This is a genomic window from Nonomuraea spiralis (genome assembly GCF_014648435.1).
Taxonomy (GTDB): Bacteria; Actinomycetota; Actinomycetes; order Streptosporangiales; family Streptosporangiaceae; genus Nonomuraea; species Nonomuraea spiralis.
Window position 1 is genome coordinate 1 of sequence record NZ_BMRC01000046.1, and the last position, 56,031, is coordinate 56,031.

The following is a 56,031-nucleotide window of genomic DNA, read 5'->3' on the forward strand; positions in this document are numbered from 1 at the left end:
TCGCGGTTGGCGGCGGGGAAGGAGAGCAGGATCCAGTCGTCGGCCTTCATGTCGACGCCGTTCCAGTGCATGTCGTGTTTGACGAGGCGGGCCATGGTGACGGGCGCGTAGGCGCGCAGGAATTCCTCCACGGCCGTCGGGAGGAGTGCGGGTTCGGCGACCAGGCGCCGTCGGTCCGCGGGGGTCTTGGCCAGGTGCCAGAGTGAGGCGCCGATGGCGCTCCAGGTGGTGTCGATGCCCGCGATCAGCAGCAACGTCATCGTCCCGACCACATGGACCGGGTCCAGCTTCGCGCCGTTGAGCTCGGCGTCGAGCAGGTACGTCGTGAGGTCGTCGCGCGGGTCGGCCAGGTGGTCGTGGATCTGCGCGACCAGGTAGTCCGACAACTCGGAGATGCGTTCGAGCCGTTTCTCGTTCGGCTCGTTGACGCTTTCCAGGGCGTTCTCCACGAACCCCTGGAACCGGTCGGCGTCCTCGAGTGGGAAGCCCAGCATGTCGGCGATCACCCGCATCGGGATGTACTGGGCGTACTCGCGGGCCGCGTCCACGACCTCCCGCCCCTCCAGGCCGTCGATCAGCTCGTGGCACAACGCCCGCGTCGACGCCTCACGCCGCGCGACCGCCGTCTTGGTGAAGGCCGGGAGCAGCAGCTTGCGGGCGTCGTGATGGAAGGGCGGGTCGGACGAGATCGGCGGGACGCCGCCCACCGGCGCGAGCTCCCGGGGCGGCTTGACGTTGCCGACGACGACCGCCCGCGAGGAGAACCGGTCGGTGTCGTAGGCGATGGCCGCGACGTCCTCGTAGCGGGTGGGGATCCACACGCCGCCGAACCGCTCGGTGTGCGCGATCGGGCAGCGTTGCCGCAGGTCGTCCTGGATCGGGTACGGGTCGGCGGCCCATTGGGGGTCGACGTGGGAGAAGTCGGTGGCCCAGTCGGAGACCGGATCGGTGACGATCTCGCTGACGGTACCGCGCAGGCGGTTCCTGCGCGTCTCTTCCAGCTCCGGGCCGAAACGGTCGTCCACGGTCATCTCGCAGCTCCATCCCTGACGTCGATGCACCGGCCGGAGTCGATCTGAGTCTTCACAACCTGGCTCCCCTTCTTACGTCCTCGTCTGCCTTCCGTTCGGGGTGGTTCACGTCACTGAACCGAATTAAAAAAGCATTCATTTGATACGTCAAGACTTCCCCGCGAAACCGTTGTCTGATGTCTGGCGGCCTTGAAGACGACAGTCCGTCACGGCAACTGGAAGCGGACATGGAAGCGCGCAATCGAGGTTGGCAGTAGCGGCGTGTACGGCTGTCCGTTCTCACTAGAGGTGGCAGGGTCTCAGCAGTCCTGACGTGCGGAGCCAGCTTCTCGGCCGATGTGGCGAGAGAGACAGGTGTTGCCCGCTTTGAGGTCACTTCCGTCTCATCCAAGATGACGTGTCTCAATGGATCACGCACAGTGGCGGCGTGAGTGAGATTGGTGAGCTCTTGGAGGATGCTGCTCTCGACGCGGCTGTCATGGCCTGGGTGCAAGATGGCGCGGAGGTCCGGGGGCTGCTGAGTGAGGTGGGCAATGTCGCCTTCGAGGCCGTACGCCCGGTGCGTCAGTTCCCTGCCTACCGGGGACTGCGGAACTTCCCGGGTCTGTACTACGCAGCCAGTCTCGATGCGCACGTGGGGTTCGAGTCCTGGCTGGAGCGCGATCACGCGATGCTCCTGGACTTCGACCCAGCGGTCACCGCCTTCTCCTCCCAGCCGTTCTGGTTGGCGTGGGAGGTCGGAGGCCGCCGCCGACAGCATGCGCCGGACTTCTTCGCCCGGCGCATGGACGGTGGCGCTTGGGTGATCGACTGCCGTCCCGAGAAGCGGGTCGACGAGCGCTCGGCTGAGGCCTTCGAGTTCACCCGCCGAGCGTGTCAACGTTTGGGCTGGGGCTATCGACTGGTCGGCGAGATCGACGCGGCGCGCGTGGGGAATCTGCGATGGCTTGCTGGCTACCGGCACAAGCGTCACGGTCAGGCGAGATCGCTGGCCGCGGCTGTCATGGCCGCGTTCACCCTGCCGGCGCCCTTAACGCGGCAGGCAGCCGAAGTCGGGGATCCGCTCGAGGTGCTGCCCGTGGTCTTCCACCTGCTTTGGCGGGGTGAGTTGTCGGCCGACCTGTCGCGCCCGTTCAGCGAGCACACCATCGTCTGCCGGGCAGGACGGTGACGGCGCCGTGACGGCACATGGGGAGGTCCGGGTCGGCGACCGGGTGCGCTTCGACGGACGGGTTCACACGGTGGTTGGCCTGGAGGGGACCATCGTGCGCCTGGTGGGCGAGAACGGAAGCGCGTCCTTGGTGATGTTCTCGCAGTTGCTGTCGGCCGAGGATTTCGAGGTCGTGGGCCGGGAGATCGAGACGGTCGGGGTTCCTCCGTTCGGGCTGCTGGCGACAGTTCCGGAGAAACTGCTCCGCAGGGCACATTGGTGGGAGCAGCATCTGATCGAGGTGGAGACGGGTCGCCCGCCGAAGGCCGAGGAGGGCGCGAGGCCCAAGCCAGAGTATGACCCGACCTGGCACACCGTGGTGGAACGCATAGCGGCCAAGGCAGCGGAACTGACCGCCAGCGGGACACCGACCTCGGCGACGACCATTCACCGGATGCGGCGCCGCTGGCGTGAGCAGGGTCTGTGGGGACTAGTTGATCACCGGGCGACTCGGCTGTCTTCCCCAACCGGACGTTGCGACGAGCGGGTCGTGGAGATCGTCGAGGAACTACTGGCGGCGCAAGAGACAGTCTCGACGGGCACGCGCGGACGCATTTTCCGTCAGGCACAGCAACTGGTGGCCGAACGCTATGGCGAAGGCGAGGTGACAATGCCGTCGCGGGCGACCTTCTATCGACTGCTCACCGCCATGGATGGAGGACGGCACAGCTTCGGTTCCGCCGGCAGTCGGCGATCGCGCGCCCTGCGCCCTCAGGCTCCGTTCACCGCTTCGGATGCCATCCGCCCAGGTGAAGTCGTGCAAATCGACACGACGCCTTTGGACGTGCTGGCGGTCTTGGACGATGGCGTGACGGGACGGGTGGAGCTGAGCATCGCGGTCGATGTCGCCACGCGCACCATCTGCGCTGCGATCTTGCGGCCGGCCGGCACCAAGGCGGTGGACGCGGCGCTGCTGCTGGCCCGCACGTTGGTGCCGGAGCCGATGCGGCCGGGATGGGCCGAGGCGCTGCGCATGTCGGCCTCGTTGATCCCTCACCAGCGGCTGATGAGCATCGACGCCAGGCTGGAGCACGCGGCGGCCAAGCCGGTGATCGTCCCCGACACCATCGTGGTCGACCGGGGCAAGGTGTTCGTCTCCCAGACCTTCATCGCGGCCTGCCGCACCCTGGGGATCTCGGTGCAGCCTGCCCGGCCCGCGACACCGACCGACAAAGGCGTGGTCGAACGGACCTTCGCCTCCATCAACACGCTGTTTTGCCAGCACGTGGCCGGTTACGTTGGCTCCAACGTCACCCAGCGAGGCCAGGACATCCAGGCCGTTTGGACCCTTGGGGAACTGGCCGACCTGTTCCAGGAATGGGTTCTGGCCTGCTGGCAGACCCGGCCCCACGACGGACTGCGCAGCCCCTTCCTCCCGGGGCGAGCCATGTCCCCGAACGAGGCCTATGCGTTGCTGGTCGCACGGACCGGATATCTGCCGATCACGCTGAACGGCGAGGACTATCTGGAGCTGCTCCCCATGGAGTGGCGAAAGATCAACGACTACGGGGTCCGCCTGGACTACCGCACCTACGACTGCCGGGAACTGGCTCCCTATCGGCGCCAGCATTCGGGCCTGGATACCAAGGGCGGCCTTTGGGAGGTCCACTACGACCCCTACGATCTGTCGCACGTCTGGGTCCGCGACAACCGCGCCGGTGGCTGGATCACCGTCCCTTGGACCCGCTTGCACACCGTCTCGGCGCCGTTCGCCGACTTCACCTGGCGACACGCTCGAGCCTTGCTGGCCGCCCGCGGTGGGGATGACTGCGACGAAAACGAGATCGCCAAAGTCGTGGAGGACTTGCTGCAACGTGCGGGAACCGGCCCTGATCGCCGAGTTGTCGCGCGGACCCGCTCGGCTTCGGCCACGCCCTTGCGTCCCGCCCCCAGCGAGACAGCCACCGCGAACGCCGCCGAGGAAGACGGCGAGGGTGAGCTGGCACAAGTGATCCCGTTCGGCGTGTTCGACGCCTTCACCGATGGGAGCCGATGACATGCTTCTCAGCCCTGGCGAGCCGCACCACCCGTTAACCAGCAAGGAGGGCTGGGCTGAGTTCGTCGCCGAGCAGATCGCCGCCCCCGTGCTGGTGCCTCCAGCGCAACTGCAGCGGATGAGTGAGCATGAATGCGCCGCCTACGAGCAGTCTCGGCTGGACTATCACGCTCAGCTGGTCATCGTCTCCACGCCGACGATCCGGCATGTCGCCACCAGCGGCCGCAAGCGCATCCTGCTCAACCGCAGCCAGCGCTCGGCCCGACGGGGTCTGATCATCTCCGGTCCTGCCGGCACCGGCAAGACCACCGCGATCACCCAGTTGGGCAAGAACTACGAGCAGTTGGCCCGTCGCCGGGGCGAACTCGGTCCCGGGGCCTTGCCAGTGGTCTATGTCACCGTTCCGCCTGCAGCCACCCCGAAGATGCTGGCGATCGAGCTGGCCCGGTTCATCGGACTGCCCATGCCCGCTCGCTTCAGCCAGGTGGAGGTCACCAACCGCGTCTGCGACCTGCTCGGCACCCTCAGCACCCGGCTCGTCCTGATCGACGAACTGCACAACCTTGATATCCGCACCCGCATCGGCGCCGAGGCCTCCGACCAGATCAAGTACCTGTCCGAACGCATCCCCGCGACCTTCGTGCTGGCCGGAGTGGACTTGGAAGGCACCGGCCTGTTCACCGGCAGGCGCGGCGCGCAGATCGCCAGCCGCTACAGCCTCATCCCGACCGCGGCCTTCCCTCACCGCACCGCCGACGACCGGCGCGACTGGCAAGCCTTGGTGGCCACGTTGGAGCAGGCTCTGCGCCTGGACGCCCACCAATCGGGCACGCTGCTCAAACTCAGCCCCTACCTCCACGAACGCACCAGCGGAATGATCGGCAGTCTGTCGCATCTGATCCGCGAGGCCGCGCTGGACGCCATCTTGAACGGCACTGAGAAGATCACCCGCGCCAGCCTTGCCAGCGTCGATATCGATCAGGCCGCTGAAGGCTGCCGACCAGTCGCCCGACGACCTCCCCGCGGCAAGAAGACGGCATGAAGATCCCGCCACGACGTCTGCCAATATCCTTCGGCCCCGTCCAGGGCGAGCTTTTGGGCTCTTACCTGCACCGGCTGGCTGACGCCAACCGCATCTCGGTCGGGGTCATCACCGCCGTGATCAGCGAAGAGTTGCCCACCTCCTGCAACCGGGAGCAGGACACGCTCTCGGGCTGGTCACCCAGCTGTCTGGCCGACCTCGCGCGACTCACCGGGCGCACCGTCGCCAATCTGGATAGGGCGCTGTTCCAGTTCAAAGATCTCCAGCCCAGCCTGCCGATTCTTCACCGCGCTCCGCTGCCCGAACTCACACGCCGCTGGCGCACCGCAGCCTGCCGCTGCTGCACCGCCAAGCACGGCATTCGCGGCCTGGCCATCCGCCGAACCCTCCCACACGAAAGCGTCTGCCTGGTCCACCGCCGCTGGCTCCCGTCCGAGGAACAGTTTCGGCTTGATGCTCTGCCGGCGATGCTGCGTGCCAATCGTCGACACCGCCGGATGGCGTCTCGACACGACCCGCTGGCGTTCGGCCTGGCCTACATCAACATCTCGCACCAACTCCGGCGTTGGTGCGAGACGAAGGCTCAGCCCGAGCTCCAAGAGCGCTGGACGCAGCGGCTGGCGTTGCTCGGCGAGGACCCCTACGGCAACCCGAACCTGCCCTCCAGACAACGCGCCGCCCTGGTCGTCTATCCCGAAGCCGTCTCACTCACCGGGCTACTCACCAACAGACTTCTGCCACCGTCCCGCTTGTCACAGGCAGTCGAGCGTCGGCTGGGCATCCGCCTCGACCTCCTGCCACGCCGTGAAGTTGCCACCTTCATTGAGACATCCTTGGCATCCATCTCAGCGAAAATGACAAGTGCCAGCTCAGGGCCACCCTTCCACGCATGAATATCGAGACACCGCCGTTGATCATCGGTCCGCCCCTCCGGCCAGCAGATCATCTGACCCCGAGCTGTCTCAATGAACTTGCTCAGCCGCAGGCCGACATCAAGATCAGCCCACGTTAAATGAGACAGGACAGGCGTGTACGGCAGGAGGTTCGGCCCGGGAATGGTGGCGGTCTGGCCCCGGCGGCTGGCGTTGGTGGTGGCGCCGGCGTACGGTGAGTCGTTCGCGTCGTGGATTGATCGGATGGCACTGCGGAACGGATGTCCGCCGTGGACGATGGTCAAGGCGTTTGGACTGGATGTACGCGCGTCGAGTGACGTCCGGTCACTGGCGTACGGCGTCGTCACGACGCCGGAGGCGTGCAGGGCGATCGAGGCTGCTACAGGCCTGAGCTCCGAGATTGTCCGTGGGATGCACCTGGAGATGTTCGACGGCTCGGCCGTGGACCTGGCAAGCGTCCGCGTGGGCGACAAGGAGTCAGTCCGCCGGGCAGAGACCCGTGAGTGGGCGCAACTCTTCGGCAGCCGGGCATGCCCAAAGTGCCTGACGGCTTCGAACGGAGCGTGGCTGGGCTGGTGGAAGCTGAGCTGGGCCGCAGTCTGTCCCGAGCATCGGACGCTGCTGGTGGATCTCTGCCCGAGATGCCGCGTTTTCGTGCGACGAGGTCCCGCCGGCCAGCCTGCGCGTCTGTCTCGCTCACGGATGCCGGCCCCGTTGCAGTGCGGCGCTCTTCTCAGCGGGGCCGTATGCGATCAGCCGATCCCCCAGATCAGCACGAGCTCTGCGGCGACCTGCTCTCCTACCAGCCTGGGCCGCTGCTCAGCGCCGCTGCAATGCTCATCGTCGACGAAGTCCGCCTTGGCGGCAGCCTGCTGGACGCGCTGCGCTACTTCATGGACCAACGCCGCTACGACCCCTGGGCCGGCATCCTCTGGCACGAGTTCTGCGACGACTACCACCCCACCGCGGTCACCAGACGAGTCCTCAACCATCTCAAGATCAGAACTGTCGACCCTGCTCTGCTCAAACCGCTCGCCCTCTGGGAACCGGGCGCGCCCCACCACCTGCACCCACCCGAGACCGTCGAAGATCTCGACTTGCCCGAGGCAGCACTGCTCCTGGCCGGCGAAGGTATTCGTCCCTGGCAGACCACCGCAGGCGTCCGGCCATCCCTGCAGTGAGAGGCTCTCTTCAACTCCGGACCCTCCGAACGAGTCAGCCGTTGTGACCGGAAGCGGGTGAGAACCTGTCGCAGCGATCCGGCGAGGGGGCATCGCCTCGTCGTCTCTGCGTGAGCGGCCTAACGCTCGCCGCTGACAGTGGATCTCTATGCTCGTGGCATGGACACGGCGGAGACCGTCCCCGACACCTGGCGGCCTGGGCGGGCGGTGGCGATCGTGCCAGCGGTCGTCGCGGCCCTGGCGACCGTATGGGCGACGAGCGTTCCAGGTTGGTACCTGATGTGGCTGGCGTTGATCACCAATGCCTGGGTCTTCATCGGTCTCATATGGCTGCTCACGTTGGGCCGCATGCTGTTCAGGCGTGAACCTTTAGCGCGGTTGCGCCGCGAATGGCCGGTGTGGTCATTGCCGCCCCTGATCGTTCTGCTGGTTTGCGGCCTGCTATACGTGGGTGCGCCCCTGGAGGCGCGCTTCGCCCTGTCACGCCCCGCCCTCGACGGCCGCGCCCGGGCCATCTCACACGGCGCGCCGCTGCCCGCAGACGACGAATGGATAGGGCTGTTCCCGGTCGGACGGGCTGAGAGGATCCCTGGCGGAGTGCGTTTCGCCATCGACGGCACCGGGTTTCTCGGTACCACCGGATTCGCCTGGAGCCCTGAGGTCGAGCCGCCTGAGCCCGAGGGCGAGGAGCTCTACGAACACTGGCACGGCCCCTGGTACCTCTGGAGTGAGTCCGAGTAGGGAGCCTCTCATCCGGGTAGCGATCGCCCTGATCATCTGGCTCCGCACCTGATCCCAGAAACAGTCCTTAGTCCCCAATTGCGCTCGGCGGCCCCCGATAACCGCCTGAACCTCGAATCTTCCCTCCGCACGCGCCTGACCGCTCTGGGCCCACATCCCGGCCCGGAGCAGTTTCCTTCACGGCAGGGATATCTCGTCTCTTGAGCCCTGGGCACATTCGTGACAGTTGATCTTCGGCTGGAAACTGTCATCTTCGATGACACAAACACCGGTATTTAGACGAGCATCAAAGTGACAGTGCCCAGGTTGGGAGCAGCTCTCACTGTCATCTTCGCTGCGCCCAGACATCAGTGCGGCACAAGGGATCTCAGTCCGTTCGCATGCTTGATCCGGATCTGCCGTCGCACACCCCTCCCCATTCAACGACTACGACAGGATCGCCGAGGAGTACACGGCCGCGAACGAGACCAGCCTCGCGAACGCGTACTACGAGCGGCCCGCGATGCGCCCACGGCGCTGCCACACCGGGGCCTGCTGATCCCCTTGACCACCCTTCGCGGTCTCGGCACCATGCCGACATGAGTGCCGGCCTGATCATCGCGATGCCACTCCGCCAGTGGGGGCTCATCGACGCGTCCATGGACAATGACTCCAGCATCGAGACGGTGAACGGCAATCGCCGACGGGCCGACCTCGCGCGCAGCATCCGAAGGGCCGGTTGGGATCAGATCGTCCTCTGGACACCCGGCGTTCCCGGCTCCGGCTCGTGGCCGCCACCGGGCGAGATCGTGAAACCCAAGCTCACGATCGCCCAATGGCTTCTCGCGATCGACGTCCTCGAACGCTGGGCCGCGGCCGCCGATCGCACCGGACGTCACGAAGCCGCCGCCCAAGAACGCGAACTCCGGGAACTGATTCTCTCCCGGCTTCAAGCGCACGGGATTCCGGTTCCCTGAATACTCCGCGGGCCTCTCCTGGCCAGTAGGCGCGTCAGCGGTCGCCGTGCGCGTCGGTGAGGACGGCGCCGATCTCCGCCATCCGCTCGGCCGCGTAGCCGGGGTCGATCAGCGCCTCGGGGGTGTGGAGGCCGGGCGGTACGGGGGCGCCGCGCAGGCCGAGCAGTCGTTCGACGCCGAGGGCGACGCCGAGCGCCGTCAGGGGGCGCTGCCCCTCCGGGTGGTAGAGGTAGTGGCTCGTCCTGAGTGGCGCGCCCGCGCGGTCCACGCCTTCGAGGTCGATCCTGACCTCCGTGGACGCGGGCCCGCCGCGCCGCCTGCCCGCCGATTCACCGATCGCGAACGCGAAGCGGACGTTGGGCGCGCCCGTCGCGAGGGCCAGGCTCGGCACGTCGAGGATGGGGACGATCTGGCCGGGCAACACGGTGCCGTCGACGCTGGTGACCTCCACCTCCGCGTCGGGGCCGCCGACCCAGTGGAAGACGCCGTCGCGGCGGACGTGCCCCGCCGAGGCGGCGGCCAGCAGGCGTTCCATGTCCGCCGTGGCCGCGGGACCGCCGCTGTCCTGTTCGTCCAGCACGCCGCCGACCTCGATGGTGTCGAGCCGGTCGAACTCCCTGGCCAGGCCGAGCACCACGAGCACGACGAGCCCCGCGTACCAGTGGCTGGCCAGCAGGATCGGCGCCGCGCCGGCTCGCAGGCCGGCGGCGACGACCTCGGGTCCGATGTCGACCAGGCCGCTGGAGATGCTGACGTACGGCAGGCCGCGGTCCTGCGTGTAACGCAGTCCGTTCAGGTGGCTGTCCCAGACCGTCGCCACGACCGCCGAGTAGCCGCCGGTCTCCTGGAGGCCGAGGTCGGCGCGCCGCAGATCGATGGTGGCGGCGGTCGCGCCGCCGAGCTCGTCGGCGACCCGCCGGGCGCGGCCGAGATCGCGGCCCGCGATCGTCAGCGGCAGCTCCGGATACCACCGGCGCAGGAGGGTCGCGGTCGCCGCGCCCGCCTGGCCGGATCCACCCAAGATCAGTACGGAGTGCTCCACGGTGATGTCCTCTCACTAACCTACATTCTGTAACTTACATTTTGTAGCTTAAGCTGAGAGGCGACGCAAGGGAGGACGATGGCCACCGGATCGACTCGCCTGTCCAAACCGGCCAGGCGGGAGCAGTTGCTCGACACCGCCATGGCGATCGTGCGCGCCCATGGCACCGACAACCTCACGCTGCTCAGCCTCGCGGAGGCCGCCGGAGTGAGCAGGCCGGTCGTCTACGACCATTTCGGCACCCGCCCCGGCCTGCTGATCGCGCTCTACCGGCGGCTCGACGAGCGACACCGGGCCGCCTCGGAGGAGGCCCTGCGTGACGCCCCGGCCGTCCCCCGCGAGATCGCCCGTGTCCTGAGCGCCGCCTACTTCGCCTGCGCCACCGACATGCCGGAGTGGACCGCCGTCTCGGCCGCGCTCAAGGGCAGCCAGGAGATGGAGGCGATCGAGCGCGAGCTGCTCGACGGCTACACGGACCTGATGGCCACCGCCCTGCGGCCGTACTCGGGGCTCACGCGGGAAGCACTCCGGCTCCGCTGCGTCGGCGTGCTGGGCGCGGCCGAGGCGATCGCCGCGGAGCTGAACCGGGGGCGTGCCACCGCCGCCGAGGCCATCGCGGCACTGACGGACCTGACCGTCGGCAACATCGACGCCGCAGCCGCGGACTGACGCTGCCGCGATCCGCCGTACGGCGGCGAAGGCCAGGCCCCCGGGAGGGCGTCACCCCCAGGCCGGCCGCAGCCCCTCCCCTGTCATCTCGCGCACGCCGCGTCGAAGGGCATGGCTCGCGACCAGGCAGTGGTGCGAGGGACGATCTGAGAGATGCGCTGATGGGACAAGCCCAGCGCGCCGCCGGCGTGGTAGGTGGTGCCGTAGGCGGCGCAGCCGGACGCCTGGCGTCACCTCGCGGCCTCTCGGGACAGGGTGAGGAGGCGGCGAGGGGTGTCGATCTCGGTGACGGTCACGGTGATCTCGTCGCCGGGCCGGGGGGCGCCGGCCGGGTCGCCGGTGGGACGGGGGAGGTGGATCAGGCCCTCGACGCCGTCCGCCACGCGGACGAAGACGCCGAAGGGCAGCACCTGGGTGACCCGGCCGCGCAGGACCTGACCGACGTGGGTGTGGCGGGCGAACCCCTGGAACGGGTCGGGCCGCGTCGCGCGCAGCGACAGCCGGGCCTCGCCGTTGTGGGTGTCGAAGACGAGGAACTCGCAGGTGACCCGCTGCCCCACGGCGACGATCTCGTACGGGTCCTCGAAGCGGTGCCAGGACAGGTCGGGAATGGTGATGAAGCCGACGCCGGGGAAGACGGGATGGGCGGGGGTCTCGTCCAGGTCGACGAAGACGCCGAAGCGTTCGACGGCCGCGACCGCGCCCGATCGCGTGATCTCCGCGACGGTCCCGGAGAGCACGTCACCGGCGTTCACGGTCCGCAGGAACGCGGTGACGGGCGATTCCTCCTCCACGCCCCCATGATGACAGCCCAAGGTGGGTCCACCACGTCGTACGTGCTCGGTCAGGCGGGCAGGCGGGTTCTGAGCTGGGCGGCGGAGGGGTGTTCGAGCTCTTCGAGGAGGACCAGCGCCTGCCGCCACGCGCGGGCGGCGGCGTCCGGGAGGGCCGCCTCGTCCAGGGTGTCGCCGAGGCGGGTGAGCGTGTCGGCCTGGTGGTAGCGGTCGCCGGCGTCGCGGAACAGCTCGACGGCGCGCTCGTACCAGGAGACGGCCTCCTCGTGGCGGCCGAGGCGGTGGCAGGCGTAGCCGAGGCTGTCGCACGAGTTGGCCTGCCCGAGCCGGTCGTCGAGCCGCTGGTGCAGGTCGAGCGCCTGGCGGCAGTGGTCGAGCGCCTGTTCCTGGTCGCCGAGCTGGGCGTGGAACCAGCCGACGGCGTTGAGCGCGCGGGCCTGCCCGGTCAGGTGGCCCGCCGCCCGGTACAGGGTGAGCGCCTGGACGGCGTGACCGAGGGCGTCCTGGTGGTGGCCCTTCCAGCCGAACATGGTGGACAGGTTGCCGTGGACGCGGGCCAGGCCGGTGGACTCGCCGAGGTCGGCGTACAGGTCGAGGGCGAGCAGGAAGTGGCCGCGGGCCTCCTCGAAGCGGTCGGCGGCGGTGTTGGCCCAGCCGAGGTTGACGTGGGTGTACGCCTGCCCGAGCCGGTCGCCGCCGCGCCGGGCGGCGGCCAGCGCGGTGGTCTGGACGGCCAGGTGCTCGTGCCGCATCCCGCGGCGGTTGAGGAAGTCGGCGAGGGCCCAGCCGAGCTGCCAGGCGTGCGTGTCGAACCCCTGGTCGGCGGCATGGGAGACGGCGGCGACGAGCACGGCGCACTCGGCGGTGAACCAGGCCAGCGCGGCCCGGTCGTCCACCGCCTCCTCGCGGACCGTGCCGTCGCCGGGCGGCGCGGGGGAGATCGGGTCGCGGACCGGGTTCAGCAGCAGCGCCGCGGCGTGGGCGGCGTACAGGTAGTGGTCGAGGAGCCGGCGCGTCGCGGCGCGGCGTTCCGGCTCGGGGGCGAGCGCCTGGACGAGCTCGACGGCGTGGGCGCGCAGCAGGTCGTGGAAGGTGTAGCGGCCGGGGGCGTGCTGGGTCAGGAGGTGGGCGCGGCACAACTCGGCCAGCAGCGGGCGCGCCAGCGCGACCGGCAGGCCCGCGAGGCTGCCGGCGGCGGGCAGGCTGAGGTCGGGGCCGGGGTGCAGGCCGAGCAGCCGGAACAGCCGCCCGGCCTCGGCGCTGAGCCCCTGGTGGGACCAGGAGAAGACGCACCGGAGCTGCGTGCCGGGGCCGTCGGCGTCGAACGCGTCCAGGTTGTCGTGGGCGGCGGGCAGTTCCCCGGCGATGGCGGCCAGCGGGAACCCGGGGTGGACGGCCGCCCGCGCCGCGATGACGGCCAGCGCCAGCGGCAGCCGCGCGCACCGGGCGATGATCTCGGCCGTGGCGTCGGGCTCGGCGGCCACCCGTTCGCCGCCGAGCCGGCGGGCCAGCAGTTCCCGGGCCTCGGGGACGGACAGCAGGTCGAGGCGGACCGGGTGGGCGCCCTCGGCGGCGATCAGGCCGGAGAGCTGGTCGCGGCTGGTCACCAGCACCAGGCAGCCGGGCGCGCCGGGCAGCAGCGGGCGTACCTGCTCGGCGTCACGCGCGTTGTCCAGCACGATCAGCATCCGGCGTCCGGCCAGCAGGCTGCGGTACAGCCCGGTCCACGCCTCGGGGGTGGCCGGGACGCGGTTCGCCGGCACCCCCAGGGCGTCGACGAGCACGCGCATGGCCTCGACCGGCGACGTCGGCCGTCCGCGCTGGTCGAAGCCGCGCAGGTTCACGTAGAGCTGGCCGTCGGGGAAGCGGTCGCGTACGCGGTGGGCCCAGTGGACGGCGAGCGCGGTCTTGCCCACGCCCGCGGTGCCCGTCACGGCGGCGATGACGACGCCGGCCGGCTGCTCCCCCGCCGCGGCGAGCAGGGAGTCCAGGCGGGCGAGCTCGGCGGCGCGGCCGGCGAAGCCGTACACGCCGGGGGGCAGCATCGCCGCGACGTGCCCGGCCGGGTGCGCGACGGGGACGGCCTCGGTCTGGGAACGCAGCAGTGTGTCGTGCAGACGCCGCAGGTCGGCGCCGGGGTCGAGCCCGAGTTCGTCGGCCAGCCGCTTCTGCAGGGCGCGGTAGGCGTCCAGGGCGTCGGCCAGCCTGCCCGTGCCGTGCAGCGCCCGCATCAGGAGCTCGACCAGGGACTCCCGGTAGGGGTGCTGTTCGACCAGTTCCAGGGCCTCGGCGGTGACCTCGTGGTGGCGGCCCGTCGACAGCTCCAGGGCCAGGCATTCCTCCACGGCGGCCAGCCGGCGTTCCTGCCAGATCCTGGCCGCACCCTCGAAGGCCCGGCCGCGGATGCCGGCCAGGAAGGGGCCGCGCCACAGCGACAGCGCCTCGCGGTAGCCGGCGACGGCCGCGGCCGTGTCGGCGCGGGCGGTCTGCCGTGCCGCCGCGGTCAGGCTCTCGAAGGTCCGGGCGTCCAGGCCGCGTTCGCCGGGGTGCAACAGGTAGCCCGCCCGCTGCGTGGTGATCAGGCCGGGGGCGGCCCCGGCGTCGACCAGCGTCCGGCGTAACCGGGTGACCAGGTCCTGGATCTGCCGTCGCGCGGAGGCGGGCGGCTCCTCCCAGACGACGTCCACGAGCTGGTCGACGGTGACGACCCGGTCGGCGTCCAGGAGCAGCGCGGCGAGGGTCCTCTCCTGGCGCGGCCCGTGCAGCGCCACCCGGCGCCCGCCCACCCTGACGTCCATCGGTCCGAGCATGCCGAACCAGGCTGTGGCCATACACGTTCTCCCTTGTTCCAGGCCCTCGACGGCCTGGACATCACCGCTGTCCAATGGCGAGGACGCGGCGAGGATCCGACGAGGGTGGATCAAGGATCGGCCGTCCTAGCGTGATCCACGTGACCACGCCGTGAACCGGCGACCAATTACCGACGGCCGCGCCGGACCGAAACAGTCCGGCGCGGCCGATCCCTGTGCCCGGCGATTCACGACTCCCTGACGACGGTCCTGTCGCGCCCTCGGGGCGCCACGTCCTCCCGCTGAAAGGAACCCCACTAGTGATCGACAAGCTGAGGGCCGTCGCACGGACCGGCGGGCCCCCGCCGTCCGCGCGCCGGGCCGGGACGCTCGTCCTGGCCGCGGCACTCCTGTTGACCGCGACCCCCGCGCTCCCCGCGGCGCTGGCCGAAACCCCGCCCGCGCCCGCCGCGACCCCCGAGGGGACGGCGCTGGCCAAGGCCAGGACGTCGGGCAAGCCGGTGGAGGTGACCACCGCCCGCACCGAGACCGCCGACGTGCTGGCGAACCCGGACGGCACCCTGACCCTGCGCGAGCACCTGCGTCCGGTGCGCGCCCGGGTCGACGGCGCCTGGCGGCCGGTGGACGACACCCTGCGCCGCAACCCCGACGGCACGATCTCCCCCCGGGCCACGACGTTCCCGATGACGTTCTCAGGCGGCGGCGCCGGGCCGCTGGCGAGCCTGGTCAAGGACGGCAAGACGCTGTCGCTGACCTGGCCCTCGCGGCTGCCCGCCCCCGTGCTGGACGGCGACACCGCCACGTACGCCGACGTGCTGCCCGGCGTCGACCTGAAGATCATCGCAGAGTCCGACAGTTTTGTGCACCACCTGATCGTCAAGGACCGGGCGGCCGCGGCCGACCCCCGGCTGCGTACCCTGCGCCTGGGCATCCGCGGGACCGGCCTGAACGTCACCGCGACCGCCGAGGGCGGGATCACCGCCGCCGACGGCGGCGGCACGCCGGTCTTCTCGGCGCCGGTGCCGCGCATGTGGGACTCCTCCCACAGCGCCGCCGCCGCCAAGGGCCTGGACGCCTCCAGCGCGGCCGAGGCGGCCGGGGCGCACGAGGACGGCCCGGTGCGCAACGCGCCGATGAAGGCCGTCGTGGAGCCCGGCGCGGGCGGCGGCACCCTGCGCATCACCCCCGACCAGGCCCTGCTGGACGACCCGGCCACCGTCTACCCGGTGGTCATCGACCCGATCTTCAGCGGCGGCTACAAGAACCACTGGGCCAACGCGGTCAAGAAGGCGAGCAGCTCCGGCGTCGCCAACACCGTCTACTACGACGGCGGCAACCGGGTGGGCAGCGAGAACCCGCCGGTGGCCCGGGTCGGCCACGAGACCGACACCGGCCTGACCGCCCGCGCCTACTTCGAGATGAACATCAACGGCCTCCAGGGCGCGCGCATCATCTCGGCCACCTTCAACGTCTTCAACGTCTCCTCCTGGAGCTGCTCGGCACGCGCGGTGGATCTGGGCTGGACCGGCGGGATCGGCAACTGGGTCACCTGGAACAACCAGCCCGGCTGGATCCGCACCCTGCAGACCAAGTCCTTCGCCCACGGCTGGGGCTCGTGCGGGTCGGCGGGCGAGGACTTCGCCGACGGCGCGGTCGCCGGGGCGGTGCAGGAGGCGGCCAACAACGGCCAGAGCAACATCACCTTCGGGTTGCGGGCCCAGAACGAGAGCGACGCCTACGGCTGGAAGAAGTTCAGGGTGGACGGCACCAACCCGGTGCTCCAGGTCACCTACAACCGGGCCCCCCGCCTGGTCTCCAAGACCGCCTTCCAGGGGCCGTGGAACAACAACTCCTCCGACCGGGCGATCCCGTGCAGCGCCACCAACCCCTCCTGGGAGGTGGTCGGCAACACCGACGTCACGCTGACGGCGACGGGCAGCGACCCCGACGGCGAGAACCTCAACGTGGCCTTCGGCCTCTGGTTCCACAACGGCCCGGCGGTGCGGTCGGACAACCGCACGGTGGCCAGCGGATCGACCGCGACCGTGACCGTGCCCGCCGACCAGTTGCAGGACGGCGGGTACTACTGGTGGTACGCCAGCGTCTCCGACGGCGTCGACGGCGACTGGTCCACCAACTCCTGCCCGTTCACGGTGGACAAGACGGCCCCGACCAAGCCGGTCGTCACCTCCGCCGACGGCCGCCGCATCGACGTGGGCGAGGTGCCGGCCCGCTACACCCGCAAGGTCACGCTGACCTCCAGCGACGCCCACCTGGACGGCTTCTGCTACCGGCTCAACCTCCCGCTGTCGGTCGGCGGGGGCAAGTGCGGGGGCGGCACCTACGTCAAGGCCGGGCCCGACGGCTCGGCGACCGTCGAGATCTATCCGCACCGCTGGCCCAACAACCGGCTGCACGCCGCCGCCATCGACGTCGCCGGCAACGTCTCGCCGTACGATGGGTCGCCCTCGCAGTCGGCGAGCAACACCACGCTGATCGTCACCGCGCCGCCGGTCTTCGTGGCCGACCCCGACGGCACGGTGTCCGGCGACCGCGACGGCGACCTGACCGGCGACGGGCGGCCCGACATCCTGGCCACCAACAACAGCGGCACGCTGCGGCTGTACGCCGGCCGGGGCGACGGCACCACCGACGGCGGCACCGACGTGGCCTACTCCGGCTTCGGCGGCGCGCTGCTGGCCCACCGCGGCGACTTCGTCGGCCCCGAGGACGGCATGGGCAAGGACGGCTACGAGGACATCTTCGTCCGCTCGACGTCGGGCAGGCTGTCGTTGTACCCCAACGAGGGCACCGGCTGGCCGTCCCACGAGGGCAGGCGTGAGCTGCGGCATCCCGGCGGCGGCGACTGGTCGGCGGCCACCCGGATCATCGCTCCCGGCAACATCGACGGCCGGCCGGGCGCCGACCTGATCGTGGTCGAGGGCGGCCGGCTCAACCTCTACACCGGCACCGTGGCCGGTCCCCTGGCCACGGCGGCCAACGGCGAGCTGGCCGCGCCGCGCGTCCTCGACGTCCCGTCCGGCGGCGCCGGCTCCGCGCCGATCAGCCTGGACGGCTACGACGCCTTCACGCCCGGCGACGTGATCGCCGACGCGGACGGCGACGGCTCCCCCGACCCGCAGAACGCCGCGGACGTCGTGCTGCGCCGCCGGGACAGCGGCGCGGTGACGCTCTACCCGGGCTCGTTCACCGACTCCGGCGAGTACGTGCTCGGCGAGGGACGCGCCTACGGCACCGAGACCTGGCCGGCCGCCGGCTACCCGTGGATCGCCGCGCCCGGCGACCTCCAGGGCACGGTCGCCGACGTCGACGGGGTCAAGACCTTCCGGCCGGCCCCCGGCAAGGAGGGTCCCGACTTCTGGGTCGCCGCCCAGACCGCGGCGCTCTCCGACGGCTTGTACCTCTACCCGGGTTCGCCCGCCGGCAGGGAGCCGGCGGTCAACGTCGGCGGTCCGGGCTGGACCGGCTGGATCACCGGAATCTCCTGAACGGGGCCTGACGATGATGCGAAGAACAGTCATGGCCGTCGTGGCGGCGCTGGCGGCGGGGATGCTCCACCCGTCGCCGGCGCAGGCCGCGCGGCCGGAATTCAAGATCCGTCCGGTGCAGAAGGAGCACTCGGTCCCCGGCGGGAAGGTCACCAGGGACGCTCCGGCTCCGCTGGCCGACTCCCAGACGCGGACGTGGAAGACCCCGCCCGCCGTCTCCTGGCCCGGGGCGGGCCGGGTGCAGGTGGACCTGCGCGCCGCCGGGCGGCAGGACGCGCGGGCGGGCAAGGCCGCGCCGGGGTGGAAGGGCGTACGGGCCGGGGAGCTGCCGGTCACCGTGGGCGTGCCCACCGCCGACGGGCCCGGCAGCGCCGAGGTCGAGCTGTCCTCCCGCGAGGACGCCGCCCGGGCGGGCGTGGACGGCCTGCTGCTGGCCGTCCGGCCCGACACGCCGGGCACGCTGTCGGTCAAGGTCGGGTACGGGGCCCTCAAGGGCGCCTTCGGCGGCGACTGGGCCTCCCGCCTGTCCCTGGTCACGTTGCCCGGGTGCGCGCTGAGCACCCCTGACCTGCCGCAGTGCCGTACCAGGACGCCGCTCGCGGCGGTCAACGACACCGGGGCGGGCACGCTCGCCGCCGACGTGCCCGCTCCGGGCGTGGCGGTGCTCGCGGCGGTCGCCGCGCCGAAGGGCGCGACCGGCACGTACGCCGCCACCTCCCTCGCGCCGTCGGGCACGTGGTCGGACGGCGGCAACTCCGGCGGCTTCGCCTACACCTACGGCATCGAGGTGCCGCAGGTGCCCGGCGGGCTCGCGCCGTCCGTCGAGCTGCTCTACTCCTCCTCCGCCGTGGACGGCCGGGTCGCCGCGACCAACAACCAGCCGTCCTGGCTGGGCGAGGGCTGGGAGTACGAGCCCGGCTTCATCGAGCGCTCCTACCAGGGCTGCGCCGACGACCAGGGCAACGGCGCCAACAACAGCACCAAGACCGGCGACCTGTGCTGGAAGTCCGACAACGCCACCCTGTCGCTGAACGGCTCGGCCACGTCCCTGGTCCGCGACGACGCCTCGGGCACCTGGCGGCTGTCGCACGACGACGGCTCCCGGGTCGAGCACCTGCGCGGCACCGCGGCCGACACCGCCAACGGCGACGACGACAACGAGTACTGGCGGATCACCCGGCCCGACGGCACGCAGTACTGGTTCGGCAGGAACCGGCTGCCCGGCTGGAGCTCCGGCAAGCCGGAGACCGGCTCGGCCTACACCGTCCCGGTGTTCGGCAACCACGCGGGCGAGCCGTGCCACGCGGCGGCCTACGCTGACTCCTCCTGCGCGCAGGGCTGGCGCTGGCAGCTCGACTACGTGGTGGACCCGCACGGCAACGCCATCGCCTACTACTACGACCGGCAGACCAACTCCTACGCCAAGGCCGGCTCCCCCACCGCGAACACCGACTACGTCCGCGCCGGCCACCTCAACCGCATCGAGTACGGCCTGCGCGCCTCGGACGTCTTCGCGACGCCCGCGGCGAAGGTGAGCTTCGGCGTGTCCGAGCGCTGCCTGTCCGCCTGCGACGCCTTCGACGTCGCGCACGCGGCCAACTGGCCGGACACGCCGGTCGACCAGAACTGCGCGCGCGGCGCCAAGTGCACGACGGTCGGCCCGACGTTCTGGACGCGCAAGCGGCTGACGTCCATCAGCACGCAGGTGGGCGGCCGGGTGGCCGACTCCTGGGCGCTGACGCAGGACTTCCCCGGCACGGGTGACAACACCGCGGCCGGCCTGTGGCTGTCGAAGATCGTACGCACCGGGTCGGGCGCCGGGGACCCGATCACCCTGCCCGCGACCACGTTCGCCGGCACGCTCATGGAGAACCGGGTGGACTCCGACGAGGGACGCCCGCCGCTGTACAAGTACCGCATCACCCGGATCGGCACCGACACCGGGGCCGACACCCTGGTCGCGTACTCGGCCAAGGACTGCGCCGCCGGCGCCACCCCGGACCCGGCCGGCAACACCCGCCGGTGCTACCCGTCGTGGTGGACGCCCGAGGGGTACGCCGAGCCGGTCAAGGACTGGTTCCACAAGTACGTGGTGACCCAGGTGGTCGAGGACGACAAGGTCGCCGGGTCCGGCTCGGAGTCCGTCGTCACGTCCTACGACTACCTGGACGGCGCGGCCTGGGCGAAGGACGAGGGCGAGTTCACCCTCGACAAGCACCGCACGTACAACCAGTTCCGCGGCTACCGGACCGTACGGACCAGGGTCGGGGAGGCGGCCCGCAGCCAGACCGACACCGTCTACCTGCGCGGACTGGGCGGGACGGTGACCGACTCCGAGGGCAACCAGGTCAGCGACGACCCCGCGCTGGCCGGGAACACGCTGGAGACCCTCACCTACACCGGGGAGGGCGGCGCGCTCTCCTCGGCGTCGGTGTCCGAGCCGTGGTTGTCGCCGGTCACCGCGACCCGGGCGGTGAAGGACCGGGCGGCGCTCACCGCCCGGCGGACCGGGACGTCCGTCAAGCGCAGCCGTACGCTCGTCACGACGGCGACCGGCACGGCCTGGCGGCGCACCCGGGCCGACTACACCTTCGACGACCTCGGCCAGGTGTTGTCGTCGGCGGACCAGGGCGACACCGCGGTCAACGGTGACGAGGAGTGCGTCACCACCACCTACGCCGCCAGGGACACCGGCAACTGGCTGGTCTCGTACCCGTCGGTCGTCAGGACCACCGGCGGGACCTGCGCCGCGCCCGGCGCGGTGTCCGCCGAGACCCGCACCTTCTACGACGGCCAGCCCCTCGGCACGGCTCCCAGGCCGGGCCAGGCGCACGTCACCCGGACCGAGACGCTGGACCACATGGACGGCTCCACCCCCGTCCACACGGCCACCACCGCCACCCACGACGCCTACGGCCGGGTCACCGGCGTGACCGACGAACTGGGCCGCGCCACCACCACCGCCTACACCCCGGCCACCGGCGTCCCGACGGGGACGACCGTCACCGACCCCAAGGGTTTCACCACCACCACGACCCTGGACGGGGTGCGCGGGCTGACGCTGTCGACGTCCGACGCCAACGGCCGCACCACCCTGACCGACCACGACGCGCTGGGCCGGCTGGTCAAGGTGTGGCTGCCCGGCCACGACCGCGCCGCCGCCGCCGACCTGCTGTTCGGCTACGCCGTCTCCGCCACGTCGCCGACGGCGGTGACGAAGAAGGACCTGCTCGACGACGGCTCCTACCGGACGACGACCACCCTGTACGACGGCCTGCTGCGCGAGCGGCAGACCCAGCAGGAGGCCCACGGCGGCGGCCGGCTGGTCACCGACACCTTCCTGGACTCCCACGGCCGGTCGTGGAAGACCAACGCCTCCTACTGGAACTCCGCGCCGCCGGACACGTCGCTGTTCGGCGCCGCGGACAACCTGGTCCCCTCCCAGACCGTCACCGAGTACGACGGCCAGGACCGGCCGACCGCCGAGATCTTCAAGTCGCTGAACGTGGAGAAGTGGCGCGCCACCACCTCCTACGGCGGCAACTACACCGCGACCGTCCCCCCGGAGGGCGCCGCGGCCACGCTGACCGTGACCGACGTCAGGGGCAGGACGACCGAGCTGCGGCAGTACGCCGGCCGCGTCGCGGACTTCGCCGACTCCCGCGCCGACGTCACCCGGTACGAATACGACCAGGCGGGACACCTGACCAAGGTCGCCGACCCGGCGGGCAACACCTGGACCTACTCCTACGACCTGCGCGGGCGCAGGACCGCGCTGTCCGACCCGGACGTCGGCCTCACCCGCTGGACCTACGACGCGGCCGGCCGCCGCACCGGGACCACCGACTCCCGCGGCGTCACGCTCACCTACGCCTACGACGAGCTGGGCCGCAAGACCTCGGCCTCCCAGGGGGCGACCAAGTTCGCCGAGTGGACCTACGACACCCTGCCGGGCGGCAAGGGCCTGCTCACCTCCTCCACCCGCTACGACGAGGGCGGCGCCTACGTCAACGCGGTCAAGGGCTACGACGCCGCGGGCCGGGCGACCGGCTCGACGGTGACGATCCCGCCGAGCGAGGGGCTGCTGGCGGGCGCGTACACGGTCGGGACCACGTACCGGTCCGCGACCGGGCTGGTGGCCTCCACCTCCTACCCGGCGGCCGGCGGGCTGCCCGCCGAGACCGTCCGGCCGGGCTACACCCGGCTCGGCCAGCTCGCCTCGCTCGACAACGGCTCCAGGACGTACGTCAGCGGCACGCAGTACTCGCCCTACGGCGAGGTCCTGCAGACCGTGCTCGGCGACGTTGGCGCCCGGGTCGTGCGCACCCTGGACTACCAGGACGCCACCCGGCGCCCGGCCCGGGTGGTCGACGACCGGGAGAAGGTCGGGCCGCAGACCATCGACGACACCGTGTTCACCTACAACCCGGCCGGTGACGTCGTCAGCGCCCGCGACTCGCGCGACGACAGGTCCTCGACCGACACCCAGTGCTACGCCTACGACCACCGGCGGCGGCTGACCGAGGCGTGGACCGCCACCGACGACTGCGCGGCGGCGCCGTCCGCCTCGGCCGTCGGCGGTCCGGCTCCGTACTGGCAGTCGTTCAGCTTCGACGTGGTGGGCAACCGTACCAAGGAGGTCCAGCACGGCGGCGCGGGCGACGTCACGCGCACCTACACCTACCCCGCCGCCGGCCGGCCGCAGCCGCACACCCTGCAGAAGGTGGAGACCACCGGCCCCGGCGCCCGCACCGACACCTACGAGTACGACGCCACCGGCAACACGAAACGCCGCGTCACCGCGCTCGGTGACCAGAGCCTGACCTGGAACGCGGAGGGGGACCTGAGCGCCTCCACCGTCGCGGGCCGGACGAGCACCTTCGTCTACGACGCCGACGGCAACCGGATCATCCGCCGCGACCCGGGTTCGGTCACCCTCTACCTCGACGGCCAGGAGCTGACCCTGGCCGGGGGCAAGGTGAGCGGCACCCGCTACTACGAGGGCCCCAAGGCCACGGTGGTGCGGACCGGCGACGGGAAGGTCAACTACCTGCTCGGCGACCGGCACGACACCGACGAGCTGGTGGTCAACGCCACCACGCTGGCCTACACCCGCAGGTCCACCACCCCGTACGGCGGGTCCCGGGGCGCCGCGCCCGCCTCCTGGCCGGGCCAGAAGGGGTTCGTCGGCGGCACCGTGGACGACTCGACGGGCCTGACCCACTTGGGCGCGCGCGAGTACGACGTGGCCACCGGCCGGTTCGTCTCCGCCGACCCGATCATGGACCTGTCGGACCCGCAGCAGATCAACGGCTACGCCTATGCCAGTAACAACCCCATCACCTGGACCGACCCGACCGGCCTGCGGGTCTGCGACGGCCAGGAGTGCAAGGACATGGGCATCCGTCCCGACGGCCGGCCCTACCAGACGCCGCCCGCGTCTCCGCCGCCGTCCGCTCCCCCGGCCCGGACGAACCTCAGCTCCGTCTCCTCGGGCGGCAGCGGCGGCGGGACGGGACGCAGCTACGGCGGCTCCACCACGACGACCAACCCCGGGGCGTGCACGAGCCAGTCGTGCATGCTGAGGTTCAACGACCCGGCCGCCGCCCGGCGCATCGCCGAGCTGATGGCCGAGAACAAGCGGATCAGCGACGCCCTCGCCGAGGAGCAGGCCAAGCGCCGGAAGGCGGAGGAGGCGCTGGCCAGGGAGAAGCAGAAGAAGAAGCGCAGCTGGTGGGACCGCTGGGGCCGGACGGTGGCGGCCGTCGCCGTCGGCGTCGCCGGGGCGGTCGCGGTGACCGCGTGCGGGATCACGGTGGTGTGCGGCGTGGCGTTGGGCGCCAGCTTCGCCATGGCGACGTACTCGGTGAACAACGCGGGCACCAGCGGGTTCACCTGGACCGGCCTCGCCATGGCCGGGATCACCGGGGCGGCGCTGGGCGGCGCCGGCCGCATGCTGAAGGCGGGCACGGAGCTGGCCAAGGCCGAGGCCGGGGTGAAACTGCCGATGGCCACCGAGGCACTGAGAGGAGCCAGGAACATGACCACCAAACCCAAGGCGACCTGGTCGTTCACCAACTGGTTCAAGTTCCACAAGCCATGAGCCGGCTGGCGGAGATCGTGCGCAGACCGCGTACCTGGGCGGTCGTCGGAATGTTGATCCTGGTGGACCTGCTGGCGGTCCTCCTGCTGCCCGAGGAGATGTCGGCCTACGCGATCATCGTGATCTCGCTGACCGGCGCGGTCCTCATCGGCTAGCGCGCACCCAGTGACCACCGGGAGCCCGTACAGGGGCGACCGGTGGTCACGCGGCGGGCCGGGGGGTGGCCCGACATGTCCTTAGTTATGCGAATATAATCGTTATATGCCTATAACCAGCCGAGCGCCGGCCGTCCCCGCCCCCGCGCTCAGCCCCCGGCGGCGGCTGCTCGTGCTGGCCATCTGCTGCATGAGCCTGTTCATCGTCGGCCTGGACAACACGATCGTGAACGTCGCGCTGCCCGCCATCCGCCGCGACCTGAACGCCTCCGTCTCCGGCCTGCAGTGGATCATCGACGCCTACACGGTGGTGCTGGCCAGCCTGCTCATGCTGGCCGGCTCGACCGGCGACCGGGTCGGCCGGCGGCGCACGTTCCAGACCGGGCTGGCGGTGTTCACGCTCGGCTCGCTCATGTGCTCGCTCGCGCCCGGACTCGGCTGGCTGATCGCGGCCAGGGCGTTGCAGGCCGTCGGCGGCTCGATGCTCAACCCGGTCGCGATGTCGATCATCACCAACACCTTCACCGAGCCGCGCGAGCGGGCCCGCGCCATCGGCGTGTGGGGCGGCGTGGTCGGCATCAGCATGGCGCTGGGCCCGCTGGTGGGCGGCTCGCTGGTGGACTCGGTCGGCTGGCAGGCGATCTTCTGGATCAACATCCCGGTGGGGCTGGCCGCGTTCGCGCTGTGCGCGCTGTTCGTGCCGGAGTCGCGCGCGCCGCGCCCGCGCCGGGTGGACCCGGTCGGGCAGGTGCTGGTCATCGTGCTGCTGGCCACCCTGACGTACGCCCTCATCGAGGCGCCGGCGGCCGGCTGGGCGTCGCCGCGCACGCTGGCCTGCTTCGCGGTCGCCGCGCTGGCGCTGGCCGTCCTGGCGCCGTACGAGCTGCGCCGTGACGAGCCCCTGATCGACCTGCGCTTCTTCCGCAGCGCGCCGTTCACGGGGGCGACCGTCATCGCCGTGTGCGGCTTCGCCGCGCTGGGCGGGTTCCTGTTCGTCAACACCCTCTACCTGCAAGAGGTGCTGGGCCTGTCCGCCCTGCACGCCGGGCTCTACACGCTGCCCATGGCGGGGCTGACCGTGGTCTGCGCGCCGCTGTCGGGGCGGATCGTCGGGAACGCCGGGCCCCGGGTCCCGCTGCTGGTGGCCGGGACCACCATGGCGGCCAGCGGCCTGATCATGACCGGGCTGACGGCGGACACGCCGCTCTGGCGGCTCATGGCCGCGTACGTGCTGTTCGGGCTGGGGTTCGGCATGGTGAACGCGCCGATCACCAACACCGCCGTGTCCGGCATGCCGCGCGCGCAGGCCGGGGTGGCCGCGGCGGTGGCCTCCACCAGCCGCCAGATCGGCCAGACGCTCGGCGTGGCGGTCATCGGCTCGCTGGTCACCTCGGCGGTGGCCGGGCCGTTCGCCACCGGGTTCGCCGCGGCCAGCCACGTCGGCTGGTGGATCGTCACCGGGTGCGGGCTGGCCGTCCTGCTGCTCGGCGTCCTGACCACGACCGGGTGGGCCCGGCTCAGCGCCGCCCGTACCGCCGAACGGCTCGCCCCCGCCGGAACGGCGGCCGCGTCATGAACGACACCCCCGGCCAGGAGCCGGTGGCCCGCGTCTGGGCCGCCATGTACGACCTCGTCCTGCGGCAGGGGGACCGCCGCAAGGAGGTGGCCGAGACGCTCGGCATGAGCTTCTTCCGGGTCAAGGCGCTGCGCCGCCTCCTGGCCGGGCCGATGACCATGAGGGACCTGACCGCCGAGCTGTCCACGGACAAGCCGTACACCACGCTGATGGTGGACGACCTGGAACGGCGCGGCTACGTGACCCGCAGCGTCTCCCCCGGCGACCGGCGCAGCAAGATCGTCGCCCTCACCCCGGCGGGTACGGCCGCCGCCGCGGAGGCCGAACGCATCCTGGCCCGCCCGCCGCGTTCCCTGCTGGCCCTGGACCCCGGCGACCTGGCCGCCCTCGACCGCATCATGGCCACCCTGCGCACCCCGGAGGAGCCCGCGGTCAGCCCGTGAACGAGCCCAGCCGGGCGACGCCGAGGGTCTGCTCGGCGCCGAACTCCTCGAAGGCGGCGACGGGCTCGAACCCCAGGCGGGCGGCCAGTCGCAGGGAACGTTCGTTCGCGGTCCGGGTCACGACCAGGACCGGCTGGTCGGGCAGTTCGCCCGCCGCTACGCGCAGTGCTGCCGTCGCGGCCTCGTACGCGAGCCCGCCGCCCCACGCGGCGCGGCGCAGCACGTAGGACAACTCCAGTTCGCCGCCGTCGGCGGTGACGTGCCCGGGACGGTCGGCCGCGCGGCGGTCCAGCGCCAGCGTGCCGAGGAGCCGGTTCGTCGTGCGGCCGGCGATGACGTAGCTGCCCGGGGCGGACGTCGCGGCGGCGGTCCCGGCCGCGTCGAGGAAACGTTCCACGTCGGCCCGGGGGCGCGGGCCGCCGAGGTGTTCGCGCACCTCGGGGTCGGTCATCAGCTCGACGAGGCCGTCGCGGTCGGCGTCCTGGGCCTTGCGCAGCAGGAGGCGGGCCGAGGTGATCTCGGTGGCGGACAGCGTGGACAGGCTCATGGGGCCCTGATCATAGAGCCCCGGCCGGCAGGAGGCCCGGCCGCGCGCGCGACCGGGCCGGGGGTGCCGCGGAGGTCAGCCGTGGGAGTCGGTGGCCGGCGCGCGCTTGATGGTCAGGTCGTCGCCGCCGATGGAGCAGGAGGGGCCGTTCGGGCCGCCGAAGCGGACGGAGTCGAAGAAGTCGCGGAAGGTGATGTAGAAGTTGCCCTTGCCGCGCGCGCCGGTGACGGCCGTGCAGCCGCCGTAGTCGGCCTCGGAGTAGAGATGGATGAGCGTGTCGGTACGGTTCCAGTCGGACTTGGCCCGGTCGCCCATGCCCAGGGCCGCCAGGTTGGCCGTGTTGCCCTGGAGTTGGACGATGTCCCCGGTGCCGTCGAGACCGGAGAACAGGCAGTAGTTGCCCTCCTGGCAGCGGTCGTACCCCGTCGCCGCCTGGGCGGGGGACGCCACTACGGCCAGGGCGGCCACGGCGATCGGTAACGCCAGAACGTGAAACTTCTTGCCCACCATGCCTCCATGGACGAAACTTTCCTTCCGTTCGAACATACATAGTGAGATCAACTTGCGCCAGACCGTCAGAGCGGGCGATTTGCCGGGTTCGCCGGCCGACAGATAATCCGCTACGGGATGAGTTGGGTAGCCTCGATGACATGACTTCCATGGCCCCCTCGCGTACCGAGCACGACCTGTCGTTCCTGCTCGACCACACCAGCCACGTGCTGCGGACCCGGATGGCGGCCGCCCTGGCCGAGCTCGGGCTGACCGCGCGCATGCACTGCGTGCTCGTGCACGCCCTGGAGGAGGAGCGCACGCAGATCCAGCTCGCCGAGATCGGCGACATGGACAAGACCACGATGGTGGTGACCGTGGACGCCCTGGAGAAGGCCGGACTGGCCGAGCGCCGGCCGTCCAGCACCGACCGGCGGGCCCGGATCATCGCGGTGACCGAGAAGGGCACGGAGGTGGCCCGGCGCAGCCAGGAGATCGTGGACGGCGTGCACACCGCGGCCCTCGGCTCGCTGCCCGACAAGGAGCGCGAGGCGCTGGTACGCGCCCTGAACCGGCTGGTCACCGGCCACCTGGAGACCCCGGCCGAGGCCCCCCAGCCGGTACGGCGGGCCAGGGAACGGAGCTGAATAGTTCCGTCACATATCGTCTGTAACGGAACTATCTGCTACGGTCTCTCTTGTTCACCCCCTGAACAGGAGACGACCTATGTCCTTCCATTCCCGGCGCACAGCCCTGGCCGTGTTGTCGACCTCCGCCCTGATGACCATCCTGGACGGCAGCATCGTCACCGTGGCGATGCCCGCCATCCAGCGCGACCTGGGCTTCTCCGCCGCCGGGCTCAGCTGGGTGGTCAACGCGTACCTGCTCGCCTTCGGCGGTCTGCTGCTGCTCGCCGGCCGGCTCGGCGACCTCCTGGGCCGCAGGACCCTGTTCCTGGCCGGGAACGCGGTCTTCACCGGCGCGTCCCTGCTGGCCGGGGCGGCGACCGGCGAGGGCATGCTGATCACTGCCCGGTTCCTCCAGGGCGTCGGCAGCGCGATGGCCTCCTCCGTCGTGCTCGGCATCCTGGTGACCCTGTTCACCGAGCCGCGCGAGCGGGCCAAGGCGATCGCGGTCTTCAGCTTCACCGGCGCGGCCGGCGCCTCGATCGGCCAGGTGCTCGGCGGCGTCCTCACCGACGTGCTGAGCTGGCACTGGATCTTCTTCATCAACCTGCCGATCGGGCTGGCGACGATCGTGCTGGCGCTGCCCGCGTTGCCCGCCGACCGCGGCCTCGGGCTGGCCAGGGGCGCCGACGTGACCGGCGCGCTGCTGGTCACCTCGGGTCTGATGCTCGGCATCTACACCGTGGTCAAGGTCGAGGAGCACGGGTGGCTCTCCGGGCGCACGCTGGCGTTCGGCGCGGTGTCGCTGGCCCTGCTCGCCGGGTTCTTCGTCCGCCAGGCCACCGCGCGCACGCCGCTGATGCCGCTGCGCGTGCTGCGTTCCCGCAACGTCGCCGGGGCGAACGTCGTGCAGATGCTCTCGCTGTCGGCGATGTTCGCCTTCCAGATCATCGTCGCCCTCTACATGCAGAAGGTCCTCGGGTACGGCGCGCTCGAAACCGGCCTGGCGATGTTGCCGGCGGCGGTGGCGATCGGCGGGGTGTCGCTGTTCGTGTCGGCCCGGCTGAGCGCCCGCTTCGGCACGCCCGCCGTGCTGCTGGCCGGGCTGGTGCTCCTGCTGGCCGCGATGGGCTGGCTCACCCGGGTGCCGGTGCACGCGGACTACGTCACCGACCTGCTGCCGGTCATGCTGCTGATCGCGGGCGGCGGCCTGGCGCTCCCGGCGCTGACCGCGCTCGGCATGTCGGCCGCCCGCGCGGACGACGCGGGCCTGGCCTCCGGGTTGTTCAACACCACCCAGCAGATCGGCATGGCGCTGGGCGTGGCCGTCCTGTCCACGCTGGCGGCCTCCCGTACGCAGGAGTTGCGGGCCGGCGGGGCGGCCGAGGCCGCGGCGCTGACCGGCGGCTACCACCTGGCCTTCGCCACCTCCGCCGGCCTGCTGGCCGCGGCCGTCGTGGTCGCCCTGACCGTCCTGCGCCGCCCCCGGGCCGCCGATGCCCCCGCGGCGGTGCGGCCCGAGCAGCCGGCCGCCCTCTGATCTGACCCGACCTGACCCGAAAGGATCTGATCATCATGACCGAACCCTCGTACGGCCCCGGACAGGGCCCCGGCGCCCGCCCCCTCACCGAGGACGAGCTGCTCGCGATCCTCGGCCGCCAGCCCTTCGGCGTGCTGGCGACACTGAAGCGCGACGGCCGGCCGCACCTGGCCTCGATGGCCCTCAACTGGGACGCGGGCGAGCGCGTCATCCGCTTCTCCTCCGCCGAGGGCCGCGTCAAGGTGCGTCACCTGCTGGGCGACCCGCGCGCGTCGGTGCACCTCCAGGGCGAGAACATCCTGTCGTACGCGGTGGCCGAGGGGCGGGCGGAGGTGTCGGAGCCGTCGGCGACCCCGGGGGACGCGACCGGCCGCGAGCTGCTGGCGATGTCCGGCGGCTTCGCCGACCCGGCGCACGAGGCCGCGTTCCTGGCGGAGATGGCCAGAGGCCGCCGCCTGGTCATCAGGCTCCGCGTCGACCACCTGTACGGCGTGGCCCTGGACGCCACCCCCGAAGGCTGACGGCGGCTACCGCCGAAGTTGCAGTCGGACAAGCCACCGTACGGCGGTTGATAGACGAAAAATCTCTATTTTTCGCCGTATTTCACAAGCTCAGGGCCATTGGTAGCGTCAGCCGCGCAACGCGGAGTGATCCTGAGCCAGGAGGCCGGTGTGGTCATGCGATGGTTGTCAGCGCTCATCCTGGTCTTCTCCGGGATCCTCGTGGTGACGGGGGCGGCCCCGGCCGCCGCCGCGTCGGTTCAGCCGGGACCGGGCCAGTTCTACGGCGTCCGGGTCCGGGTGCTGAGCAACGTGTCGATCGCGGCGGGGGCCACCACGACGGTCAAGGTGACGGGCGTGGGCGCGGTGCCCGCGAGCGGGGTCGCGAGCGTCGCGGTGAACTTCGCGGCCAAGGGCGCGAGCGCGGCGGGCGGCCTGATCGCCTTCCCCTCCGACCTGGCCGCGGCGCCCGCGGTGACGGGCACCCGCTACCGGTCCGGCGTGTGGGACGACCAGCTCGTGACGGTCAAGCTCGGCCCGGACGGCTCGCTCAAGGTCAAGAACACCGGCACGGCCGCCGTGAACGTCTACGCCGACGTGCACGGGTACTTCACCGCCACGGCCGCCGCGACGGCGGGAGCCCGGTACGTGCCGCTGGACACCGGCCGGGTCATCGGCAACCAGACGGTCGCGGCCAACTCGACCGCCACGTTCGCGGTGGCCGGGGTGGGCGGGGTGCCGACCTCGGGGGTGGCGTACGTGGCGCTGACGTTCGCGGTGAAGAGCACCGGGTCCGGCAAGATGATCGCCTACCCGTCCGGCGGCACGCTGCCCACCGGCTCGAACATCGACTACCGGCCCTCCTACTTCCAGTCGAACCTGGTCATCGCCGCCCTCGGGGCGGACGGCAAGATCGCCGTCAACAACAACGGGGCCGCCGCGCTGACGGTGTACGCCGACGTGGCGGGCTACTTCGCGACGCCCGCCGCCACGGTCGCCTCCTCGATCTTGGCGCCCGTCGCCCCGTCACGGACCCTCACCTCCGTGACGGTGGCGGCGGGCGCCTCGTACACGGTCGCCCCGCTGGGCAAGGGCGGTGTGCCGGCCTCCGGCGTGAGCGCGGTCGGCGTGAACATCACCGCCAAGGGCACGGTCAACGGCCTGCTGCGCGTCCACCCCACGGGCCAGGCGAGCATCCCGGGCGGCGGCTCGATCGCGTACCAGCCGAACGACTTCTGGTCGAGCCTGGTGCCGGTCAAGCTGGGCACCGGCGGCACGTTCGTGATCCTGAACACCGGCACCGCGAGCGTCAGCGTGACCGTCGACACCTTCGACTACTACGGATCGGCGTCCGCGCCGTCCGCGCCGGCAGGTGTGAGCGCGACGGCGGGTGACACGACGGCGACCGTCTCCTGGCAACGTCCCGCGGACGGCGGCGCGCCGATCAGCGGGTACACGGTCACCTCCAGCCCCGGTGACAGGACCGTGACGGTCTCCGGCGACCTGTTGAAGGCCACGGTCACCGGGCTGGCCAACGGCACCGCGTACACCTTCACCGTGACCGCCGCCAACGCCGTGGGCACCTCGGCGAAGTCGGCCGCGTCCGCGCCGGTGACGCCGGCCGGGGCGGTCACCCGTCCCTCGCCGCCGCTCGGGGTGTCCGCGACGCCGGGCGACCGTACGGCGAAGGTCAGCTGGCGCGCGCCCGCCTCCGACGGCGGCTCGGCGATCACCGGGTACGTCGTGACGGCCGCCCCCGGCGGCGCGACCGCGACCGTCGCCGGCGACCAGTTACAGGCCACGGTCACCGGCCTGACCAACGGCACCGCGTACACCTTCACCGTCACGGCGGCCAACGCGAACGGGGTCTCCGACGCCTCCGCGCCCGGCGACCCGGTCACGCCCGGCGTCGCGGGCAGGCCCGGCCGCCCGTTCGTCACCGGCGTGTACGGCAGGGACGGCGCGGTACGCGTCACTTGGGCCCCGCCCGAGACCGGCGCGGCGGGCGTGACCGGCTACGTCGTGACGGCCTCCCCCGGCGGCGCCACCGTGAACACGACGGCCACGGAGGCCACGGTCACCGGCCTGACCAACGGCACCGACTACTCCTTCACCGTCACCGCGGTCGGCGCGGCGGGCGCGGGAGACCCGTCGCCGCCCTCGGACGCGGTGCGCCCGGCGCCCGCCGAGGTGCCCATGTCCCCGCCCGCGCTGCTGGTGACCCCCCTCGACCAGCGCGTGGACGTGCAGTGGGCGCCCGCGGTGGACGGCGGCTCGGCGATCACCGGGTACACGGTGACCGTCCAGCCCGGCGGCCGGACCGTCGACACGCCGCCCGACACGACGGTCACCTCGGTGACCGGGCTGGCCAACGGCACCGCGTACACGGTCTCGGTCGTCGCCAGGAACGCGGTGGGCGCGAGCGCCCCGAGCACCGCGGCGGCGGCCACCCCGGCGGCGAGCCGGCCGCCCGGCGCGCCGACGCACCTGCGGGCCGGGCTCCCGGCCTCCGGAAGCGTCCAGGTCACCTGGGACGCGCCCGCCGACGTCGGCACCGGCCCCGTCACCGGCTACACGGTGACGGCCGGCCCCGGCGGCAAGACCGCGACGGTCACCGCCACCACCGCCACGATCTCGGGGCTGGACCCGGCCACGGCCTACACCTTCACCGTGCGCGCCACCAACGCCGCGGGCACCGGGGCGGCCAGTGCCCCGACCGAGGCGATCACGCCGAAGCTCACGGTCAAGAGCGAGCCGCGGGTGTTGTCCCCGCAGGCGGCGGCCACGCTGCGGGCCGTACGGGGGCGGGCCCTGGAGTTCGAGAACCCGCCGGCGGAGGTCACCGGGCTCACCGCGGGCACGCTGCTGGTCATCGGCCAGACCGAACGCACCCCCGAAGGGTTCTTCGGCAAGGTGTCCGGCACCGCGCTGCAGAACGGGCGGTTCGTCGTCTCGACCACGGCCGCCTCGCTGAGCGACGCCTTCACCGACGCCAACTTCGCCACCGACGGCCGCGTGGACACCGGCGACCAGGTGGAGTTCGTGCCGTCGGTGCCGGGCGCGCGGCTGGTCAAGCCCGTCGAGAACACCCGTGACCGGGCGGCCGGGCCGCGGATCGGCCTGCGGGACGGGAACCTGGTCATCGAGTTCGAGGAGTCGTTCGAGCAGAAGGGCCGCTCGATCACGAAGGTCGAGGGCTGGGCGGTGATCGACCAGGACACCAAGATGGGCGCCAGCACCGACTCCGCCGGCCGGGGCGTGGACATCAGCAACACCACGAAGATCAGCTCCGAGGTGCGGGTGAAGCAGGGCCTCGGGTTCTCCTTCGACAAGCGGGTGCACCTCGGGCACGTCAACGGGCCGTGCTTCACCTTCTGGGTGGGCAAGGTGCCGGTCGTGGTGTGCGTGCGCTTCTCGGTCGCGCTGTCGGTCGAGGCGTCCGCGTCGGTCGGGCTGAGCTTCGCCGTCCACTGGGACAAGCAGTTCGGCACGCGCTGCCACACCAGCAAGAGCGGCACGTCCTGCACCCCGAACGACGGCGGCCCCGGCTTCTACAGCGACGGCGGCGTCGGGGCCTACGGCGACGGCACGGTCACCGCCGCCATCTCCACCGACATCGAGCTCCTGCTGTACGGCCTGGCGGGCCCCGCCCTGGTGGTGGACGTGCCGGGCGTGCAGCTCAAGGCCGACACCACGCAGAACCCGTGGTGGGAGCTGCGGGTGCTGGCCCGGCTCGGGGCCGCCATCGACCTGGGCTCGATCGGCAAGGACTACTCGGTCTGGCGCAAGGACGACATCATCAGCACGTTCTGGACGGTCACCCACGCCGCGGGCGCGTTCCAGGGCATCAAGGTCACCCCACAGCTCGGCGGGGTGGGACCGGGCCAGAACTACCAGTTCAGGGTCACCGTCTCCGGCTATCCCGACGACGTCGTCACCCAGTGGAAGCTGATCAGCGGCCCCGGCACGCTCACCCCGGACGGCCTGTTCAACTCCTCGCAGGAGGGCATGGCCGAGGTCGAGGTGACCAGCCCCGCGACCGGCGGGCACCCGCAGTTGCAGGCGCGCGGCGGAGTCGAGATCGGTACGAAGTACGGCACACCCGGCCCGCCCAAACTCGACACCTACACCGCGCCGACGTTACGCGGGGCCACCGTGAGCTGGTCGCCACCGGCCGACACCGGCATGAGCGACATCTCCGGCTACGTGGTGACCGCGACGGGCGAGGACGGCAGCCAGACCGCGCGGGCGTACGCCTATGGCGGCGACGCGACGCACCAGCTCGTCCAGGGGCTCACGCCCGGGGTGACGTACAGCGTCACCGTGATCGCGCAGAACGCCCAGGGCAGCGGCGAGCCGTCCGCGCCGCTGAAGCTGACGCCGACGGACGTGATCTTCTTCGGCCCGCCCTCCACGCTCGGCGCGGACCTCGCGGGCAGCACCGAGACACAGGGCCGGCCCGACTCCTCCGGGACGGCGGGCGGCGCCACCGGCGCCGCGGCCTCCGGCGACGGCCGCTACATCTTCTTCATGACCAAGGCGCGCAGCAACCTCATGCCGGACGACCGGCGCGTACCCTCCAGCGCGGCGCCGTTCATCCTGCGCAAGGACACGCAGGGCGGCACGCAGGTCGTGTCGATGGGCGCCGACGGCGTCACCCCGGTCACCGGTTTCGTCGGCGGCCCGCTGGCCAGCCGGAACGGCAACGTGGTCGCCTTCACCTCGCTGGAGTGGACCGGCGTGCTGACCCCGAGGTCGATCGTGCACGACATCGCCGCCAGGACCTCCTGGACGCTGGAGGAGTACGGCTACGTCTCCGCCGTCAGCGACGACGGGCACGCGGTCGTCTACTGGAAGAAGCTGGACGTGCACTCGGGCTCCTCCCGGTGGAACCTCTACCGGCAGGTCAAGGGCGGCGCGGCGCAGAAGCTGACCTCGTGCGACTCGCAGACCGACGGCGACTGCCCGACCTCGACGGGCGAGGGCATCCTGTCCGGCGACGGCAACCGGGTGACCTGGTCCACCTATGACGCCACCGCCCAGAAGCACCGCACCTGGCTGTACGACGCCGCCGCCGGCGGCACGACGGAGATCTTCCCGGGCACCGACATCGGCGACCCGATCATCTCCGGCGACGGGCAGGTGGTGGCCCTGCGGTTCACCGCGCATCCGTCCCAGGCCTCGTGCCTGATGGTCGCCAGGATCGGCGGCGCCACGCCGGGCGCGGGCAACTGCCTGGTCCCCGAGGACGTCAACGGTTACGGCAAGGCGCTGTTCCTCAGCCAGAAGGGCACCGCGCTGGCCTACGAGTACACCGACGACGACTCGGTGCGCAGCCTGCGCAGCTACCGGGGCGGCGTCACCCATCTGGCGGGCGGCGCGCCGGGGCAGTCGTGGCCGGTGACGGCGTTCATCACCGACGACGACCAGCGCCTGATCTACACCCTCGGCTACGACGGCGGCACGGCCACGGCCGACACCGTCGTCGCCCACGAGGTGCCGGGCGTGTGGTGGGACTTCACCACGGGCGGGATGCCCGGCGGCGCCCCGGCGCCCGCCGCGGCGCCCGCCGGGCGCTCGCCCGCTCGTGACCTGCGGGTACGTATGCCGGACAAGCCGGTCACGCTCAGCTCGGCGCGGCCACATCCGGACGTTTCCTCCTCCCGCGATTGACACCGGCGGGGGATCGGAGAACTGTCGGCGACAGGGAGCCCGGTTCCCCGCAGGTGGGGTTGTCGCGGAACACGTACGGCGGCAGGGGCGCGCGGGCTCCCCCAGCACATCGGGCCCGGTCACCCCGGTTCGCGGTGGGCAAGCCCGCGGACCGGGCGACCCGGCCCAGCTCCCGGCCACCCGGCCTCTCCCCCGACGCCGAGCCGGGCGACCTGGCCACCCGCCCCCTCCCCCGCCCCCAGGCCGGGCCGGGCCGCGGGGCATCCGCCGCCAGGGCGTACCACCCCCGGGCCACGCCTTGCCGCACGGAAGGCAGACGTCGGCCCCCACCGGCCCCTCGCCGCGCCCGGGCGGGGGCGTCCCGACGGGGGCGCGGGCGTCGGGGGTGATCGGTCTTGGGCCCTGTACACCAAACCAAGCGCTTGCTACGCTCCGCCCATGATGTCCACCGTGGTGTGGGGTACCGGCAACGTCGGCCGCGCCGCCATCAGGGCCGTGGAGGCCCATCCCGACCTCAGTCTCGCCGCCGTCGTCGTGCACTCCCCGGACAAGGTCGGCCGCGACGCCGGCCAGCTCGCCGGTCTCGGCCGCGACCTCGGCGTCACCGCGACGGACGACCCCGCCGCCGTCCTGGCCACGCGCCCGAGGGCCGTCGTGTACGCCGCCTCCGGCGACCTGCGTCCCGACGACGCGCTGGCCGACGTCGTCCGGGCGGTACGGGCCGGCGCCGTCGTCGTCACGCCCTCCCTGTACGCCCTCTACGACCAGCAGGGCGCCCCGCCCGAGCTGCGGGAGCACATGCTGGCCGCCGTCGCGGAGGGCGGCGGCTCGCTGTTCGCCTCCGGCATCGACCCCGGCTGGGGCAACGACGTGCTGCCCCTGCTGCTCAGCGGCCTCGGCTCGGTCGTGGACGCGATCCGCTGCCAGGAGATCTTCGACTACTCCGGCTACGACCGCCCGGACGCGGTCCGTGACATGGTCGGCATGGGCCGCCCGATGGACTACGAGCCGCCGATGATCGCGCCGACCGTCCCGTCCATGGTGTGGGGCGGCCAGGTACGGCTGATGGCGCGGGCCCTCGGCGTCACGCTGGAGGAGATCCGCGAGGTCGTGGAGCGCCGCCCGCTCGACCGTACGGTGAGCACCGCTGGCATGGGCGTGTTCGAGGCCGGCACCCAGGGCGCGGTGCGCTTCGAGGTGCAGGGCGTCGTCGAGGGCGTGCCGCGCATCGTGATCGAGCACGTCACCCGCATCCACTCCTCCTGCGCCCCCGACTGGCCGCTCCCGCCGGACGGCGGCGACGGCGCCCACCGGGTGATCGTCGAGGGCCGTCCGCGCATCGAGGTCACGATCGAGGCCACCGACGAGGGCGGCAGCCGTTCGGCGGGCGGGAACGCCACCGCGGCCGGCCGGCTGGTGAACGCCATCGGCTGGCTCGCCGCCGCCCCGCCCGGCCTGTACGACGCGCTCGACGTCCCCCTGAGACCCGCGACCGGCCGGCTAGGAAGGAAGAACCCATGATCGTGGACGTCCCCGGAGGCAGGGACCCCATCGCGTACGTCTGGGGCGAGATGGTCCCCGGCATCGGCGCCGCCGCCTCGAAGTTCTCCCTGGCCGTCTACGCCCACACCACCCTCGGCCTGCGCGAGTTCGAGGCGGCCCGGCTGCGGATCGCGCAGATCAACGGGTGCGTCTTCTGCCTCGACTGGCGTACCGAGCGTGACGGCGTCAAGGTCGAGGACGGCTTCGCCGACGCGGTCGCCGCCTGGCGCACCACGGACGCCTTCGACGCGCGCACCCGGCTCGCCGCCGAGTACGCCGAGCGGTACGCCCTGGACCACCACGGGCTCGACGAGGAGTTCTGGTCCCGGATGACCGAGCACTACAGCGAGAACGAGATCGTGGAACTGAGCATGAGCATCGGTTCCTGGTGGGCTTTCGGCCGGCTCAACCACGTGCTGGGTCTCGACACGGCCTGCATGCTGACCGACGGCCCCTCACCCTCCGTAAAGCCGACCGCCGTCAACCCGACGGCCGTCAAAGCGACCGAGCGAGGGCACGTGACATGAACCCCAGCCGCCGCACCTTCATCGCCACAGGCGCCTCCCTCCTGGGCGCCGCCGTCCTGCCCGGCCGCGCCGCCGCCGCGGGCACCGCCGCCGCCGGTCCGATCGCGGACGGCGCCCGCGTCCCCGTCCTGGTGATCGGCACCGGGTACGGCGGCTCGGTGGCCGCCCTGCGCCTGGCCCAGGCGGGCGTCGAGGTGCACATGATCGAGATGGGCATGGCCTGGGACACCCCCGGCTCCGACGGGAAGATCTTCTGCAACACCCGCGAGCCCGACTACCGCTCCTACTGGCTGCGCACCAGGACCAAGGCGCCGCTCAACTACTTCCTCGGCTTCCCCATCGACCGGGACATCCCCCGCCACACCGGCATCCTGGACGCCGAGGAGTTCGCCGGCATCACCGTCTACCAGGGCCGCGGCGTCGGCGGCGGTTCCCTGGTCAACGGCGGTATGGCGGTCACGCCCAAGCGCGAGAACTTCGCCGCCGTGCTGCCGTCGGTCGACGCCGACGAGATGTACGGCGTCTACTACCCGCGCGCCAACTCCGGCCTCGGCGTCGGCCTGGTGGACCCGGCCTGGTTCGACACCACCGCCTGCTACCAGTACGCCCGCGTCGGCCGCAAGCACGCCCAGCGCTCCGGCTTCCCGTTCACCTTCGTGCCCGACGTGTACGACTGGGACTACATGAAGCAGGAGGCGGCCGGCACCGTACCCCAGTCGGCGCTGGCCGGCGAGATCCTCTACGGCAACAACCAGGGCAAGAAGTCCCTGCAGAAGACGTATCTCGCGCGGGCCAGGGCGACCGGCAAGGTGACGATCTCGCCGCTGCACCAGGTCACCTCGGTCGCCCCGGCGGCGGGCGGCGGCTACACCGTACGGATCGACCAGCTCGCCACCGACGGCTCGGTCACCGCCGCCAAGACCGTCACGGCGACCCGGGTGTTCTTCGCCGCGGGCAGCGTCGGCACCAGCAAGCTGCTGGTCAAGCTGAAGGCCACCGGCGCGCTGCCCGGCCTGGACGACGAGGTCGGCAAGGGCTGGGGCGACAACGGCAACGTCATGTGCGGCCGGGCCAACCACCTGTGGGACCCGACCGGCAAGCTGCAGTCGGCCATCCCGTGCGCGGGCATCGACAACTGGTCGGCCGGGGGCGCGTTCGCCGAGGTCGCGCCGCTGCCGACCGGCATCGAGACGTACGCCTCGTTCTACCTGTCGATCACCAACACGCCGCACCGCGCGCAGTTCTCCTGGAACGCCGCGACCGGCAAGGTGGACCTGAGCTGGCAGACGGCGTGGAAGCAGACGTCCATCGACATGGCCAAGACGATCTTCGACAAGATCAACGCCAAGGAGGGGACGATCTACCGCACCGACCTGTTCGGCGTGTACAAGATCTGGGGCGACCACCTCACCTACCACCCGCTCGGCGGCGCGGTGCTCAACAGGGCCACCGACAACTACGGCCGCCTGGCCGGCCACCCCGGCCTGTACGTCATCGACGGCTCGCTGATCCCCGGCAACACCACCGTGAACCCGTTCGTCACCATCACGGCGCTGGCCGAGCGGAACATCGAGAAGATCATCGCCACCGACCTCTGATCATCGCCACCGACCCTTGGCGGAGGGTTTGCCGAAACGGCAAAGGAGTTTGCGGGCGGCCGGACGGCCCGCGCATGATCCTGGTGACAGGCCAGGAATCACGTGCGTGGAGGATCGATGTCGCAGCTCACCCCGGTCGCCGAGGGCATCCACCGCCTGGTCCCCTCCCCCGCCGGCCGCGTGCATCTCGTGGAGGCGGGCGAGGGGCCGCTGGTGCTGCTGGTGCACGGGTTCCCCGAGTCCTGGTACTCCTGGCGGCACCAGCTCCCGGCGCTGGCCGCGGCCGGTTACCGGGCGGTCGCGGTGGACGTGCGCGGTTACGGGCGCTCGTCCAGGCCGGCGGACGTGGCCGCGTACCGGATGACCGAGCTGGTCGAGGACGGCGTGGCCGTGGTGCGGGCGCTGGGCGAGCGGTCGGCGGTGATCGTGGGCCACGACTGGGGCGCGGGCATCGCCGCCGACAGCGCCCTGCTCCGGCCGGACGTCTTCCGCGCGGTCGCCATGCTCAGCGTGCCGTACGTGCCGCGCGGCGGGCCGCGTCCCAGCGAGGCGTTCGCCGCCATGGGCGGGACGGACGAGTTCTACGTCAGCTACTTCCAGACCCCCGGCCGGGCCGAGGCCGAGATCGAGCCGGACGTGCGCGGCTGGCTGGCGGGCATGTACGCGGCCCTGTCGGCCGACACCATGCCCGGCCCCGGCGCGCCCGACCCGCACTTCGTGGCCCCGGGCGGCCGGCTGCGCGACCGGTTCCCCGAGGGCCGGCTACCGGGCTGGCTCGGCGCGGCCGACCTCGACTTCTACGCCGCCGAGTTCGAGCGCACCGGCCTGACCGGCGCGCTCAACCGCTACCGCAACATGGACCGCGACTGGTCCGACCTCGCCCCGTACGACGGCGCGCCCGTCACCCAGCCGTCCCTGTTCATCGGCGGCGCCCAGGACGCCACCACCAGATGGCTGGCCGACGCCGTGGACGCCTTCCCCGCCACCCTGCCGGGCCTGGTCTCCTCCCATCTCCTGGACGACTGCGGCCACTGGGTCCAGCAGGAACGCCCCAACGAGGTCAACGGCCTCCTCCTCGACTGGCTCACCCAGCTGTGAGGCGGCGCCGCGGGCCCGCGCCGGGCGGGCCCGCGGCCGGTCACAACACGGCTCCCGAACCCTCGCGGGGCCGCCGCGCGGACTTGGGAGCGGGGGGCTGCGGGGCGGGACGGCGGTCGTACCGGGCGAGCCCGATGGCGGCGGGACCCGCCACGAACGACGACGTCAGCGTGCCCACCACGATCCCGGTGACCAGCGCGATCGCGAAGTCGCGCAGCGAGTCGCCGCCGAAGACGGCCAGCGCGACCAGCACGAACAGCGCGCCGAGCCCGGTGTTGACGGTCCGCGGCACGGTCTGCAGGATCGCCTTGTTCACCGCCTCGGCCAGCGGCGCGGTCCGGCGCGCGGCCCACAGCTCCCGCACCCGGTCGAACACCACCACCTTGTCGTTGACCGAGTAGCCGACCACGGTCAGCATCGCGGCGAGGAAGACGCCGTCCACCGGCTTGCCGAGCCAGGCGAACAGCCCGAGGACGACGGCCAGGTCCACCACCAGGGCCAGCACGGTCGCCGTGCCGAACGTCCAGCGGAACCGCACCGCCAGGTACACCAGCTGCGCCGCCACGGCCACGCCGAGCGCGATGACGGCGTTGCGGCGCAGCTCCTCGCCCAGCGTGGGGCCGATGAACTCGTCGCGCTGCTTGGTCACCTCGCCCGCCTGCGCCTCCAGCGCGGCCTGGATCTTGGCCGGGTCGAGCTGCCCCGCCCGTACGGCCACGCCGTCGGCGGTGGCCTGCACGACCGCGCCCGGATAACCGGCCCTGGCCACGATCTCCCGGGCGGTGTCGGCCTCGACCGGCCTGGACGTGCCGAACTCCACGAGCCGGCCCCCGGTGAACTCCACCCCGAAGTCCAGCCCTCGCACGAACAGCCCGGCCAGCGCCGCCACGACCAGGCCGCCCGCGACCGCCAGCCACATCTTCCTGGCCTTCATGAGCTGCGGGTCGCGGCGGGCCAGCCACGTCCTGACCGCGCCGGCGGAGCCGAGGCCGGAAAGGCGCGGCCCGATCCGGCCCATGACGGCCTGGGTGAGCACGCGGGTGATCAGCATGGCCGACACCAGCGAGGCGATCACGCCGACCGCCAGCGTCACGCCGAACCCCTTGACCGGACCGGAGGCCAGCCAGAACAGCAGCCCGGCGGCGATGAGCGTGGTGACGTTGGAGTCGGCGATGGCGCTCCAGGCGTTCTTGAAGCCCCGGTTCAGCGCGGGCGCCAGACCGCGCCCGGGGGCCAGGGCGTACTCCTCCCTGGCGCGTTCGAAGACCAGCACGTTGGCGTCCACCGCCATGCCGATGGCCAGCACGAATCCGGCCAGTCCCGGCAACGTGAACGTCGCCCCCATCGCCACCAGCGCGGCGTAGGAGATCAGGCCGTAGCAGGTCAGCGCGATCGCGGCGAGCAGGCCGGACAGGCGGTAGACGGCGATGATGAACAGGGCGGTCAGCACCAGCCCGACGACGGCCGCCTTGACGCTGGCCTCGACGGCGGCGGCGCCCAGCGTGGGGCCGACCGTCCGCTGCTCGACCAGGTCGAGCGGCACGGGCAGCGCGCCGCCCTTGATCAGCACGGCCAGATCGCGGGCCTCCTCGTGGGTGAAGGACCCGGTGATCTCGGTGCTGCCGCCGGGGATGCCGGTGCCGCACGGCACGGACGGATCGACCTGCGGCGAGGAGATGACCTTCTTGTCCAGCACGATGGCCACGCGCCGCTTGGGGTCGCCCGCCTGCTGGCAGGCGGCCGTGCCGGTCAGCCGCTGCCAGGCGGCGGCGTCGCGGAAGTCGACCGTGACCCACCAGCCGGGCCCGCGTTGCGGGTCGCTGCGCTCGGTGGCGTCGCTGACGCCGTCGCCGCTGACCGCCACCGGGCCGAGCGCGAGGTGCCGGCCGCTCTCGTCGGGCAGCGCGCCGGCGTCCCCCGCCTGGGCCTCGCCCGTGACGGAGTGGAAGGCGAGCTGCGCGGTACGGCCGATGACCTCGGCCGCCTTGGCCGGGTCGAGCACGCCGGGCAGCTCGACGATGATCCGCTTCTCGCCGGAGCGGACCAGGGTGGGATCGACGACCCCCAGCGCGTCCGCCCGGCGGCGGAGCACGTCGAGGGCGCGGTCGGTGGCCGAGGAGTCGGCCTTGACCGTCGGTGAGTCTCTGGCCTCGAAGACGAGCTGGGTACCGCCACGCAGGTCGAGGCCGAGGCGTGGCGTGGCGGTGAGGGACAGGATGATCGAGGTCGCGATGACGGCGAACGCCGCCAGCGCGCGCCACATGGGCGCACGTGACATGAGGCCTCCACAGGCTCAGGTGTGCGGAAGAGGGATCTTCAGAGCACCGTGGAGGGCGGAGCGCGGGCCGCCGGCGCGCCCTGCGGGCGGTCGGCGGCGGAACGGGAGACGAGCGGCCGTACGACGGCCGTCCAGGAGGGACGCGGCCGGGCCGGACCGGCGGCGGGCAACGCCTGCCCGGCGGGCCCCGCCTGGTCGTGCCCGGACGGCCTGGCCTGGGCGAGCGGCTGCGGCGGCGGCGTGGAACGGAGACTGGCGGCGGCGGGCCGGTGGGCCTCCGCCCGGACGACCGTCTGGACCGACGCCCGGACCGGCGCCTCAGCCGGTGTCTGGGCCGGTGTCTGAGCCGCCGCCTGGGCCGGGGCCGTGACGGCCGCGACCTGGGAGGCGATCTCGCCGTGGCCGATCGCGGGGAGCAGCCACGACAGGACGAGGAGCAGCGCGGCGGGCACTCTGGTGCGCACGTCGCCTCCTTCCCCCGTTGCCGTCGCCCCCTACCGTAGCCGCCGCCGCGGCCCGTCAGGGCAGGGTGCGCAGATACGTCGGCGGCTTGCGGACCTGGGTGGCCTGTTCGAAGGCGTACCCGAGGGCGATCAGGGCGGGTTCGGAGAAGCGCCCGCCGAAGAAGGTGACGCCGAGCGGCAGGACGTCACGGGCGTACCCGGCGGGGACGGTGACGGCCGGATAGCCGGAGACGGCCGAGGGCGCGGAGGAGGAGACGAAGCCGGTGAAGTCGTCGCCCTTGGTCAGGTCGGTCAGCCAGGCGGCGTGGTTGGTGGGGGCCAGCAGCGCGTCCAGGCGACCGGCGGCCATCGAGGAGTCGATCGCCCGGCGGGCCAGCGTGGTGGCCTTCTCGCGCAGGGCGCGGTAGGCGGGGTCGTCCAGGTCGCCGGTGGTGGCCTGGGCCTGCTCGAAGATCTCCTGGCCGAAGTGGCGCAGCTCGGTCCCGGCGTGCTGCCGGTTGAAGTCGATCAGCCCGGCCAGGTCGGCGGGGTGGCGGCCGGGGGTGGCGGCCAGGTAGGCGTTCAGGTCGTGCTTGAACTCGGTCAGCAGCGCGGGGAACTCGGCCTCGCCGGCCTCGTCCATGCCCTCCAGCTCGACGTCCACCACGGTCGCGCCGCGGGCGCGCAGGGTGGCGACGGCGGCGTCCAGGGTGGCGCGTACCTCCTGGTTGTCGCCCGCGACCGAGCGCCACACGCCGATGCGGGCGCCGGACAGCGCGCCGGGCCGCAGCGCCCTGAGGTAGTCGCGGTCGCCGCCCGGCACGGTGTCGGGGTCGCGCGGGTCGGCCCCCTGGATGACCGAGAGCACGGCGGCGGCGTCGGTGACGTTCCTGGTGATCGGGCCCGCGGTGTCCTGGCGTGCCGAGAGCGGCACCACGCCGGCCCTGCTGACCAGTCCGAGCGTGGGCTTGATGCCGACCACGCCGTTGATCCCGGCCGGGCAGACGATCGAGCCGTCGGTCTCGGTGCCGATGGTGACCGCGGCCAGGGTGGCGGCGGCGGCGACCGCCGAGCCGCTGCTCGACCCGCAGGGGTTGCGGTCCAGCACGTACGGGTTGTTGGTCTGGCCGCCCACCGCGCTCCACCCGCTGGAGGACGGGGCGGAGCGGAAGTTGGCCCATTCCGACAGGTTCGCCTTGCCGAGGATCACCGCGCCGGCCGCCCGCAGCCGCTGGACGAGGAACGCCTCGCGGGCCGGGCGGGAGCCGAGCAGCGCCTGCGAGCCGGCGGTCGTACGCAGCGGCGCGACGGTGTCGATGTTGTCCTTGAGCAGGACCGGGATGCCTTCGAGGGGGCCGTGGGCGCCCCGGCGGCGACGCTGGTCGCTGCGTTCGGCCTCGCGCAGCGCGCCGGGGTTGGTCTGGACGACCGCGTGCACCAGCGGGTCCACCGCGCGGATGCGGTCGAGGTAGAACCGGGTGAGCGTCACGGCGTCGAAGCGGCCCCGGTCCATGGCGCGCTGCAGGTCGAGCACGTTGGCGCGGTCGAGGTCCAGGCCGCGCAGGACGGTGCCGGCGGATGGGGTGGCCGCCTCGCGGGCCTGCGCCGGGGCGGCCACGGTTAACCCGGCCACGGCGAGCGCGGCCGCCACGGCGAGCCGGCGGCGGGGCTTCATGAGAGTCATGGCTGAAGAGCGTAACCATGATGCTTTCTCTGGAAAATATTCCAAATCAGATATATCTGTCCCGGACAACTGCCGCCCGTCGGGGCCAGGGGTTCGTCAGGGGCAGCCCGTGGCCGCGAACACCGTGAACCGGGTGACCTCGCCGCGGCTGAAGTTGTCGTCGGACCCGATCACCAGCGTGCACTCCCCGTTCGCCGGCCGCGGACTCGGGGTCGGCCGAGCCGGGCTTGCCGTAACCAGGGCAAGGGGTGCCGTCCTGCCTGGTCAGCATGGTCACGCCGGTCAGGCCGACCCCCGTGAGCGCGCCCGAGTCCCGGTCGATGCCCGACCGCGTCCTCGCCCGGCGACCCGGCGGACGCGGGCTGGCCTCCGGGACACCGTCCTGTCACCTCGCGCCCTCCGGGGCCGGAAACTGTCAGTTGCCGGGCGCACACTCAACGCATGCCCGATGAGCCTCTCGAACTCGGCGAGATCGCCATCTCCGACTGGTACGCCCACAACGACAAGATGGCCGAGGTCGGCTTCCTGACCATCGCCAGACGCCTGCCCTCGCTCGTCGCCCAGGCGATGAGCATGTCCTGGCGGGCCGGCCCCCGCGACACCGTGGCCACCATCGCGCTCAACCTCCTCGGCGGCCTGTTCACCGCCTTCGGCCTGCTGGCCACCACCGGCGTGCTGAGCGCCCTGTTCAGCGAGGGCCCGACCCCCGACCGGGTGCTGGCCGCCCTGCCCAGCCTCGCCCTGGTGGGGGCCGCCGCCGTGCTGCGCACCGCGATGCAGGCCGGCGCGGGCTGGGCCCAGTCGCGCCTCACCCCGCAGATCTCCCGCCACACCGAGGAACGCCTCTACGGCCTGACCAGCCAGGTGGAGCTGGCCGCCTACGACGACCCGGAGTTCCACGACAGCCTGGAGCGCGCCAACCAGCGCGGCGTCTCGGTGGCGAGCTCGGTCGTCACCTCGGCCATCGACGTCGTCACCGCGGCCGTCGGCATCGCCGCCGCGGCCGGCGTGCTGGGCGTGCTCCACCCGGTCCTGCTGCCGCTGCTCCTGCTGGCCGTGCTGCCCGACGCCTGGGCGGCGGTGCGCGGCGCCCGCATGCGCTACTCCACCATGTACTCCCTCATCCCCGCCCGCCGCCGCAAGTGGATCATCGCCGAGCTGCTGGCCGAGCGCGAGCCCGCCGCCGAGGTGCGCTCGTTCACCATGCGCGGCTTCCTGCTGCGCATGTACGACGCGGTCGCGAGGGCCGAGCAGGACGTCCTGCTCACCTTGGCCCGACGCCAGACCCTGGCCAGGCTGGTCGGCGAGGCCCTGGGCGGCCTCGGCACCGCCCTGGTCTACGTCGCGCTCGGCGTGCTGCTGGCCGTGGCCGCGATCCCGCTCGCGGTCGCCGGCACCGCGGTGCTGGCCATCAGGACCGGCCAGTCCTCGCTGGCCAACCTCATGTACGCCACCAACCGCCTCTACGAGGAGGGCCTCTACTTCACCGACTTCCTCCAGTTCTGCGCCGACGCCGAACGCCGCGTCCCCGCCGACCGGCCCGGGGCCGTGCCCGAAAGTTTCGACCGCATCGTGGCCGACGACGTGACGTTCACCTACCCGGGCGCGGAGGAGCCGTCGCTGCGCGGGGTGACGGTCGAGATCAAGCGCGGCGAGATCATCGCGTTCGTGGGCGAGAACGGCTCAGGCAAGACGACCCTGGCCAAGATCCTGTCCGGCCTCTACGAGCCCGACACCGGCACCGTCTCCTGGGACGACGCCGACGTGGCCGGCGTGCCCCCCGACGAGCTGCGCCGGCGTACGGCCGTCATCGCCCAGGACCACACCCGCTGGCCGCTCACCGCCCGCTACAACATCACCATGGGCACCGACAAGGGCGAGGCCGCCCTGCGGTCGGCGGCCTCGGTCGCGGGCGCCGACGAGGTGGTCGCGGGCCTGCCCCACGGCTACCGCACCCTGCTCGACCGCCGGTTCAAGGACGGCCACGAGCTGTCCGGCGGCCAGTGGCAGCGCATCGCCGTGGCCCGCGGTTTCCACCGCGAGGCCGATCTGCTGATCTGCGACGAGCCCACGGCCGCCCTCGACGCCCGCGCCGAGCACGCCCTGTTCGAGCGCATCCGCGACCATTCCGAGGGCCGTACGGTCCTGCTGATCACCCATCGCCTGGCCAGCGTGCGCTACGCCGACCGCATCTACGTCCTCGACCACGGCAAGATCACCGAGCAGGGCGACCACCAGGCCCTGATGGCGCTCAACGGCCTCTACGCCGACCTCTACACCCTCCAGGCCGCCGCCTACCGCTGATCATGAGCCTGCCGGCGCTCCGCGGGTCCCGGCCCGCGGAGCGCCGCGGTCTCAGGCCGCCTTGTCCTTGGAGTCGGGGGCGGGAGCCAGGCGCAGGCCGCCGGGCCGGGCCTGCTCCACGGGGAAGACCCACTTCCGCATCGCCCAGAAGCGGTAGACCATGGTGATCAGCGTGCCGATGACCTGCGCGCTCATGAAGTCGGCGATCTCCTGGGTCATCAGGCTCACGTCCGGGGTCTCCATGTGGAACACGTACCGGGAGATCCACAGCGGCGCGGAGCTGAGCACCAGACCGACGCCGCTGACCAGGAAGAACAGCGCCGCCTCGTGACGGCGTTCGCGTCCGCCCCTGGTCCGGAACGACCATTCGCGGTTGAGCACGTAGGACACGATCGTCGCCACGAGCACCGCGATGATCTTCGCGGTCACCGGCTTCGGTTCCAGGACGGTCAGCTTCAGCCCGTAGAACAGCGCGTTGTCCACCAGGAACGTCGTGCCGCCCACCACCGCGAACTTCAGTGGTTCACGGTGCTTCAGCGCCAGGGCGCGCAGCGGTTCCGGCAGTCTCGCGAGTACGGCGTTTGCTATTCGGAGCACCCCCGATCTTCTCACCAGTCACACACTCCGGCGCAACGCTTCCCGGACGCGGATCTCCCGCGGCTCCCGCGTCAGCGGCGCAGCAGGCCGGGCGGCACGGCCTCGGCCAGGGCCCGGTACCCCGCCGGGTTCAGGTGCAGATGGTCGCCCACGTCGTAGGCGGGCAGCAGGGCGCGGGGGGCGGCCGGGTCGCGGGCCGCGCGGTCGAAGTCGATCACGGCGTCGAACGTGCCGCTCGTCCTGATCCACTCGTTGACGCGCTGCCTGGCCGCCTCCCGCAGGCCGCCGGGGTCGTCGTAGGAGGTGTTGCCGCCGAAGGGGGTGAGGGTGGCGCCGTACACGCGCAGGTCCTGGGCGTGGGCGCGGGTGACGATCTGGTCGTAGGCGGCGATCAGGTCGTCGGCGACCTGCTGCTGCGCGGCCTCGGTGGCCGGGGCGGTGCCGATGTCGTTGACGCCCTCGAAGACGATCAGCCAGGCGAGCCCGCTCTGGGCGAGCACGTCGCGGTCCAGCCGGGCCAGGGCGGCCGGGCCGAGTCCGTCGTTCAGTACCCGGTTGCCGCCGGCGGCCTGGTTGGCGAGCGCGAGGCCGGGCAGGCGCGGCTGGAGCCGGTCGAGCAGCTGGTCGGGCCAGCGGTCGTTCCGGTTGGTGGTGGAGCCCCTGCCGTCGGTGAGCGAGTCGCCCAGTACGGCGAGGGCGGCGGTGGACCGCTTGGCCCGCACCTCGACCGCGCTCAGCAGATACCAGTGGTCGACCGGGGTGGCGCCGGTCAGCCCGGGGGCGTCGGTCTGGTCGCCGGGGGCCAGGTAGGAGGTGGTCCTGGAGCCGGGGTGGGAGGTGAGGGCGTTCGAGGCCTGGCCCTGGGCGAGATGCGCGGTCACCGACAACACCGAGCGCGGCGCGAGCGCGAGGTCCAGCGGGTCGGACACGACCTGCGCCCCGGCCGGCACGACGGTGGAGGCACGGCCGCTGAAGGTCAGGGGCCGCGCGGTGCCGGGCCGGATCGTGCTCACCCCGGCCGCCCCGCCCTCCGGGAACGCCACGGAGGCCCGCGTGATGGGCAGCGGCGCGCCGCCGAAGGCGTTGGAGAAGCGTACCCGTACGCGCTTCCCGCCGGCCGAGACGCGGACGGTCTGCCGGAGCGTGGTGTCGGCCAGGACCAGCCCGTCCTGCGTGTACGGCGGCGGCGGCATGTTGCCCGGCTCGGTGAGCTGCGGCATCGAGGTCCAGGTGCCGACCCAGTGTTCTCCGGGGAGCGAGGACGGGTCGGCGGCGCCCGTGGCGGGCGCGGCCGTCAGCACCGCGGCCCCGGCGACGGCGAGGGCCACCAGCTTCCACATTCTGCCCATGGGCACTCCGAAACTTTCGGTCTAGCAGCGAATATTTCTCCCGGACCGTACGACGGGCCGCGCCACGGGTCAACAGGGTGATCCGCTTCTGACACGACGGCATTCCCGTTCTGACCGGGCGTTGCAAGGAGGGCGTCCCGATGGTGCACTCAAGGGCGTTGGTTCCGACCTGTGTCAGGCCGCCAGCGGGAGCGCAAGCCGGCGGCGGACCTCGAAGGGAGAACCGTGAGACGATTACGTCCCCTACCGGCCCTGCTGGGCCTGCTGCTGGCCGTGCTGCCGGTCGGGGCCTCGGCCTGCGGCGGGTCCGCGCCGGCGACGGGCGGCGCCGGAACGGCCCGGTCCGGCGCGCCGCCGGAGAAGATCCGGGTCGGCGTCATCCCGATCCCCGACAGCGCGCTGGTCTACCTCGCCCGCGACCGCGGCTACTTCGCCGCCGAGGGGCTGGAGGTGGAGCCGGTGGTCGTACGGGGCGGCGGCCCGGCGATCGAGAAGATGCGGGGCGGCGCCCTGGAGTTCGCGCTGATCAACTACGTGACGGGCTTCCTGTACCAGCGGCGCGAACCCGGACAGCTCAAGCTGGTCGCCGACGCCTACCACGCCGCGCCGGGCGCGTTCCAGCTCTTCGTGCCGCCCGGCAGCCCGATCCGGAACGTGCGCGACCTCAAGACGCCCGGCGGCCCGAAGAGGAGCATCGCGGTGGCGACGCTGCGCTCGGTGGCCACGCTGAGCGCCGAGACCGTGCTCGCCGCGGCCGGGCTGTCGGCGGCCGACGTCGCGTTCAAGGAGATCCCCCTGCCGGACATGCCGGCCGCGCTGGCCGCGCACACGGTGGACGTGGCCTGGATGACCGAGCCGTTCATCACCGCCTACGCGCGGCAGGGCGGCCGGTCGCTGGGCGACGCCATGGCGAACGTCCCGGCCGGGTGGCCGATCGCCGGATGGGCCACGACCTCGTCGTACGCGGGGGCGCATCCCCGCAGCGTGGCCGGGTTCCAGCGGGCCATGGCCCACGCCCAGCTCGACTCGCGTGACCGGGCCCTGGTCACCGGGGTGCTGGGCACGTACACGAAGATCCCGCGCGAGGTCCTGCCGACCATCACGCTCGGGACGTTCCCCGCAGGCCTGGAGGCCGAGAAGCTGCAGGCGGTGGTGGACACCATGGTGAGGTTCGGCTACCTGCCCGCGCCGCTGCGGGCGGAGAGCATGATCGTCCGGCCGCCCTGGGAATCGGGGAAGGGGAACCCATGAGCGACACGTGGAAGCGGGCGCGGGTGCTGCGCCTGATCGACGACTACATCCTGTACGCCGCCGTCCGGGCGGCCCTGCGGCTGTCGGTCTTCGACCTGCTGGCCGCCGGGGCCTGCGCCGTGGACGAGCTGGCCGACGAGATCGCCGCCGGCGGGACCGGCCGTCCCGACGAGCAGTTGCTGGGCCGCCTGCTGAGGGCGCTGGAGCACCTGCGGCTCGTCGAGCGGGACGCCCGCGGCCGCTACCTGCTCACCGGCGAGGGCGACCTGCTCACCAGCGGGCGGGACGACTCGCTGGCCCCCGCCGCGCTGATGTGGGGCGAGGAGCTGTGGCGGGACTCGGCCGACCTGCTGCACCGGACGATCACCCGCGGCGGCCCCGCCGCCCTGGAGCTCCACCAGGTCGGCTCCCCCTACGACTGGCTCAGCACGCAGCCCGCGGCCGGCGCCCTGTTCAACGAGTTCATGGCCACCCGCAGCGTCACCGTGGCCCGCGCGCTGGCCGGGCAGGACCTGACCGGCGTGGACGCCGTCGCCGACATCGGCGGCGGCACCGGCATCGTCCTGGCCACGCTCCTGGCCTCCCACCCGCGGCTGCGCGGCGTGCTGTTCGAGCTGCCCGAGGTGGCGGCGCAGGCCCGGCGGCACCTGGACGGGCGGTCCGCCGTCACGGTGGCCGAGGGCGACATGTTCGCCGACCCGCTGCCCCTGGCGGGCCTGTACCTGCTGAGCAACATCGTGCACAACTATCCCGACGAGCAGGCCGCCAAGCTGCTGGCCCGGATCGCCGCCCTGATGGACGCGGACGCCGAGTTGTGGATCGTGGACGCAATCCTCGACGACGACCCGCACCGCTCGCCGACGTCGGCCGTGGCGCTGGACATGAAGATGCTCACGCTGTTCACCGGCGGCCGCGAACGCACGCTGACCGGCGTCGAGTCCCTGCTGGAGGCCGCCGGGCTGCACGTCGCGCGGACCGAACCGCTCCCCCACGGCCTGCACCTGGTGGTGGCCAGGCAGCGCCCGGCCTCCGGATGAGCCGCCGGCCGCGCACATGCACCGGCCGTCCACCAGACTGGCGGCTACGGGCGCGGGCCCGGGCCGTACGGTGCGGGTGATCTTCGGCTTTCCGCCACTTCGCGGCTTCCGAAACTGATCGTTCATGGAAAGGGGAGACACGAAGTGGCGGAGACCAACGCCGGCGTGCGGCGATTACTTGCGGACTCGGGGGAACCACGCGGGTGGGTCCCGCTCCGGGCGGATCTCGTCACGGCGCTGCTGGGGGTCTGGTTCGGCGTCGGGCTGATGATCGACGCGTGGGCGCACAGCAACCTGACCGAGCTGGAGACGTTCTTCACGCCGTGGCACGCGGCCTTCTACTCGGGGTTCGCCGCCGTGTCGGGCTGGATCATCTGGCAGGTCTACCGCAACGTGCGGCTCGGCCGCCAAGGGCTGGCCGCCGTACCGCAGGGCTACCTGGCCGGGCTGGTCGCGATCCCGGCGTTCGCGGTCTGCGGCCTGGCCGACATGACCTGGCACACCGTGCTCGGCATCGAGACGAGCATCGACATCCTGTTCAGCCCGTCCCATCTGGGGCTGATCGTGACCATGCTGCTCATCATCACCACGCCGCTGCGCTCGGCCTGGAGCGCCCCCGACGTGGGCGTGCGGCCCTCGCTCGGGCGGCTGGTCCCGGCGCTGGCCGGGCTCGCGTTCGCGGCCACGCTGGTGTCGCTGTTCCTGTCGTACGGCGACGCCCTCCAGTACGGCTCCGCCGACATCGTCGAGTCGTTCTCCGACGTACGGGGGCCCGGCGCGGACCGGCTGGCCGCCTCGATGGCCATCAGCAACGTCGTCCTGCTCGCCCCGGTGCTGCTGGTGGTACGGCGCTGGAACCTGCCCTTCGGCGGCGTGACCGTCATGTACACGGTCGCCGCGTTGATGCCCGGCTCGCAGACGGCGTTCGAGAACCTGCCGACCCTGCTCACGTTCGTCGCCGCGGGCCTGGCGAGCGACGTGCTGATCCGGCTGCTGCGCCCGTCCGGCGCGCGGCGGGCCGCCTACTGGGCCTTCGCCGGGTTGTCGGCCTTCGTCACCTGGTCGCTCTACATCGCGGTCGCCTCGGTCGCCGGGGGCGGGCTGCCCGCGGTGCCCGAGTTGTGGACCGGCGCGCCGGTGGTGGCCGGGCTGATCGGCCTGGCGCTCGGCGCGCTGTTCCTGCCGAACGCCCTGCCCGCGGACGCGGCCGACGCCGGCCGGGCATGACCCGGCTGCTCCGGGTCCTCTGTCTCGCCGTCGTCCTGCTGCTCGCGGGCGCCGTACCGGCCGCGGCCCACAACGTCGCGGCCGGGGCGGACCTGCGCTTCGCCCAGACGATCGCCGGCGCGGAGCTCACGGTCGTGGTCAAGGCCACCTCGCGGGTGCCGGGGCCGCTGCTGATCGGCCTGATCGCGTACGAACCGGCGACCGGGCCGCGGGTCGGCCTGGAGGTGCGCTCGGTCGAGGACGGCCACAAGGTCACCGCCACCGCGCAGGCCGCCCGCGACCCCCGCTACGTCGAGCTGCCGGTGGAGCGCACCGGGCCGCACGAGCTCCGGCTGACGGCGGGCGACGAGGTCGCCGTGCTGCCGTTCCGGGTCCTGGTGAACCGCGGCTCCGCCGGTGAGTTCCTGATCTACGGCGGCCTGCTCGTGGCGGGGCTGCTGCTGGTCGGCGGCCTGCTGACCGGCGCGCTGTCACGCAGGACGCCGGCGATGGTGCTGGCCGGGGGCGCGGCGGCCGCGGTGACCGTGGCCGCGATGGTCGTCGTGTTCGAACCCATGCTGCCGCCCCCGCCGGCCGACGGCGCCGTGCCCACGGTGAGCACGCAGGCGGCCGGGCGGCCGTTCGCGCAGGGGCGGGTGACGGCCTTCCCGGCCCGTCCGGCGGCCGGTCAGGAGTTCACCCTGCGCCTCGACCTCACCGACGGCTCGACCGGGTATCCGGTGGACGATCTCGTCCTGCATCACGAGGCGCTCGCGCACGTGGTCGTCACCAGCGAGGACGGCGCGTACTTCCGGCACCTGCACCCGCTGCGCACCGCGCCGGGGCGGCTGGAGGTCCGGCTGCGCGCCGACCGGCCGGGCCGGTTCCTGGCCTACGCGGAGCTGGAACGCGAGGACTCCGGCGGCCAGTTGCTCAGCGGCGTGTTCCAGGTCGCCGGGCACGCGGTGGCCGCCCCGCCGCCGCCCGCGCCGGCGGCCACCCCCGTCGTACGGCCGTCCGCGCCGGTCGCGGGCCGTCCGGCGGCGATCGAGCTGGGCATCGGCGTCACGCCACGCCAGTGGCTGGGCATGTCGGGGCACCTGATCGTACGCAGCCAGGACGGCACGTTCCTCGGCCACGTGCACGAGATGGGCGTTCCGGCGCCGCGGCTGCGCTTCACCTTCAGCTTCCCGGCCCCGGGCCGCTACCTGGCCTGGGCCCAGTACGCGACCGGCGACCGAATCGTGACCGTGCCCTTCACCGTCGACGTCACGGAGGCCCTCGGATGAGGCGGGTCCTGGCCGTCGCCGCCCTGCTGGCGGCGGCCCTGGCGCTGTTCCTGTACGCGCGCGGCTCCGGCCCCGCCCCGCTCACCCTGACCAGCGTCGGCACCCGGTACGCCGTCACGGTCTCGATCCCGAGGCCGACGACGGGCCGCGTGGCGGCCGAGGTACGGGTGACCTCCGGCGACCCGCACACCGTGACGCTGTCGACCGTGATGCCCGGCATGGGCCACGCCACCCCGGAGATCACCGCCGACCAGCGGCAACCCGGCCGGTACGCGGCCGAGGGCGAGCTGTTCCCGATGGCCGGGGTGTGGGAGTTGTCGGTCCGGCTGAGCGGCGCGGCGGGAGAGGAGGTGCTGGTGGTGAAGGCGCCCATCACGGAATAGGAGCCCATGACGGAAATGAAGCCCGAAACGGGATCGGAGCCTGCTCTTGACGAATGAAATGAACGATCTTTTAATTCGTGCATGGGACGTATCGCCGGCGTCACCGCCGCCGAGACGCGGGAACGCCTGCTGCGCGCCGCCGCCGACGTCTTCGCCAGGCGCGGCTACGACGGCACCCGCGTCGCCGACATCGCCGCCGGCGCGGGCGTGAGCAACGGCGCCCTGTACGCCCACTTCGGCTCCAAGGCCGAACTGCTGGTGGCCGCGCTGGGCGCGCACGGCCGGCGGCTGATGGCCGGGCTGTTCGACGACGAGCCCGGCCGTCCGGTCGCCGACCTGCTCCTCGCCGCCGGCCGCCGGCTCCCCCGCCCCCGTGACACCGGCGGCGACCTCACCGTCGAGGCGCTGGTCGCCGCCCGCCGCGACGAGGACGTGGCCCTTGCCATGCGCGACTACGTCGGCGAACGCGCCGGCCGGCTCGCCGACCTCGTCCGCGCCGGACAGGCCGGCGGCGAGCTGGACCCCGGGCTGTCGCCGGACGCGATCGCCCACTTCTGCCTCCTGCTCGCGATGGGCAGCGCGCTCATCGCGCCGGAGCCGTACCAGGTCGGCGAGGAGGAGTGGGCCACGCTGCTCACCCGCGTCGTCGCCGCCCTCTCCCCCGCCCCACCGCACGAAGGAACGCCGTGAAAGCACAGATCGACCCCGGGCGCTGCCAGGGACATGGCCGCTGCTACGACCTCGCCCCCGACCTGTTCGGCGAGGACGACGAAGGTTACGGAACGGTCCTCGGCGACGGCACGGTGGGCCCCGGCCAGGAGCGTACGGCGCGGCTGGCCGTCTCCAACTGCCCGGAGCACGCGATCGACCTGGTCGGGGAGGCGTGACATGAGCGTGGACGAGCGGTTCGTGAAGAGCTTCGACGAGCCCGGCGAGGACGAGCGGGCCGGCACCCGCAGCGAGATCGTCACCGGCCCGGTCTCGGACTGGGCGACCGACTTCTCCCACCTGGAGCCGGAGTGGGCCGCCGACCCGTACCCGATCCAGGACGACCTGCGGCAACGCTGCCCGATCGCCCGCACCGACCGGTTCGGCGGCGGCTGGCTCCCCACCCGCTACGAGGACGTCGCGGCCATCGCCTACGACACCGATCGGTTCTCCTCCCGCTCGATCATCATGAGCAACTTCCGCCCGCCGCCCGAGAGCGCCCCGGTGGGCGGCACGCCGCCGATCTCGTCCGACCCGCCCTTCCACCACGACGCCCGCAAGCTGCTGCTCCCGGCCTTCACCAAGACGGCCGTCGCCCGCCGCGAGGAGTCGACCCGGGCGTTGTGCCACGAGCTGATCGACGGCCTGGAGGGCCAGGACGTCGTGGACGCGGCCCGCGACTACGCCCAGCACATCCCGATGCGGGTGATCGCCGACATGCTGGGCTTCCCTCCGGAGGACGGCCCGCGCTTCCGCGAGTTCATCGAGAACGCCCTCGAAGGCGTCAACCTGCCGCCCGAGCAGCGGATCGCCAACATGGACCGGCTCTTCGACTACCTGCTGGAGCAGATCCGCGACCACGTGGACCACCCGCGCGACGACCTGACGACCTACCTCATCGACGCCGAACTGTACGGCCACAAGCTGGAGGCCGGGCACGTCGCGGGCACGATCGCCCTGCTGCTGATCGCGGGCATCGACACCACCTGGAGCGCCATCGGCGCCTCACTCTGGCACCTGGCCAAGACCCCCGCGGACCGCCGGCGCCTGGTCGCCGAACCCGCCCTCCTGCCCACCGCCATGGAAGAACTCCTGCGCGCCTACGCCCCCGTCACCATGGCCCGCCTCGTCAAACACGACATGCACTGGAACGGCGTCGACATGAAGGCCGACGACTGGATCCTGCTCTCCTTCCCCGCCGCCAACCGCGA

At 72.3% G+C, this 56,031-nt stretch carries 41 protein-coding genes and 1 pseudogene; 31 read left to right on the forward strand and 11 right to left on the reverse strand.

Annotated features, from left to right (window positions below; all coding sequences use genetic code 11):
- Positions 1-1,031, reverse strand: a 1,031-nt coding sequence (locus IEZ27_RS49770) for a cytochrome P450 (RefSeq protein ID WP_189653672.1), incomplete at its 3' end; no start/stop codon positions are given.
- Between the two features lie 427 nt (positions 1,032-1,458).
- On the opposite strand from IEZ27_RS49770, the gene IEZ27_RS49775 reads away from it, so the two are divergent.
- The 8 genes and pseudogenes from IEZ27_RS49775 to IEZ27_RS49805 all read left to right on the forward strand — a co-directional run bounded on the left by IEZ27_RS49775 (position 1,459) and on the right by IEZ27_RS49805 (position 9,050).
- Positions 1,459-2,202 carry a TnsA-like heteromeric transposase endonuclease subunit gene (locus tag IEZ27_RS49775; RefSeq protein ID WP_229825052.1) on the forward strand — a complete coding sequence of 248 codons (744 nt, stop codon included), beginning with the start codon at positions 1,459-1,461 and terminating at the stop codon, positions 2,200-2,202.
- Positions 2,203-2,209: 7 nt separating this feature from the next.
- A complete protein-coding gene (locus tag IEZ27_RS49780) occupies positions 2,210-4,237 on the forward strand; it encodes a Mu transposase C-terminal domain-containing protein (RefSeq protein ID WP_229825053.1) in 2,028 nt (675 codons plus the stop codon).
- 1 nt (position 4,238) lies between these two features.
- Positions 4,239-5,279: a TniB family NTP-binding protein gene (locus tag IEZ27_RS49785; RefSeq protein ID WP_189653673.1), complete on the forward strand. Its 1,041-nt coding sequence runs from the start codon at positions 4,239-4,241 to the stop codon at positions 5,277-5,279.
- Complete coding sequence (locus IEZ27_RS49790; protein ID WP_189653674.1) at positions 5,276-6,172, forward strand: TniQ family protein; 897 nt, start codon at positions 5,276-5,278, stop codon at positions 6,170-6,172. Before IEZ27_RS49785 ends, IEZ27_RS49790 begins: the two co-directional genes overlap by 4 nt.
- 162 nt (positions 6,173-6,334) lie before the next feature.
- Positions 6,335-6,784 (forward strand): annotated as a pseudogene (locus IEZ27_RS55710) (TniQ family protein); the annotation flags it as partial.
- Positions 6,785-7,005: 221 nt separating this feature from the next.
- On the forward strand, positions 7,006-7,353 hold the full coding sequence (locus IEZ27_RS54610; RefSeq protein ID WP_229825054.1) for a hypothetical protein: 348 nt from the start codon (positions 7,006-7,008) through the stop codon (positions 7,351-7,353).
- 159 nt (positions 7,354-7,512) lie between these two features.
- The gene (locus tag IEZ27_RS49800; protein WP_189653676.1) at positions 7,513-8,094 is read left to right on the forward strand and encodes a hypothetical protein; all 582 of its coding nucleotides are present in this window, start codon (positions 7,513-7,515) and stop codon (positions 8,092-8,094) included.
- Positions 8,095-8,672: 578 nt separating this feature from the next.
- Positions 8,673-9,050, forward strand: a complete 378-nt coding sequence (locus IEZ27_RS49805) for a hypothetical protein (protein ID WP_189653677.1) — start codon at positions 8,673-8,675, stop codon at positions 9,048-9,050.
- A gap of 34 nt (positions 9,051-9,084) precedes the next feature.
- Here IEZ27_RS49805 and IEZ27_RS49810 read toward each other — a convergent pair whose 3' ends face one another.
- Positions 9,085-10,092, reverse strand: a complete 1,008-nt coding sequence (locus IEZ27_RS49810) for a hypothetical protein (protein WP_229825055.1) — start codon at positions 10,090-10,092, stop codon at positions 9,085-9,087.
- A 78-nt stretch (positions 10,093-10,170) separates the two neighbouring features.
- Here IEZ27_RS49810 and IEZ27_RS49815 point away from each other — a divergent pair, with 78 nt between their 5' ends.
- Positions 10,171-10,761: a TetR/AcrR family transcriptional regulator gene (locus IEZ27_RS49815; protein WP_189653678.1), complete on the forward strand. Its 591-nt coding sequence runs from the start codon at positions 10,171-10,173 to the stop codon at positions 10,759-10,761.
- 230 nt (positions 10,762-10,991) lie between these two features.
- Here the strand turns inward: IEZ27_RS49815 and IEZ27_RS49820 are convergent, their stop codons facing one another.
- A complete protein-coding gene (locus IEZ27_RS49820) occupies positions 10,992-11,555 on the reverse strand; it encodes a S1 RNA-binding domain-containing protein (RefSeq protein WP_229825056.1) in 564 nt (187 codons plus the stop codon).
- Positions 11,556-11,605: 50 nt separating this feature from the next.
- Positions 11,606-14,386, reverse strand: coding sequence for an AfsR/SARP family transcriptional regulator (locus IEZ27_RS49825; protein ID WP_189653680.1), 2,781 nt, complete (start codon positions 14,384-14,386; stop codon positions 11,606-11,608).
- 278 nt (positions 14,387-14,664) lie between these two features.
- Here IEZ27_RS49825 and IEZ27_RS49830 point away from each other — a divergent pair, with 278 nt between their 5' ends.
- The 5 genes from IEZ27_RS49830 (at position 14,665) to IEZ27_RS49850 (ending at position 26,151) form a co-directional block, all read left to right on the forward strand.
- Positions 14,665-17,874 carry a DNRLRE domain-containing protein gene (locus IEZ27_RS49830; protein WP_189653681.1) on the forward strand — a complete coding sequence of 1,070 codons (3,210 nt, stop codon included), beginning with the start codon at positions 14,665-14,667 and terminating at the stop codon, positions 17,872-17,874.
- A 13-nt stretch (positions 17,875-17,887) separates the two neighbouring features.
- Positions 17,888-23,977 carry an RHS repeat domain-containing protein gene (locus tag IEZ27_RS49835; protein WP_189653682.1) on the forward strand — a complete coding sequence of 2,030 codons (6,090 nt, stop codon included), beginning with the start codon at positions 17,888-17,890 and terminating at the stop codon, positions 23,975-23,977.
- A complete protein-coding gene (locus IEZ27_RS49840) occupies positions 23,974-24,132 on the forward strand; it encodes a hypothetical protein (RefSeq protein WP_189653683.1) in 159 nt (52 codons plus the stop codon). The genes IEZ27_RS49835 and IEZ27_RS49840 overlap by 4 nt, the downstream gene beginning before the upstream one ends.
- 106 nt (positions 24,133-24,238) lie before the next feature.
- Positions 24,239-25,708 carry an MFS transporter gene (locus IEZ27_RS49845; protein WP_189653684.1) on the forward strand — a complete coding sequence of 490 codons (1,470 nt, stop codon included), beginning with the start codon at positions 24,239-24,241 and terminating at the stop codon, positions 25,706-25,708.
- The gene (locus IEZ27_RS49850) at positions 25,705-26,151 is read left to right on the forward strand and encodes a MarR family winged helix-turn-helix transcriptional regulator (protein WP_189653685.1); all 447 of its coding nucleotides are present in this window, start codon (positions 25,705-25,707) and stop codon (positions 26,149-26,151) included. The genes IEZ27_RS49845 and IEZ27_RS49850 overlap by 4 nt, the downstream gene beginning before the upstream one ends.
- Here IEZ27_RS49850 and IEZ27_RS49855 read toward each other — a convergent pair.
- Positions 26,141-26,698: a GNAT family N-acetyltransferase gene (locus IEZ27_RS49855; protein ID WP_189653686.1), complete on the reverse strand. Its 558-nt coding sequence runs from the start codon at positions 26,696-26,698 to the stop codon at positions 26,141-26,143. The genes IEZ27_RS49850 and IEZ27_RS49855 overlap by 11 nt on opposite strands.
- Before the next feature lie 75 nt (positions 26,699-26,773).
- Complete coding sequence (locus tag IEZ27_RS49860; RefSeq protein ID WP_189653687.1) at positions 26,774-27,208, reverse strand: peptidase inhibitor family I36 protein; 435 nt, start codon at positions 27,206-27,208, stop codon at positions 26,774-26,776.
- Between the two features lie 140 nt (positions 27,209-27,348).
- Here IEZ27_RS49860 and IEZ27_RS49865 point away from each other — a divergent pair, with 140 nt between their 5' ends.
- The 8 genes from IEZ27_RS49865 to IEZ27_RS49900 all read left to right on the forward strand — a co-directional run bounded on the left by IEZ27_RS49865 (position 27,349) and on the right by IEZ27_RS49900 (position 40,291).
- On the forward strand, positions 27,349-27,834 hold the full coding sequence (locus tag IEZ27_RS49865) for a MarR family winged helix-turn-helix transcriptional regulator (RefSeq protein ID WP_189653688.1): 486 nt from the start codon (positions 27,349-27,351) through the stop codon (positions 27,832-27,834).
- A 79-nt stretch (positions 27,835-27,913) separates the two neighbouring features.
- Entirely contained in the window at positions 27,914-29,353 is a 1,440-nt protein-coding gene (locus IEZ27_RS49870) for an MFS transporter (RefSeq protein ID WP_189653689.1), read from the forward strand.
- Between the two features lie 35 nt (positions 29,354-29,388).
- Positions 29,389-29,874, forward strand: coding sequence for a PPOX class F420-dependent oxidoreductase (locus IEZ27_RS49875; RefSeq protein ID WP_189653690.1), 486 nt, complete (start codon positions 29,389-29,391; stop codon positions 29,872-29,874).
- Positions 29,875-30,030: 156 nt separating this feature from the next.
- Positions 30,031-35,526, forward strand: coding sequence for a fibronectin type III domain-containing protein (locus IEZ27_RS49880; RefSeq protein WP_189653691.1), 5,496 nt, complete (start codon positions 30,031-30,033; stop codon positions 35,524-35,526).
- A gap of 438 nt (positions 35,527-35,964) precedes the next feature.
- Complete coding sequence (locus tag IEZ27_RS49885; protein ID WP_189653692.1) at positions 35,965-37,047, forward strand: NAD(P)H-dependent amine dehydrogenase family protein; 1,083 nt, start codon at positions 35,965-35,967, stop codon at positions 37,045-37,047.
- Positions 37,044-37,595, forward strand: a complete 552-nt coding sequence (locus tag IEZ27_RS49890) for a carboxymuconolactone decarboxylase family protein (RefSeq protein WP_189653693.1) — start codon at positions 37,044-37,046, stop codon at positions 37,593-37,595. The genes IEZ27_RS49885 and IEZ27_RS49890 overlap by 4 nt, the downstream gene beginning before the upstream one ends.
- Positions 37,592-39,193, forward strand: coding sequence for a GMC oxidoreductase (locus IEZ27_RS49895; protein ID WP_189653694.1), 1,602 nt, complete (start codon positions 37,592-37,594; stop codon positions 39,191-39,193). The genes IEZ27_RS49890 and IEZ27_RS49895 overlap by 4 nt, the downstream gene beginning before the upstream one ends.
- 117 nt (positions 39,194-39,310) lie before the next feature.
- Positions 39,311-40,291 carry an alpha/beta fold hydrolase gene (locus IEZ27_RS49900; protein ID WP_189653695.1) on the forward strand — a complete coding sequence of 327 codons (981 nt, stop codon included), beginning with the start codon at positions 39,311-39,313 and terminating at the stop codon, positions 40,289-40,291.
- A 40-nt stretch (positions 40,292-40,331) separates the two neighbouring features.
- Here IEZ27_RS49900 and secD read toward each other — a convergent pair whose 3' ends face one another.
- Genes secD through IEZ27_RS49915 form a run of 3 tightly spaced genes read right to left on the reverse strand, consistent with a single transcriptional unit; the run spans position 40,332 to position 44,696 of the window.
- Positions 40,332-42,569, reverse strand: coding sequence for a protein translocase subunit SecD (gene secD, locus IEZ27_RS49905; protein WP_189653696.1), 2,238 nt, complete (start codon positions 42,567-42,569; stop codon positions 40,332-40,334).
- A 38-nt stretch (positions 42,570-42,607) separates the two neighbouring features.
- The gene (locus tag IEZ27_RS49910; RefSeq protein ID WP_189653697.1) at positions 42,608-43,033 is read right to left on the reverse strand and encodes a hypothetical protein; all 426 of its coding nucleotides are present in this window, start codon (positions 43,031-43,033) and stop codon (positions 42,608-42,610) included.
- Positions 43,034-43,088: 55 nt separating this feature from the next.
- Entirely contained in the window at positions 43,089-44,696 is a 1,608-nt protein-coding gene (locus IEZ27_RS49915; RefSeq protein WP_229825057.1) for an amidase, read from the reverse strand.
- Between the two features lie 441 nt (positions 44,697-45,137).
- Here IEZ27_RS49915 and IEZ27_RS49920 point away from each other — a divergent pair, with 441 nt between their 5' ends.
- Positions 45,138-47,000 carry an ABC transporter ATP-binding protein gene (locus IEZ27_RS49920; RefSeq protein WP_189653698.1) on the forward strand — a complete coding sequence of 621 codons (1,863 nt, stop codon included), beginning with the start codon at positions 45,138-45,140 and terminating at the stop codon, positions 46,998-47,000.
- Between the two features lie 51 nt (positions 47,001-47,051).
- Here IEZ27_RS49920 and IEZ27_RS49925 read toward each other — a convergent pair whose 3' ends face one another.
- Together IEZ27_RS49925 and IEZ27_RS49930 are read right to left on the reverse strand one after the other, a co-directional pair.
- On the reverse strand, positions 47,052-47,597 hold the full coding sequence (locus IEZ27_RS49925) for a GtrA family protein (RefSeq protein WP_229825058.1): 546 nt from the start codon (positions 47,595-47,597) through the stop codon (positions 47,052-47,054).
- Between the two features lie 71 nt (positions 47,598-47,668).
- The gene (locus IEZ27_RS49930; RefSeq protein ID WP_189653700.1) at positions 47,669-48,946 is read right to left on the reverse strand and encodes an SGNH/GDSL hydrolase family protein; all 1,278 of its coding nucleotides are present in this window, start codon (positions 48,944-48,946) and stop codon (positions 47,669-47,671) included.
- Positions 48,947-49,171: 225 nt separating this feature from the next.
- Between IEZ27_RS49930 and IEZ27_RS49935 the strand changes: the two genes are divergently transcribed.
- From IEZ27_RS49935 to IEZ27_RS49970, 8 genes are all read left to right on the forward strand, one after another.
- On the forward strand, positions 49,172-50,197 hold the full coding sequence (locus IEZ27_RS49935; protein WP_189653701.1) for an ABC transporter substrate-binding protein: 1,026 nt from the start codon (positions 49,172-49,174) through the stop codon (positions 50,195-50,197).
- Positions 50,194-51,234 carry a methyltransferase gene (locus IEZ27_RS49940; RefSeq protein ID WP_189653702.1) on the forward strand — a complete coding sequence of 347 codons (1,041 nt, stop codon included), beginning with the start codon at positions 50,194-50,196 and terminating at the stop codon, positions 51,232-51,234. Before IEZ27_RS49935 ends, IEZ27_RS49940 begins: the two co-directional genes overlap by 4 nt.
- Before the next feature lie 144 nt (positions 51,235-51,378).
- A complete protein-coding gene (locus IEZ27_RS49945; protein WP_229825059.1) occupies positions 51,379-52,461 on the forward strand; it encodes a hypothetical protein in 1,083 nt (360 codons plus the stop codon).
- Positions 52,458-53,729 carry a hypothetical protein gene (locus IEZ27_RS49950; protein WP_189653703.1) on the forward strand — a complete coding sequence of 424 codons (1,272 nt, stop codon included), beginning with the start codon at positions 52,458-52,460 and terminating at the stop codon, positions 53,727-53,729. The genes IEZ27_RS49945 and IEZ27_RS49950 overlap by 4 nt, the downstream gene beginning before the upstream one ends.
- Positions 53,726-54,112, forward strand: coding sequence for a FixH family protein (locus tag IEZ27_RS49955; protein ID WP_189653704.1), 387 nt, complete (start codon positions 53,726-53,728; stop codon positions 54,110-54,112). The genes IEZ27_RS49950 and IEZ27_RS49955 overlap by 4 nt, the downstream gene beginning before the upstream one ends.
- 81 nt (positions 54,113-54,193) lie before the next feature.
- Entirely contained in the window at positions 54,194-54,802 is a 609-nt protein-coding gene (locus IEZ27_RS49960) for a TetR/AcrR family transcriptional regulator (protein WP_189653705.1), read from the forward strand.
- Positions 54,799-54,999 carry a ferredoxin gene (locus tag IEZ27_RS49965; RefSeq protein WP_189653706.1) on the forward strand — a complete coding sequence of 67 codons (201 nt, stop codon included), beginning with the start codon at positions 54,799-54,801 and terminating at the stop codon, positions 54,997-54,999. Before IEZ27_RS49960 ends, IEZ27_RS49965 begins: the two co-directional genes overlap by 4 nt.
- Position 55,000: 1 nt before the next feature.
- On the forward strand, positions 55,001-56,031 hold a 1,031-nt coding region (locus tag IEZ27_RS49970; RefSeq protein WP_189653707.1), incomplete at its 3' end, for a cytochrome P450.

Bases quoted from the DNA above. Each gene is read 5' to 3' on its own strand.
- IEZ27_RS49785 (WP_189653673.1), top strand. From the start codon at position 4,239: ATGCTTCTCAGCCCTGGCGAGCCGCACCACCCGTTAACCAGCAAGGAG.
- IEZ27_RS49790 (WP_189653674.1), top strand. From the start codon at position 5,276: ATGAAGATCCCGCCACGACGTCTGCCAATATCCTTCGGCCCCGTCCAG.
- IEZ27_RS54610 (WP_229825054.1), top strand. From the start codon at position 7,006: ATGCTCATCGTCGACGAAGTCCGCCTTGGCGGCAGCCTGCTGGACGCG.
- IEZ27_RS49800 (WP_189653676.1), top strand. From the start codon at position 7,513: ATGGACACGGCGGAGACCGTCCCCGACACCTGGCGGCCTGGGCGGGCG.
- IEZ27_RS49805 (WP_189653677.1), top strand. From the start codon at position 8,673: ATGAGTGCCGGCCTGATCATCGCGATGCCACTCCGCCAGTGGGGGCTC.
- IEZ27_RS49815 (WP_189653678.1), top strand. From the start codon at position 10,171: ATGGCCACCGGATCGACTCGCCTGTCCAAACCGGCCAGGCGGGAGCAG.
- IEZ27_RS49825 (WP_189653680.1), bottom strand. From the start codon at position 14,386: ATGGCCACAGCCTGGTTCGGCATGCTCGGACCGATGGACGTCAGGGTG.
- IEZ27_RS49835 (WP_189653682.1), top strand. From the start codon at position 17,888: ATGATGCGAAGAACAGTCATGGCCGTCGTGGCGGCGCTGGCGGCGGGG.
- IEZ27_RS49840 (WP_189653683.1), top strand. From the start codon at position 23,974: ATGAGCCGGCTGGCGGAGATCGTGCGCAGACCGCGTACCTGGGCGGTC.
- IEZ27_RS49845 (WP_189653684.1), top strand. From the start codon at position 24,239: ATGCCTATAACCAGCCGAGCGCCGGCCGTCCCCGCCCCCGCGCTCAGC.
- IEZ27_RS49850 (WP_189653685.1), top strand. From the start codon at position 25,705: ATGAACGACACCCCCGGCCAGGAGCCGGTGGCCCGCGTCTGGGCCGCC.
- IEZ27_RS49855 (WP_189653686.1), bottom strand. From the start codon at position 26,698: ATGAGCCTGTCCACGCTGTCCGCCACCGAGATCACCTCGGCCCGCCTC.
- IEZ27_RS49860 (WP_189653687.1), bottom strand. From the start codon at position 27,208: ATGGTGGGCAAGAAGTTTCACGTTCTGGCGTTACCGATCGCCGTGGCC.
- IEZ27_RS49865 (WP_189653688.1), top strand. From the start codon at position 27,349: ATGACTTCCATGGCCCCCTCGCGTACCGAGCACGACCTGTCGTTCCTG.
- IEZ27_RS49870 (WP_189653689.1), top strand. From the start codon at position 27,914: ATGTCCTTCCATTCCCGGCGCACAGCCCTGGCCGTGTTGTCGACCTCC.
- IEZ27_RS49875 (WP_189653690.1), top strand. From the start codon at position 29,389: ATGACCGAACCCTCGTACGGCCCCGGACAGGGCCCCGGCGCCCGCCCC.
- IEZ27_RS49880 (WP_189653691.1), top strand. From the start codon at position 30,031: ATGCGATGGTTGTCAGCGCTCATCCTGGTCTTCTCCGGGATCCTCGTG.
- IEZ27_RS49885 (WP_189653692.1), top strand. From the start codon at position 35,965: ATGATGTCCACCGTGGTGTGGGGTACCGGCAACGTCGGCCGCGCCGCC.
- IEZ27_RS49890 (WP_189653693.1), top strand. From the start codon at position 37,044: ATGATCGTGGACGTCCCCGGAGGCAGGGACCCCATCGCGTACGTCTGG.
- IEZ27_RS49895 (WP_189653694.1), top strand. From the start codon at position 37,592: ATGAACCCCAGCCGCCGCACCTTCATCGCCACAGGCGCCTCCCTCCTG.
- IEZ27_RS49900 (WP_189653695.1), top strand. From the start codon at position 39,311: ATGTCGCAGCTCACCCCGGTCGCCGAGGGCATCCACCGCCTGGTCCCC.
- secD (WP_189653696.1), bottom strand. From the start codon at position 42,569: ATGTCACGTGCGCCCATGTGGCGCGCGCTGGCGGCGTTCGCCGTCATC.
- IEZ27_RS49915 (WP_229825057.1), bottom strand. From the start codon at position 44,696: ATGACTCTCATGAAGCCCCGCCGCCGGCTCGCCGTGGCGGCCGCGCTC.
- IEZ27_RS49920 (WP_189653698.1), top strand. From the start codon at position 45,138: ATGCCCGATGAGCCTCTCGAACTCGGCGAGATCGCCATCTCCGACTGG.
- IEZ27_RS49930 (WP_189653700.1), bottom strand. From the start codon at position 48,946: ATGGGCAGAATGTGGAAGCTGGTGGCCCTCGCCGTCGCCGGGGCCGCG.
- IEZ27_RS49940 (WP_189653702.1), top strand. From the start codon at position 50,194: ATGAGCGACACGTGGAAGCGGGCGCGGGTGCTGCGCCTGATCGACGAC.
- IEZ27_RS49950 (WP_189653703.1), top strand. From the start codon at position 52,458: ATGACCCGGCTGCTCCGGGTCCTCTGTCTCGCCGTCGTCCTGCTGCTC.
- IEZ27_RS49955 (WP_189653704.1), top strand. From the start codon at position 53,726: ATGAGGCGGGTCCTGGCCGTCGCCGCCCTGCTGGCGGCGGCCCTGGCG.
- IEZ27_RS49960 (WP_189653705.1), top strand. From the start codon at position 54,194: ATGGGACGTATCGCCGGCGTCACCGCCGCCGAGACGCGGGAACGCCTG.